General features: G+C 31.6%; 49 protein-coding genes, 1 pseudogene and 1 riboswitch. Of the genes and pseudogenes, 46 read left to right on the plus strand and 4 right to left on the minus strand.

Annotated features, from left to right (window positions below; translation table 11 throughout):
• The 16 genes from C3E90_RS09250 to C3E90_RS09325 all read left to right on the plus strand — a co-directional run.
• Positions 1–205: phosphoribosylaminoimidazolesuccinocarboxamide synthase (locus C3E90_RS09250; RefSeq protein ID WP_272879113.1), on the plus strand; the 205-nt coding region annotated here is incomplete at its 5' end.
• 104 nt (positions 206–309) lie between these two features.
• Positions 310–1116, plus strand: a complete 807-nt coding sequence (locus C3E90_RS09255; RefSeq protein WP_272879114.1) for an ABC transporter ATP-binding protein — start codon at positions 310–312, stop codon at positions 1114–1116.
• A complete protein-coding gene (locus C3E90_RS09260) occupies positions 1103–2740 on the plus strand; it encodes a hypothetical protein (RefSeq protein ID WP_236915357.1) in 1638 nt (545 codons plus the stop codon). The genes C3E90_RS09255 and C3E90_RS09260 overlap by 14 nt, the downstream gene beginning before the upstream one ends.
• A 248-nt stretch (positions 2741–2988) precedes the next feature.
• Entirely contained in the window at positions 2989–3372 is a 384-nt protein-coding gene (locus tag C3E90_RS09265; protein WP_236915358.1) for a GrdX family protein, read from the plus strand.
• A 21-nt stretch (positions 3373–3393) separates the two neighbouring features.
• Complete coding sequence (locus C3E90_RS09270; protein WP_236915359.1) at positions 3394–4680, plus strand: glycine/sarcosine/betaine reductase component B subunit; 1287 nt, start codon at positions 3394–3396, stop codon at positions 4678–4680.
• Between the two features lie 24 nt (positions 4681–4704).
• A complete protein-coding gene (gene grdB, locus C3E90_RS09275) occupies positions 4705–6012 on the plus strand; it encodes a glycine reductase complex selenoprotein B (protein WP_236915360.1) in 1308 nt (435 codons plus the stop codon).
• 91 nt (positions 6013–6103) lie between these two features.
• Positions 6104–7441 (plus strand): sodium-dependent transporter, encoded by a 1338-nt coding sequence (locus C3E90_RS09280; protein WP_236915361.1) that lies wholly within the window; start codon positions 6104–6106, stop codon positions 7439–7441.
• Positions 7442–7866: 425 nt separating this feature from the next.
• Positions 7867–8679 carry an amino acid ABC transporter substrate-binding protein gene (locus C3E90_RS09285; protein ID WP_236915362.1) on the plus strand — a complete coding sequence of 271 codons (813 nt, stop codon included), beginning with the start codon at positions 7867–7869 and terminating at the stop codon, positions 8677–8679.
• A gap of 52 nt (positions 8680–8731) precedes the next feature.
• Positions 8732–9343: an amino acid ABC transporter permease gene (locus C3E90_RS09290; RefSeq protein ID WP_236915363.1), complete on the plus strand. Its 612-nt coding sequence runs from the start codon at positions 8732–8734 to the stop codon at positions 9341–9343.
• 10 nt (positions 9344–9353) lie between these two features.
• Entirely contained in the window at positions 9354–10100 is a 747-nt protein-coding gene (locus C3E90_RS09295; protein ID WP_236915364.1) for an amino acid ABC transporter ATP-binding protein, read from the plus strand.
• Positions 10101–10237: 137 nt separating this feature from the next.
• Complete coding sequence (locus tag C3E90_RS09300) at positions 10238–10582, plus strand: PadR family transcriptional regulator (RefSeq protein WP_236915365.1); 345 nt, start codon at positions 10238–10240, stop codon at positions 10580–10582.
• Entirely contained in the window at positions 10566–11225 is a 660-nt protein-coding gene (locus C3E90_RS09305; protein WP_236915366.1) for a DUF2812 domain-containing protein, read from the plus strand. Before C3E90_RS09300 ends, C3E90_RS09305 begins: the two co-directional genes overlap by 17 nt.
• A gap of 444 nt (positions 11226–11669) precedes the next feature.
• On the plus strand, positions 11670–12869 hold the full coding sequence (locus C3E90_RS09310; protein ID WP_236915367.1) for an FprA family A-type flavoprotein: 1200 nt from the start codon (positions 11670–11672) through the stop codon (positions 12867–12869).
• Between the two features lie 136 nt (positions 12870–13005).
• Positions 13006–13374, plus strand: a complete 369-nt coding sequence (locus tag C3E90_RS09315; protein ID WP_236915368.1) for a BlaI/MecI/CopY family transcriptional regulator — start codon at positions 13006–13008, stop codon at positions 13372–13374.
• Between the two features lies 1 nt (position 13375).
• Positions 13376–15304 carry a hypothetical protein gene (locus C3E90_RS09320; RefSeq protein ID WP_236915369.1) on the plus strand — a complete coding sequence of 643 codons (1929 nt, stop codon included), beginning with the start codon at positions 13376–13378 and terminating at the stop codon, positions 15302–15304.
• 147 nt (positions 15305–15451) lie between these two features.
• Positions 15452–17248: a S9 family peptidase gene (locus tag C3E90_RS09325; RefSeq protein ID WP_236915370.1), complete on the plus strand. Its 1797-nt coding sequence runs from the start codon at positions 15452–15454 to the stop codon at positions 17246–17248.
• A 59-nt stretch (positions 17249–17307) separates the two neighbouring features.
• On the opposite strand, the gene C3E90_RS09330 is transcribed toward C3E90_RS09325, so the two are convergent.
• A complete protein-coding gene (locus C3E90_RS09330) occupies positions 17308–18498 on the minus strand; it encodes a coenzyme F420-0:L-glutamate ligase (RefSeq protein WP_236915371.1) in 1191 nt (396 codons plus the stop codon).
• A gap of 119 nt (positions 18499–18617) precedes the next feature.
• On the opposite strand from C3E90_RS09330, the gene C3E90_RS09335 reads away from it, so the two are divergent.
• The 6 genes and pseudogenes from C3E90_RS09335 to C3E90_RS09360 all read left to right on the plus strand — a co-directional run bounded on the left by C3E90_RS09335 (position 18618) and on the right by C3E90_RS09360 (position 22305).
• Positions 18618–19502: a LysR family transcriptional regulator gene (locus C3E90_RS09335; protein WP_236915372.1), complete on the plus strand. Its 885-nt coding sequence runs from the start codon at positions 18618–18620 to the stop codon at positions 19500–19502.
• Positions 19503–19554: 52 nt separating this feature from the next.
• A pseudogene (locus C3E90_RS09340) lies at positions 19555–19792 on the plus strand (ATP-binding cassette domain-containing protein); the annotation flags it as partial.
• A gap of 125 nt (positions 19793–19917) precedes the next feature.
• Entirely contained in the window at positions 19918–20058 is a 141-nt protein-coding gene (locus C3E90_RS09345) for a hypothetical protein (protein ID WP_236915373.1), read from the plus strand.
• Positions 20059–20650: 592 nt separating this feature from the next.
• Positions 20651–21121 (plus strand): methyltransferase family protein, encoded by a 471-nt coding sequence (locus C3E90_RS09350; protein ID WP_236915374.1) that lies wholly within the window; start codon positions 20651–20653, stop codon positions 21119–21121.
• A 194-nt stretch (positions 21122–21315) separates the two neighbouring features.
• Positions 21316–21480 (plus strand): hypothetical protein, encoded by a 165-nt coding sequence (locus tag C3E90_RS09355; protein ID WP_236915375.1) that lies wholly within the window; start codon positions 21316–21318, stop codon positions 21478–21480.
• A 159-nt stretch (positions 21481–21639) separates the two neighbouring features.
• On the plus strand, positions 21640–22305 hold the full coding sequence (locus C3E90_RS09360) for a DNA alkylation repair protein (RefSeq protein ID WP_236915376.1): 666 nt from the start codon (positions 21640–21642) through the stop codon (positions 22303–22305).
• Between the two features lie 199 nt (positions 22306–22504).
• Here C3E90_RS09360 and C3E90_RS09365 read toward each other — a convergent pair whose 3' ends face one another.
• Together C3E90_RS09365 and C3E90_RS09370 are read right to left on the minus strand one after the other, a co-directional pair.
• Complete coding sequence (locus C3E90_RS09365) at positions 22505–23125, minus strand: response regulator transcription factor (protein WP_236915377.1); 621 nt, start codon at positions 23123–23125, stop codon at positions 22505–22507.
• A gap of 5 nt (positions 23126–23130) precedes the next feature.
• Entirely contained in the window at positions 23131–24177 is a 1047-nt protein-coding gene (locus C3E90_RS09370) for a sensor histidine kinase (protein ID WP_236915378.1), read from the minus strand.
• 183 nt (positions 24178–24360) lie between these two features.
• Between C3E90_RS09370 and C3E90_RS09375 the strand changes: the two genes are divergently transcribed.
• From C3E90_RS09375 to C3E90_RS09385, 3 genes are read left to right on the plus strand one after another with little or no spacing between them, the layout of a single operon-like run.
• Positions 24361–25293 carry an ABC transporter ATP-binding protein gene (locus C3E90_RS09375; protein ID WP_236915379.1) on the plus strand — a complete coding sequence of 311 codons (933 nt, stop codon included), beginning with the start codon at positions 24361–24363 and terminating at the stop codon, positions 25291–25293.
• A gap of 1 nt (position 25294) precedes the next feature.
• Positions 25295–26350 (plus strand): ABC transporter permease, encoded by a 1056-nt coding sequence (locus C3E90_RS09380; RefSeq protein ID WP_236915380.1) that lies wholly within the window; start codon positions 25295–25297, stop codon positions 26348–26350.
• Positions 26337–27464 carry an ABC transporter permease gene (locus C3E90_RS09385; protein WP_236915381.1) on the plus strand — a complete coding sequence of 376 codons (1128 nt, stop codon included), beginning with the start codon at positions 26337–26339 and terminating at the stop codon, positions 27462–27464. The genes C3E90_RS09380 and C3E90_RS09385 overlap by 14 nt, the downstream gene beginning before the upstream one ends.
• Positions 27465–27638: 174 nt before the next feature.
• Here C3E90_RS09385 and C3E90_RS09390 read toward each other — a convergent pair whose 3' ends face one another.
• Positions 27639–27842, minus strand: coding sequence for a TOBE domain-containing protein (locus C3E90_RS09390; protein WP_236915382.1), 204 nt, complete (start codon positions 27840–27842; stop codon positions 27639–27641).
• A 202-nt stretch (positions 27843–28044) separates the two neighbouring features.
• On the opposite strand from C3E90_RS09390, the gene ybaK reads away from it, so the two are divergent.
• From ybaK to C3E90_RS09490, 21 genes are all read left to right on the plus strand, one after another.
• Positions 28045–28530: a Cys-tRNA(Pro) deacylase gene (gene ybaK / locus C3E90_RS09395; RefSeq protein ID WP_442870574.1), complete on the plus strand. Its 486-nt coding sequence runs from the start codon at positions 28045–28047 to the stop codon at positions 28528–28530.
• Between the two features lie 140 nt (positions 28531–28670).
• Positions 28671–29996, plus strand: a complete 1326-nt coding sequence (locus C3E90_RS09400; protein ID WP_236915383.1) for a glutamate--cysteine ligase — start codon at positions 28671–28673, stop codon at positions 29994–29996.
• Positions 29974–31305 (plus strand): circularly permuted type 2 ATP-grasp protein, encoded by a 1332-nt coding sequence (locus tag C3E90_RS09405; RefSeq protein WP_236915384.1) that lies wholly within the window; start codon positions 29974–29976, stop codon positions 31303–31305. The genes C3E90_RS09400 and C3E90_RS09405 overlap by 23 nt, the downstream gene beginning before the upstream one ends.
• Before the next feature lie 244 nt (positions 31306–31549).
• Positions 31550–32035 carry an NADH-quinone oxidoreductase subunit NuoE gene (gene nuoE, locus C3E90_RS09410; RefSeq protein WP_236915385.1) on the plus strand — a complete coding sequence of 162 codons (486 nt, stop codon included), beginning with the start codon at positions 31550–31552 and terminating at the stop codon, positions 32033–32035.
• A 66-nt stretch (positions 32036–32101) separates the two neighbouring features.
• Positions 32102–33919: an NADH-quinone oxidoreductase subunit NuoF gene (locus C3E90_RS09415; protein WP_236915403.1), complete on the plus strand. Its 1818-nt coding sequence runs from the start codon at positions 32102–32104 to the stop codon at positions 33917–33919.
• 16 nt (positions 33920–33935) lie between these two features.
• Positions 33936–34871: a 2Fe-2S iron-sulfur cluster-binding protein gene (locus C3E90_RS09420; RefSeq protein ID WP_236915386.1), complete on the plus strand. Its 936-nt coding sequence runs from the start codon at positions 33936–33938 to the stop codon at positions 34869–34871.
• A 12-nt stretch (positions 34872–34883) separates the two neighbouring features.
• Positions 34884–37562: a formate dehydrogenase subunit alpha gene (gene fdhF, locus C3E90_RS09425; RefSeq protein WP_236915387.1), complete on the plus strand. Its 2679-nt coding sequence runs from the start codon at positions 34884–34886 to the stop codon at positions 37560–37562.
• Positions 37563–37566: 4 nt separating this feature from the next.
• A complete protein-coding gene (locus C3E90_RS09430) occupies positions 37567–38055 on the plus strand; it encodes a MogA/MoaB family molybdenum cofactor biosynthesis protein (protein WP_236915388.1) in 489 nt (162 codons plus the stop codon).
• 9 nt (positions 38056–38064) lie between these two features.
• On the plus strand, positions 38065–38676 hold the full coding sequence (gene mobA / locus C3E90_RS09435) for a molybdenum cofactor guanylyltransferase (protein ID WP_236915389.1): 612 nt from the start codon (positions 38065–38067) through the stop codon (positions 38674–38676).
• Between the two features lie 5 nt (positions 38677–38681).
• Complete coding sequence (fdhD, locus tag C3E90_RS09440) at positions 38682–39464, plus strand: formate dehydrogenase accessory sulfurtransferase FdhD (RefSeq protein ID WP_236915390.1); 783 nt, start codon at positions 38682–38684, stop codon at positions 39462–39464.
• Positions 39433–39552, plus strand: a riboswitch (molybdenum cofactor riboswitch). (Overlaps the previous gene by 32 nt.)
• A 114-nt stretch (positions 39553–39666) precedes the next feature.
• On the plus strand, positions 39667–40500 hold the full coding sequence (locus C3E90_RS09445) for a substrate-binding domain-containing protein (protein WP_236915391.1): 834 nt from the start codon (positions 39667–39669) through the stop codon (positions 40498–40500).
• Positions 40501–40566: 66 nt separating this feature from the next.
• On the plus strand, positions 40567–41268 hold the full coding sequence (locus C3E90_RS09450) for an ABC transporter permease (protein WP_236915392.1): 702 nt from the start codon (positions 40567–40569) through the stop codon (positions 41266–41268).
• Between the two features lies 1 nt (position 41269).
• Complete coding sequence (locus C3E90_RS09455; protein ID WP_236915393.1) at positions 41270–41902, plus strand: ABC transporter ATP-binding protein; 633 nt, start codon at positions 41270–41272, stop codon at positions 41900–41902.
• A 2-nt stretch (positions 41903–41904) separates the two neighbouring features.
• Complete coding sequence (locus tag C3E90_RS09460; RefSeq protein ID WP_236915394.1) at positions 41905–43131, plus strand: molybdopterin molybdotransferase MoeA; 1227 nt, start codon at positions 41905–41907, stop codon at positions 43129–43131.
• Positions 43132–43255: 124 nt separating this feature from the next.
• Positions 43256–45151 (plus strand): molybdopterin biosynthesis protein, encoded by a 1896-nt coding sequence (locus C3E90_RS09465; RefSeq protein ID WP_236915395.1) that lies wholly within the window; start codon positions 43256–43258, stop codon positions 45149–45151.
• A 218-nt stretch (positions 45152–45369) separates the two neighbouring features.
• Positions 45370–45684: a hypothetical protein gene (locus C3E90_RS09470; RefSeq protein ID WP_236915396.1), complete on the plus strand. Its 315-nt coding sequence runs from the start codon at positions 45370–45372 to the stop codon at positions 45682–45684.
• Positions 45685–45897: 213 nt separating this feature from the next.
• Entirely contained in the window at positions 45898–46476 is a 579-nt protein-coding gene (locus C3E90_RS09475; RefSeq protein ID WP_236915397.1) for a hypothetical protein, read from the plus strand.
• 138 nt (positions 46477–46614) lie between these two features.
• Positions 46615–47208 carry an accessory gene regulator ArgB-like protein gene (locus C3E90_RS09480; RefSeq protein WP_236915398.1) on the plus strand — a complete coding sequence of 198 codons (594 nt, stop codon included), beginning with the start codon at positions 46615–46617 and terminating at the stop codon, positions 47206–47208.
• Positions 47201–47326 carry a hypothetical protein gene (locus tag C3E90_RS13350; protein ID WP_272879115.1) on the plus strand — a complete coding sequence of 42 codons (126 nt, stop codon included), beginning with the start codon at positions 47201–47203 and terminating at the stop codon, positions 47324–47326. The genes C3E90_RS09480 and C3E90_RS13350 overlap by 8 nt, the downstream gene beginning before the upstream one ends.
• Before the next feature lie 155 nt (positions 47327–47481).
• On the plus strand, positions 47482–49020 hold the full coding sequence (locus tag C3E90_RS09485) for a GHKL domain-containing protein (RefSeq protein ID WP_236915399.1): 1539 nt from the start codon (positions 47482–47484) through the stop codon (positions 49018–49020).
• Positions 49021–49160: 140 nt separating this feature from the next.
• The coding region (locus C3E90_RS09490; RefSeq protein WP_236915400.1) for a hypothetical protein at positions 49161–49767 on the plus strand (607 nt) is incomplete at its 3' end.

Raw genomic sequence — 49767 nt, forward strand, 5'->3', positions numbered from 1 at the left:
ACTTACTATAAAGATTAGCAATATAATAAAAGAAGAACTAGCTAAAAAAGGAATAGAACTTTACGATATTAAATTAGAATTTGGTAGGGTAGGAGAAAATAATGAAATTGCTTTGATTGATGAAATCTCTGGTGGAAATATGAGGGCATATAAAGATGGAAAATATATTGAACCATTAGAATTGGAAAGGTTAATGTTAAGCTAATAATTAAAACGATATAGCTATTATTAAACTTAATAGTTATATCGTTTATTTTTTATATCTTTTGTGGTAAAATTGAATAAAATTGGATTAAAGGGGTGAAATAGTTGGCAATACATGATAGACCAATAATAACTATCAGAAATTTAGAAAAAACCTTTGGCACTAAAAAAGTTTTAAAGGGAATAAATTTAGATATATATCCAGGGCAAATAATCGGATATATAGGTCCAAATGGGGCTGGAAAAAGTACTACTGTAAAGATAATGTTAGGATTAATTGGAGAATATACAGGGGATATAGAAATATTAGGGGAAAATATTTCTAGTGGCAATGTGGAATACAAGAGGAAAATAGGCTATGTCCCAGAGACAGCTGATCTCTATGACAATTTGACTGGTAGAGAATATCTGACCTTTATAGGTGAATTATTTGGTATGGACTATGATGAGGCAGATGAAAAAGCAAAGAAGCTAATGGAATTATTTGGCTTAAAACAGGTATATGATTCTAGAATATCTTCTTATTCTAAAGGGATGAGACAAAAGTTATTAATAATATCTAGCCTATTAAATAATCCAGAGATTTTATTTTTTGATGAGCCTTTAAGTGGTATAGATGCTAACAGCGTGATGGTATTTAAGGAAATATTAGCAGAGCTTAAATCTCAAGGCAAAACCATATTCTATTCATCTCATATAATGGAAGTAGTTGAAAAGATAAGCAGTAGGATAGTTCTAATTAATGATGGTCAGATTGTTGCAGATGGTAGTTTTGAGGATTTAAGGGGAAAATCTAAAGAGGGTTCTTTAGAGGAGATATTCAACCAACTTACAGGATTTAAAGAGCATGAAAAAATTGCCAAAGAATTTGTTTCCATAGTACAAGGGGTAGATGCATATGAAGGATTTTAGGATATTAAAAGTTTTAGATAGATTTAAAGGCTTATTTGAAAGACTGGGAATAGATTATTATATTATGAGGAGAATTTTACAAGTAAAGCTTACTTTAGATGGAAGAAGAACTCCAACTACTATGATAAATTCTTCTAAAAAGAAAAAAGATGAGGATAATAGTTTTATTAAATCCTTATGGATTTATATATTACTCGGAATTATATTTATTCCCTTAGTTATAGCGGGTGAAAACTACCTATTCCAGATGAGTTTAGTATTTGGAATTATAATGTTCATGATGGTAATTACTTTAATATCAGATTTTTCATCCGTATTATTAGACTTGAAAGATAAAGATATTATCCTTTCAAAGCCTATTGATGGAAGAACATTAAGTGCAGCCAAGACCATTCACATAATGATTTATATGTTTTTTATAACTTTTTCTTTTATAGGACCGGGTCTTATTGCTGGATTGGTGAAACATGGTTTTCTATTTTTCATAATATTTTTTATTGAAATAATTTTTATGGACCTTTTTATAGTAGTATTGACTGCATTATTATACCTGTTAATTCTCAAAATTTTTGATGGCGAAAAGTTGAAGGATATTATAAATTATTTTCAAATAGCATTGACTATTACTGTAACTATAGGTTATCAATTAGTAGGTAGGTTATTTAATATTAACGTATTTTTGAATCAAGAATTTACTCCAAAACCTTGGCATTATATAATTCCACCTATCTGGTTTGGTGGACCCTTTGAATTGATATTAAAAAAGAACTTAGACTCTTATATAATAATATTTTCAACATTAGCTTTTATAATTCCTATAATATCTATGATTATTTATAATAAACTTACACCTACATTCGAACATAATTTGCAAAAATTGAATGATAGTAGTGGTACTTCTAAACCTAGGAACAAGGGCTTTAACAAGATGTTATCAGAATTAGTATGTAGGACTAAAGAAGAGGCAACTTTTTTTAGATTTGCCACTAACATGATGAAAAAAGAAAGGAATTTTAAATTGAGAGTATATCCTTCCTTAGGATTTTCATTAATTTTTCCTTTTATATTTTTATTAGCTGGTTTGAAAGAAGCAGGATTAGAAGGGATAACCTCTAGTAAGGCATATTTTAGTATATATTTTATAGGCTTTTTAGTTCCCAATATTGTAAGCACAATAGGGTTTTCGGGTAATTATAAAGGAGCTTGGGTTTACAAAATTGCCCCCTTTAATGAGACTAAGACTATATTTAAAGGGACAATAAAAGCTTCTCTCATCAGCTTAATACTCCCCTTATATATTTTTATTAGCACAATTTATATGATTATATTTAGGGGTAAAATATTTATAGATTTAGTAGTCTTGCTGCTAGCTTTACTATTATTTATAATAATTTGTTTTAATCTAACAACTAAAAGATTACCTTTTTCAGAACCTTTTGAAGAGGTTAATAAAGGAGAAGGAATAATGGCTATATTTTATGTTTTAATATTGGGACTTTTAGCAGGAGCTCATTATATTGCCACTATGTTTAAATATGGCATGCTAATATATATATTAGCTTTAATTCTAATCAATATATTTGCATGGAGAAAAGGATTTAATGTAGAGTTAGAAGGTTGTTAATATAACCTGGTTTCTAAGAATTTAGAGACCAGGTTTTTTATATTTTAAAAATTTTCAATAATACTTTTAAATAGTACTCATCGGTTAAGTCATGTCTATTTTAAATATATTTTTTTCTCCACAATTTAAATGGTCATATGTTCCATTGCAAAAAATTCCATTGAGGATTGATAAATAATAAATAACAATGAGGGAAAAATAAACAGGCAGCTGTGTATTTGGTTTTCTATAGAAGAAGGTGGATAGAGATGAAATATTTAGTAGTTACCAATAATCCATTGGTAAAGGAGGAATTTGAAGATTGTTTATTGGTAGAAGGTTCTTTTTTAGATGTATTAATTAAAGTTAGGGACTTAATCCATAATGGCATGAAACTAGCTAGTCATCCTTTAGGGGCAAGTGTTAGAATGCTATTTTCCCCTTATCGTTCCATAGTAGTCCAGAAAGGAGAGGAAGAAATTAAGGATTATTATGTAGAGATTATTGAAAACAGTATTATAAGTTATAAAAAGCACATGAATATGAGGAATGTAGATGAGGGAAATAGCTATAGCTATGCATTAATGGATAAAGAACTTTTATATTCTACATTTAAAAATCTAGGAATCAGTTCAATCAGTGAATTTGTTTAAAATTACTTGGAGGTGATTTTTTTGAAATTAGAGCATAGAAGAATCCATATTGAAGATATTCAATTTGGTGAAAAAACTTCTGTAAAAAATGGAATCTTAATGGTAAATCAAGAAGAGCTAATTGAAGTGCTTAAAGAAGATGATAAGATACAAGACGTAAAAGTTGACATTGCAAGACCAGGAGAAAGAATAAGAATTATTCCTGTAAAGGATGTAATTGAACCTAGAGTAAAAATTGAGGGACCTGGGAAAGGATTTCCAGGGGCTTTATCTAAAATGGAACAGGTAGGAGAAGGAAAAGTTAATATACTTTATGGTGCTGCTATAGTTACTATTGGAGATATCGTTGGATTCCAAGAAGGTGTAATAGACATGTGGGGTGAGGGGGCCAAATGGACACCATTTTCTAAAACTTACAATCTAATAATAGATATTACTCCCATTGAAGGACTAGACCCTCATACTCATGAAGGAACTGTCAGAGTAGCAGGACTTAGGGCAGCAGAATATATTGGTGAAGCTGGTAGAGGAGTTGAACCAGATGAAATATTAACCTATGAAATGTGTAGTATAGCTGAAGAAATTAATAAATACCCAGATTTACCTAAGGTTTTATATGTAGAGATGCTTATCTCACAAGGCCTTCTTCATGACACCTATATCTATGGTGTAAATAGTCAGTTAATATTACCAACCTTACTCCATCCAAATGAAGAACTTGATGAGGCTGTAGTAAGTGGTAACTGTGTTGCTGCCTGTGATAAAATTACCACTTATCAACATCAGAACAACTCAGTTATTTTAGATTTATATGCTCAGCATGGTAAGACCTTAAACTTTATGGGAGTAATAATGACACCAGAACTTACTACCTTAGATGGAAAATTTAGAACTTGCGATTATACAGCTAAATTATGCAAGATGCTAGGTGCAGATGGTGTCATAGTATCAGAGGAAGGTTATGGAAATCCGGACTCTGATTTATTAATGATTTGTAAAAGGCTAGAAACAGCAGGAATAAAAACTGTATTGATTACGGATGAATGTTCAGGCAGAGATGGAATGAGTCAACCATTAGCGGATACTGCTAAAGAGGCCATAGCTGTTATTTCTACAGGAAATGTAAGTCATGTAGTTACTTTACCACCTGCTGACAAGGTAATTGGAAATGCAGAATCTATAGCAACCCTTGCAGGTGGATGGGCAGGGGCTTTACTTGAAGATGGAACACTAATGTGTGAACTGAATGCTGTAGTAGGCTCTACTTCGGAGATTGGATACCACAATTGTACAGTAGAGTTGTATTAAACACCGATGAAAGGAGGATGAAAAATGGCAGAAAGATTTAAAGTATTATACTATGTAAATCAGTTCTTTGGTCAAATAGGCGGGGAAGAAAAGGCTGGTATTGAGCCTACCTTTAAAAAAGATACCATAGGACCTGCTTTAGGATTTAATGACCTTATAAAAGATGAAGGTGAAGTCATTGGAACTATAATCTGTGGGGATAACTATTTTAATGAAAACAAAGAAGAGGCATTAAATTATATATTAGAGGCTATAAAAGAAAACAAACCAGATATTGTGGTTACAGGCCCTGCTTTCAATGCTGGCAGATACGGAATGGCTTGTGGAGAGATTGCCAATGCTGTTGTAGAACAATTAAATATCCCCGTAGTTACTGGAATGTATGTTGAAAACCCTGGAGTTGATGTTTGTAAAGAGAAAGCAATTGTTGCTAGCGTATCGGACTCAGCTGCTGGTATGCGTAAAGCATTACCTGTTATGGCTAATATAGTCAAGAAGATGGTAAAAAAAGAACCGTTAGGGCCTCCAGAGGAAGAAGGATATATACCACAAGGAAGAAGATTAACAGTATTTGTAGATAAGAGAGGTTCCCAAAGAGCTGTTGAAATGCTACTAGCTAGGCTAAAGGATAAAGAATTTAAAACGGAATTGCCAATGCCTGTATTTGATAAGGTAGATCCAGCTATGCCTATTAGGGATTTAAGCAAGGCTACTATAGCATTGGTAACGTCTGGTGGTATAGTTCCAAAGGGTAATCCAGATAGGATAGAATCAGCTAGTGCCCAAAAGTGGGGCAAATATGATATAAGTAGAAAAGACGATTTGGGAGCAGATTACTATACTATTCATGGTGGATATGATCCAGTATATGCTAATGAAAAACCCGATAGAGTAGCTCCTTTAGATATATTAAGACAGTATGAGAAAGATGGATATATAGGAAAGGTTTACGAATACTTCTATACTACAACAGGTACGGGAACATCTGTGGGAAACTCAATAAAGTTTGGTACAGAGATAGGTAAAGAATTAAAAGAAGCTGGAGTAGATGGAGTTATACTAACTTCAACATGAGGTACCTGTACACGTTGCGGTGCAACCATGGTAAAAGAAATAGAAAGGTATGGTATTCCTATTGTCCACATGGCAACTATTACTACTATTTCAAAATCTGTAGGTGCAAATAGAATAGTGCCAACTATTGCAATTCCTCATCCAGTAGGAAATCCAGCTCTGCCACCGGATAAGGAATTAGAATTAAGAAGAAAATTAGTTAAAAAATCCCTAGATGCATTTAAAGTAGAAGTTAATGAGCCTACTGAATTTGAATAAATATTTTTAGATTTAAGCCCGAACTTTCATTAGAGACAGTTCGGGCAAATTCCAATTTGGTTACTTAAAATAAAACGAGGGAGTGAAATAAATGGATAAAAGAGAAAGCTGGGGGAGTCGGTTTGGTTTCATTATGGCTGCTGCAGGCTTTTCTATTGGACTTGGTAACATATGGAGGTTTCCATATTTAACTGGAGTTAATGGTGGGGGGGCTTTTGTACTTGTATATTTATTGATAGTCTTGCTAATAGGTATACCATTATTTACTATGGAAATGAGTTTAGGCCGTAAAACTCAACTAAACCCTGTAGAAGGTATGAGGCATTTAACTAGAAAAGGAAGTATTTGGGTTCTATTTGGATGGCTTGGAGTATTGTCTGCATTTTTGATATTAACCTATTATGTACAAATAATGGGTTGGATTTTAGCTTATCTATTTAAAATGATTTCTGGTTCATTAAGGGGATTAACAGCTGACCAATATGTTCAGGCTTTTACAAGCTTTACATCTAATACTTTGGCTGTAAGTGGGTTCACTTTAGCATGTACTATAATAATAGGATTAATTTCTGCTAGAGGATTAGAAAATGGCATAGAAAAAGCATGTAAGATAATGATGCCTACATTGTTTATTATGCTAATTATATTAGCAATAAGGTCATTAACACTTCCAGGAGCCATGAAAGGATTAAGATGGTATTTAAGCGTAGATTTTTCAAAGATAAATGGAAGTGTATTGCTTGCAGCTTTAGGCCAATCTTTCTTTTCAATAGGTATAGCCAGTGGTGGGGCTTTTATATATGGAAGTTATTTAAAAAAGGATAGCGATATTCCAACGGATGCTGCTATAATAGTTTCATTTGATACGTTAGCAGCTTTAATTGCAGGTTTAGTTATATTCCCAGCCATATTTGCATTAGGATTACAACCAGATGCGGGAGCAAGTTTGTTATTTGTCACCATGTCAAATTTATTTAATAGATTGCCAGCAGGCAGTTTATTTGGTGGGATGTTTTTCCTATTGATATTCTTTGCAGCCCTCTCTTCTGCTATAGGCTATCTAGAGCCTGTAGTAATGACTTTTACAGAGCTGTTCAAGATGAATAGGAAAAAGGCTGTGTGGTTAAGTTTAATTGCCATATATATAATAGGTTATCCAACTATATTAGCTCAAGGACCCTGGTCAACTATATTAATTGGGGGAAGAAATTTCTTTGACTTTGCAGATTATGTTTCAGGTAATATAGCCATGCCTTTAGGAGCCTTAGTACTATCTTTCTATACCTTACTGGTATGGAAATTTGATAGGTATCAAGAAGAAACAAATATTGGGGCAGAAAAACTTAAAGTTTATGATTGGTGGAGCCCTTTGATAAAATTTCTAATTCCAATAGCTTTAGTTATAATATTTATTACAGGGGTGTTTTAATAATTAGCACCTGCTGTTTAAGGGGAAACAAAACGAATAATAAAATAAGTATTGACAACATGATTTTAATGTATTAACATATTACCATAATAAATTGAAATAAAAGCTTCGATGAGAAATAGTAAAGATACATTTCTTATACAGAGAATTCCCGGTTGGTGAGAGGGGCATTTGAGTGTATTTTGAACACATCTCTGAGCTAGACACCGAATCCTATTAGGTAGTAGACTGTCTTCGGATTACCTGCACCCGTTATAGTGCTAGAGTATAAACATATATTTGTCGTACTCGATAAGGTTGATACTGTGAGGTATCGATAAATAGAGATGGGACCACGGAGTAATACTCTCGTTCTCTAGTGTAATACTAGAGACGGGAGTTTTTTTATTTCTAACTTATAAATCTAAATAAAAGGAGATGTAATAATGAAAAGAAACAATTGTCTTATTATCTTATTAGCTGTATTAATTTTAAATATTTTTGGTTTAACAGGTTGCACAAAAGAGGTAATATCCAAGAAAGACTCTTATGAAAAGTTAGAAGAAAGTGGTTATATAGTAATGGGGCTTGATGATACCTTTGCTCCTATGGGGTTTAGAGATGACAAAGGAGAATTGGTAGGCTTTGATGTAGACTTAGCAAAGGAAGTGTTTAAACGAGCTGGATTTGAAGTAAAGTTCCAACCCATAGATTGGTCTATGAAGGAAACGGAATTGAATTCAGGTAATATTGATGTCATTTGGAATGGTTATTCTATTAATGATGAAAGAAAGGAAAAAGTTGCATTTACTCAAGCCTATCTAGAAAACAAACAAATAATTATGACGTTGGCAGATTCTAATATAAATAGTAAAACAGATTTAAAAGATAAGAAGGTAGCAGTTCAAAATGGTTCTAGTACCCTTGAGGCTATAAATAAGGAACCTGAAGTAGTAGAAAGTTTTGAAGGAGGACAAGCTGTATTATTTGATACAAACCATGAGGCAATTATGGATTTAGAAGCGGGAAGAGTAGATGCTGTTATATCAGATGAAGTCCTCGCAAGATACTATATTAGTCAAAAAAATCCTGAAGATTATAAAATCCTTAAGGAGGACTTTGGAGAAGAAGAATATGGTATAGGCCTTAGAAAGGAAGATAATAAATTATTGGAAGTGATAAATAATACTTTAGATGAAATGAAGAAAGATGGTAGTTATGATGAGATTTATAAGAAATGGTTTGGGGGAAACAATTAAAGTAAGAGGATGATACTATGATTAGATATATATATATAATTTATTGCCATCTATGGTTGATGGTCTTGTTACAACCTTAGAAGTATTTTCTTTAACTCTTATATTATCTATTCCATTGGGAATTCTTGTATCCATAGGGAGAATATCAAAGGTGAAATTTTTGTCTAAGATAACAGAATTTTATATATGGGTAATGCGAGGCACACCTTTAATGCTGCAGATAGTGTTTATATTCTTTGGGTTACCTTTAATAGGTATAATTTTTGATAGATTTACAGCTGTACTAATAGCTTTTGTATTAAACTACGGAGCATATTTTGGTGAAATATTTAGAGGTGGTATAGAGTCAATTGATAAGGGACAATATGAGGCGGCTAAAGTATTAGGTTTAACTCCCTATAAAACATTCAAAAGGGTAATACTGCCTCAAATGTTTAAGATAGTACTACCCTCTATTGCCAATGAAGTTATTACTCTCATTAAGGATACCTCCCTGGTATATATAGTAGGAATTGGAGAATTATTAAGGGCTGGAAAAATCGCTTCAAACAGAGATGTTTCATTAATTCCATTAGCATTAGTAGGGGTTATATATCTATTGTTAACAGCCATATTCACAGAAGTTTTCAATAAAATAGAGGGAAGATATTCCTATTACGAATAGGAGGGGGAAAATGGTTCTAGAAGTAAGTGGATTAAACAAAAGATTTGGAGAAAAACAGGTGCTGAAGGACATAAGTTTTCAATTGAAAACAGGAGAAGTTTTAGCAATTATTGGGCCATCTGGAGCAGGGAAGACTACAATTCTTAGATGTATAAATAATTTGGAAAAATGTGATGGTGGTACGATAATAATTGATGAATCCTATCTGTGTAAGGATTATAATGGTAAAAGTATATATGCTAGTTCTGAGGAAATGAAGGTTATAAGGAAGAAAATAGGATTAGTCTTTCAAAACTATAACCTTTTTCCTCATATGTCAGTAATAGAAAACATAATAGAGGCTCCTATAAATGTTTTTGGTGTATCCAAAGAAGAAGCAAGGGATAAAGCTATAAAACTCCTAAAAACTATGGGATTAGTAAACAAGAGGGATTCTTATCCCTTTGAGCTTTCAGGAGGGCAAAAACAAAGAGTAGCCATTGCTAGGGCTTGTGCATTAAATCCTAGGATTATGTGTTTAGATGAACCTACTTCCGCTTTGGATCCAGAGTTAAGGGAAGAAATAGCAGGAATAATAGAAAAGTTAGCAAATAATAATATGAGTATTTTAATCATAACCCATGATATGACTTTTGCAAAGAAAATAGCCAATAGGATAATATTTATGGAAGAGGGACAAATAGTACAGGAAGGTAGAAAAGAAGAATTTTTTGATAACTTTCAAGATGACAGAATAAGAAAATTTGTGGTCTTATAAAAGCAAAACAACTATATGGTATATTCCACCAAGATCAAGAGTAAACTCTTGATCTTTTATTTTTGCTACTTGACACGTACTACGGATAACGATATAATAATAACAAATACTACGCATGGCGTAATAGGGGGGGGAAAATGAAAAAGCAGATTAAAGAAGGCCCATTAACTGAAACAGCTTTTCTAATCTTATTAGCAATGTATCAACCAAATCATGGCTATGGGGTTATGCAATTTGTGGAGGAAAAGACAAAAGGAAGAGTGGTATTTGGACCAGGAACACTTTATGGAGCAATTAATAACTTGGCGAAGAAAAAATGGATAGAGCCATGTCCAGTAAATCCTGAAGAAAGGAAAAAGGATTATATTATAACTGAACTGGGACGTGCTCAGGTGGAGTTGGAAATAGAACGGTTAGAAGAAATATATAATATAGCTATTGAAGCTACGAAAGGTGGTGGCGATGATGAAGAAGATATTTAGAATATTTTTAAATCCAATGGGAAGTCAAGAAAAATGGTTAAATCAAATGTCAGAAAAGGGACATAGGTTAGTTAATGTAGGACGGTTTTTTTATACTTTTGAGAATTGTGAAGCAAATGAATACCAATATAGTATTGATTATGTAGGAAATAAAAACTACAAAGAGTTAAAAGAATATAAACAATTCATAGAAGAAATAGGAATAAAATATTATGAAAAACCAATAAATATTGGACAATTTTCATGGGGGAAGGCAAGACTTCGTCCTTTTGCAAATCAAGGCGGTAGGATTGCCACATCTAAAGGAATGATTAATAGAGAGTTGTTAATATTAGAAAAGAAAAATAATGGAAAACCCTTTGAGATATATTCTAACATTGAAGACAAGATATATAGATTAAAAGAGATAAGAAAACCATTGATAGTTGGTGAAATTACTATTTTATTCTTTGCAATAATGGGAATTTTTATGGAAAATTCAATATTTGAATTTACTTTATGGAGCATAGGAAATACTAATACTAGTAACAATTATATGTTATTAGTACTATTAGGAATAGTATTTATCTGTTTATCTGTGAAATTAATTCAAATTAATGAGAGTATTAAAAATCTAAAAGATAAAGGTGAGATTAATCAATAGAAAATTGCTTTAGTAAAGTTTAGATTCTTGTAATTAATAGGGCTTCAATATATGCAGCCATGAATAATAAGACTAAAGCTATGGCAACTAATGCTTTCTCAGTTTTATTAAAATTTATGAATTTACTTTACCCCAGAATACATTTTATGTATAATATAATCAGTATTCAACAAGATTAGTATAGAGGATATGAGAAATTTTAATACAAATAATCATACATTATTTTCTAACGTTATCATCTTGTTCTATTCAAGTATATCCATATTTAGAAATAAAACAAAACTAAGATAAAAACACGCTACAGATTTACAAATTTTTGATATACCAAAATTAAGGTCAAATACAATATTTTGCTAAATGTTAACGTATATAGGATGTATTTCATTGGTTAACTAGTTATATAATCAATAAATTAAAATATATAAAATATGGAGGGATTTATTAATGTATAATGTTCGAAAGGTAACTAAGGATTTATATTGGGTTGGTGGCAATGATCGTCGCCTTGTCCTTTTTGAAAATATTCATCCTATTCCTGAAGGCATTTCCTATAATTCATATTTGCTTTTAGACGAAAAGACTGTGCTTTTAGATACAGTAGATTGGTCGGTATGCCGCAAATTTGTAGAGAATATAAAATATGTTTTAGGAGATAGGCCTTTAGATTATATGGTCATAAACCATATGGAACCTGACCATGCAGCCTGTATAGAGGAAATAATTTGTCGTTATCCAGATGTAAAAATCATAGGTAATAAAAAGACTTTTGATTTTATGAGGCAATTTGATTTTAAAGTAGATGAAAATATAATAGAGGTTAAAGATGGAGACACTATGTCCTTCGGCAAACATGAATTTATATTTATATCAGCACCAATGGTCCATTGGCCAGAGACCATGGCAACCTTTGATACAACAAATGGAGTACTATTTTCCGCTGATGCCTTTGGAACCTTTGGTTCCTTAGATGGGAAGTTGTTTAATGATGAAATGGATTTTGATAGGGACTTCTTAATACCAGCTAGAAGATATTATACTAATATAGTGGGAAAATATGGACCTCAGGTTCAGGCCTTGTTGAAAAAGGCTGGTAATTTAGATATTAAGTATATTTGTCCACTACATGGACCAGTATGGCGTACAGATTTAGATTATTTTATCGACAAATATAATAAATGGAGCAGTTATGAACCTGAGGAAAAAGGTGTATTAATCGTTTATGGCTCAATGTACGGAAATACAGAAGCAGCTGCTGAAGATTTAGCTATGAGATTAGTAGAAAAAGGTATGACTAATGTGGTTATGTACGATGCTTCAAAAACCCATGTATCTTATTTAATTGCCGATGCATTTAGATATAGTCATTTAGTATTGGCTTCTGCAACTTATAATTTAAGTATTTATACACCAGTACAAAATTTCTTATTAGATATGAAGGCGTTGAATTTACAAAAACGTACAGTTGGGATAATTGAAAATGGAACTTGGGCACCTAGAGCTGGAAAATTAATCCGTGAACTTCTAGGTGAAATGAAAGAAATGAATGTATTAGAGAAGGATGTATTAATAAAATCATCTATGAAAGAGGAAAATATCAATGAAATGGAGTCCCTTGCTAATAGTATCATAGAATCAATGAAATAGATATTTATAATGGAAAATGAAACCATCTCAAAATTGATTTTGAGATGGTTTTTTTAATATACTATTGACTTCACATTCTACATGATGTAAAATTAAATCAATACTACATAATGTAGAATATAAGGGGTGATTCATTATGAATATAGTTAAAATCTCAGAAGCAGAATATGAAATAATGAAAATAATTTGGGATGTAGATGGAGAGGTTACAACTGCAGATATAATTGAAAAATTAGGAGAGGATAATACATGGAAGCATACTACTATACTTACTTTAGCTAAACGACTAGTGGAAAAAAATGTACTAAAAGTAAGGAAAAAAGGTAGAATTAACTATTATTCTCCCGTTGTAAATAAGGATGAATATAAATCCTATCAAGCTGAGGACTTTTTGGAAGAGATGTATGGTGGCAGTGTAAAATCCTTAGTAGCTTCATTATATAATAATAAAAAAATAGATGAAGAAGATATAAAGGAATTAAAAGATTGGATTAGGAGGGTGTGATATGGCAATTTTAAAGGGGATATTTAGCATGTCCATTATTGGAAGCATAATGTCTTTCATACTTTTATTGATAGCGCCTTTAACTAAAAAGAATTCTAGATTTAGATATATTATTTCATTATTTGTGTTGTTTTTGATTATAATATCTGGACTTTTTACAGCTTGTAGCATTATGCCAACTAATGCTACAGAAGGGAAGGATCCCTTTATTGTATATATTAAAGATAATGGATTGTATTTTGCTGATTTAAACACTGGGAGAGAGACTAAAATTCATGAAGGAAGGGAATTTAGCTATCCTATTATTTCAAAATATGGAGATTATATTGCCTATACCTATGATGGATATTTATATGTATTTGATTTTGAAAATGGGAATTCAGATAAATTAGCTGAAAAAATAGTATCCTATGATTGGATGGATGAAGATATTATAATATACTCTACAGAAGAAACGGGCTTTACTATTCATGATATGAAACCTAAAGGTAAAGATAAGGTCCAAAACATTGGGAGATTTATAGATGATTACTATTATGATAATTTTAGGGTATCAAAAAAGGGAAATATATATTGCAATCAAATATCCCGTTGGACTACGGATGAAGGTGAATTTGGCTATAATATTGGCATTGTAGAAATAGAACTTAGGGGAGATAGAGAATCTATAGAAAGCACAATAAATACAATAATAGAAGGCAGAAAATTCACGGATGAGATGATAGGCTATGATCCAATTATATGGGATATAACTGATGATGGAAAATATATTTATATTATGGAGAAACCTGCTTCAGGTTCATTAAGTGCAGATGGAATAGGCGTAGGAATATATGATGTGAAGAATAAAACACATGTGGATTTTAAAAATATAACAGTACTTCCCTATAAAGATAATTTAACCATAAATCCCAAGAATAATAATTTAATTGGTCTAATTGAAGGCGAAGCTAGGGAAATGATTTTAAATAAAGAAGTGGTTTTATTAGATATAGATAAAGACAAAAACTATAATAAAATCAATTTCATGGATAGCGATTTGGTTGCCATGACTCCAAGTTTTACTTTAGATGGGGATAAATTATTGTATTCAGCAACTAAAGCTGTAGATACCTCCCAAAACTTTGATTATAATGAGGAATTTATAAATTGGGAAAAAAGAGCTCATAATATTTATGAATATGATTTAAGAACTTCTCAAGTGAAAAAGATAACTGAGGGAGATTATTTTGACTTTATGCCAATAAGTATATCTAAAGATGAAATATTATTCAGCAGGTACAAAGGAAAAGGCTACTATAGTTTAATAAAATTAACTAATGGTAAAGAAGAAATATTAGCAGATAATATCATCTTTGATTATCACAATGAAGGCAGAGCCTTTGGATTTTATGGTCATATAAAAACGGAAGAGACTATGGATATATTTTTAAATGAGAAAAAAGGAAATATTAAAAATAAAGATAAAAAACCACAAAAGCCTATATCTGAAAAAGACGAGGAGTCAGAAGACCAAGATATGATTCGATTTTCAGCCCAAATTAGATTAGATGACCATATTACTTTTGAAGATTTAAGAGATGTTTATAATATTAATTCCAGTTATACAATTAAGGATGATTGGTATGTAATAAATGAAGACTATTTTCAAATAGAATTATTGGGATATGATAATGCTCAGAAAGTAGATTTTTATGTTTTAAGACTGGAGTCAGAGGAGGAGCCGATATTAATATTTACCGATACTGATTATACTGATGGCTGGAAATATACAAATGAAAATATTAGTGATATAATAGATAAGCATGATAAATCTTTGCCAGGAGGTTTTTCATATGAGCCTTATTTCGTGATATATACTGAAGTAGCATTAGAAGATGACAATACCATAAAAACACCCAGATTACCAATATATAATGTTAGCAATTAAAATGGGTGTGTCCATGCTGATAAGGCAAAAAAATAGATGAATATATTCATAAGTCTGATATCCATGGAAAAGGTAGAAATTCGGGGAAATGCTTATTATGGTTTCAAATGATGGTAGTAAAAAACTTGAATTTATAGGAGGAATTATATGGCTACAATAGATAAATATTTTAAAATAAGTTCTGCAGACAATGGACAATGGCTTGGAAATGGTGAAATAACTTTCATATCCGATGAAAGTGGCGTAGATCAAATTTGGAAAACCAAAATAGGTGATGAACCGGTACAGCTTACTTTTTTAAAAGAGCGCATTTGGAAACATATGGTTGCACCCAATGGGAAAGATATATTTTTTACCATGGATAGCGGAGGAAATGAACAAGAACAAATTTATATGTTAAAACATGGCGAAACAGAAGCAATAAACTTAACAAATAATGATAAGGCTCGTTATTCATTTGGCGGCGTAAAACCCGATGGCAAAACTATAGTGTATGCATCTACCGAAAGGAACCCAGCAAATTATGATATATGTCAAATGGATATTACAACAGGAAAAAGGGAAATTATTATAGAAAACAATGATAATTACAATATTCCTGCTGAACTATCCCCTGATGGAAGATATCTTCTTTATAATAAACTTAAAGGGTATTCAAACAACTATCTATGGATGGTTAACACAGAAACAAAAGAAGCGGAAAAAATTGATTTAAGTGGTGAATTTGCGCAGTATACAAATCCCAGATGGACTAGTGATTCAAAAGGTTTTTACCTTATAACCGATGTAAATGCTGAATTTAAATATGTAGCATACTATGATATAGTATTAAAAGAATTGAGGAAGGTATATGAAGAAAATTGGGATGTTGAGGATATAGCTTTATCATATAATGATAAGTATTTAGCAATGGAAATTAATCGTGATGGTTATTCTGTAATTGAAATTTTAAATATCAATACATTAAGATTGGAAAATATACCAAAACCACCAAGAGGAGTTATCAGCTATTATGGACTAAACTGGTCAAAAACGGACAATAGATTATTGTTTTCATTAAGCAGTGGTAACCGCCCAATGGATATTTGGATGCTAGATATGGACAATGATAAGATTGAAAGAATTACTAGTAGGGAAATGGAAGGTATTTGTCCCGACGACTTAATTGAACCTACATTGCATCGTTATATTTCCTTTGATGGTCTTGAAGTTCCATTTTGGTATTATAAAACAAATAAAGGAGATGGAAAGACTCCTGTAATTATTGATATACACGGAGGGCCTGAGGGACAGGAAAGGCCTACATTTAATCCACTTACACAATATCTTATTAGCCAAGGATTTTCTATAATTGGGCCTAATGTTCGTGGCTCTTCAGGTTATGGCAAGAGATATACCCATTTGGACGATATTGAAAAGCGTTTAGATAGCGTTAAAGATATCGAAAGTCTTGTTAATCATTTAATTGGAAAAGGATTGGCACAGAGAGATAAAATTGCAGTTATGGGTGCAAGCTATGGTGGATATATGACCCTTTCTTCCCTTACTGAGTATCCAGATTTATGGGCTGCAGGCGTTGATACCGTTGGCATGTCGAATCTAGAAACTTTTCTAGAAAATACAGCAGAATACCGTCGTGTTCATCGTGAAAGTGAATATGGTAGTCTTGAACATCATAGGGATATATTACGTGAAGTGTCTCCTATGCACAAGGTCCATAGAATAACCGCTCCACTGATGGTTATTCACGGTGCAAATGACCCACGTGTTCCTGTAAGTGAAGCAGAGCAAATTGTATCAAGCCTTAAAAATCGTAATGTCCCTGTAGAATATCTAAGATATGATAATGAGGGGCATGGTTTAGCAAAAAGAGAAAACCAACTTGATTGCTATCCTAAAGTAGTTAAGTTTTTAAAAAAACATTTAGGAGTTAAAGATAATTGAATATAGAAAAGTTAGTGGTATTAGTAAATAGCTTTTTACTAATACCACTTATTTTTACCCTATTTCGTATAATTATCAAAATATCCTTGTATATATACAATAGGTGTACCCTTATCCCCACTTCCTGAAGTTAAATCGGAAAGGGAACCTATAAGGTCTGTAAGCCTTCTAGGGGTAGTACCTTGTGTCTCCATAGTACCTACAAGGTTTGATTCTTTGTTTTTAATATATTCAGAAATAGCTTTTTTAAGCTCTTCTCCTTTTAAATGGGCAAAGTCGTTATCGGCTAGATACTTTAGTTTAATTTCATTTGGTGTGCCTTCAAGTCCTTTAGTATAGGCTGGAGATACTACAGGGTCAGCTAGTTCCCAAATCTTACCTATAGGGTCTTTAAAAGCACCATCGCCGTAAATCATAACTTCAACAGTTTTCCCAGTTTTCTCTTTAAGCATAGATTGAATCTTATCCACAATAGGTTGACAGTCTCGTGGGAACAGTTTTACCTTTTCTTCTGTGGCTTTATTTGAACCTAAAAGACCATAGTTTTCGTTATAACCGCTACCTTCAATAGATTTAGTCAAAATATCATCAAGACTATAAATTTTTTCACCACCATTTGCTTTCAAAATCTTCTTTGTTCTAAATCTCGTATGAACATCACAGGTAAGGACATTTTTTGTGTAATTTAATATGGTCTTAGGATTATTTGAGAATATTATTTTACATTCAGTATCATGTTCTTCTATTATAGATTTATAATAATCAATATAGTCAACACCAGTAAAAGGGTGTTTATTGTATCCAAAAAGTTTTCTAAATTCATTTTCTGTTAAAACATCTGTCCAAGGATTAATACCTTTATCATCTAGTTCATCTATGGACACTAGAGGATTACCTACTTCATCTGAAGGATATTGAAGCATTAAGATTATCTTTTTAGCTTCCTTCGCAATACCATGAAGACAAGTAGCAAAACGATTACGACTTAGAATGGGAAATATTACCCCGATAGTCTCCTCTCCAAATTTTGAAACTATATCTTTAGAAATATCATCAATGCTTGCATAGTTTCCTTGAGTACGAGCGACTACAGATTCAGTTATAGATACGATATCTTTATCGTTAATAGGAAAACCTTCTACTTTCGAAGCTTTTAGTACAGTGTCTACAACGATTTCAGCAATATTATCCCCTTCTTTCATAATTGGAGAAAGAAGTCCCCTAGCAACAGTTCCAACCATCCTTTCCATTTCAATCTCTCCTCTAAATTTATTTTGAGAAGCAAAAATACCCTCTCACTTGTAATATACGCTATTATATGATATAAGTAAAATAAATATATACGATATGAGCTATAAGGGGGGCTTATATGTCAATTAGATTAGATTTATATAAAATATTTAGTGAAGTAGTCAAATATGGAAGCTTTTCCAAAGCTGCAAAATCCCTATATATGACCCAACCAGCTGTCAGTCAAGCAATTATGCAGCTTGAATCTGAACTAGAGGTACGTTTATTTACACGAACCCCTAGAGGAGTAGTACTTACAAATGAGGGACAGATATTAGTTGAATATGCAAACTCTGCTATTAATCTAATTAATGTAGGGGAAAAAAAAGTGATGGAGTCCAAAAACCTTATGACAGGAGAACTGAGAATAGGGGTTGGGGATACTATATCACGTTATTTCTTATTGGCCTTTTTAGAAAAATTCCATAATCTATATCCAAATATTAAATTAAAGATTGTAAATCGTACAACCTTAGAACTATGTAATCTACTTAAATCAGGGAGAGTTGATATTTCAATTTGCAATTTACCCATTAAGGATTCTGCATTGGAGATAATAAAGTTAATGGATATTCATGATATATTTGTCTGTGGAGAAAAATATATAGACAACATTCCTATGCCTTTAAGCTTTAAGGAAATATCGGAGCTACCACTGATATTACTTGAACCTAAGTCAAACTCAAGACAATATGTAGAAAAATATTTATTATCAAAAGGAGTTAAAATAGAGCCTGAAATTGAACTAGGTTCCCATGATTTATTATTGGAATTTGCGAGGATTAATCTAGGTATATCCTGTGTTGTGAAAGAATTCTCCAATAAATATTTACAAAGTAGATTGGTATATGAATTGAAATTATCTGAAGAAATGCCCAAAAGAGCCATTGGAGTTTGTTTCTTAAAAACTGTATCTTTATCCCCTGCTGCAAAAAAATTTGTTCAGGATTTGGAAGGTAGATAAAGGTATATAGAAATTGAATAAGCTATCAAAGCATAGAGTAATATTGATAAAGATATATAATTATACTACATTTAATATATTGGAAACTATAGATCTAAAAAAATATTATGGAGAAGAACCTAATAGTACAAAAGGGCTAATTTCTTGCAATTGTAGGAACTTCTGGGTCAGGAAAATCTACTTTGCTAAATATGTTAGGGGGGTTAGATAATCTTACTTCAGGAAAAGTGATTGTAACTGGACAGGATATTTCTCAATTGTCTGATGAAGAGTTGACCATTTTGAAAAAGTACCTAAGAATAAAGGGATTTAGAAAAGTATGTAGAATGGCATATGGTAACAGCTGGTAAAAGGGTGATTAGATTATGGTTAAAGGTCCCATTCTTATGCCAATCAAGTTTTAAGTGTAATTAAATTGTATTTCAAAGATGTATTGAATAGAAATGACATAGTATATAATTTACCTAGACCAAAAAAAGAAAACAAACTGCCAGAAATATTAAGTAAAGAAGAAGCAAGTAGAATATTAAGGCATTCATTTGCCATCCATTACTAGAAAGTGGAGCTGATATTAGATATATTTTAATAAAAATGATTTATTTGAGGGGGTGGTTAATGGAATAGGAGCTATTATAGTATGATATTTCCGAACCTTAATTCGGAAATATAGTCAGCATTGGAGGTATTCCTGAATTGAGGTTCGATAATACTTGCAACAGTTATTTATATATTTCTTCATGAATTAGGGCATACAATAATTGCAGGAATGCTTATGCCGGTTATTATATGTATACTTAATTTATTGTTTGTTTTTAACAGAAAAGTGCAAAATTTATTTTACAGTTGTGTCTCAATGTTTTTCACCATCATAATAGCTTTCTCTATTTTTGCCTGGATCATGGTACCAATAATAAGTATGTTTTCTACACCTCTAACAGGTGATGATGTTACTGAATTTTTGATAAATTCTAAATTGAATCCATTAACAATATTTTTACGCTTCAGGCGTGCTCATAGGTCATGTCTGCAAAACCGTCTCACCGGGCTTACATCACTAAAGGGAAGGGCTCTGCGGGGCCCGTTCGTCGGTTCCTTAAAAACAAACCGTTAGCTCAAATATTCAATGATGTTGAGTATAGGAGGTTAAAATGAACCAAAATAAGAATGAATTCCTACCATCTATTCTTAATGTAATAGCAGGAATCGGAGTTTTTATTATCAGCTTTTTAGTGGAAATCAGGGTTCCTATATCCACAGAGGTTGCAAAATTTCTGGGGCTTTTTATAGTGTCTGTGGGAATTACCCTTGTTATCTGGTCTGCGATGCATATAAAAGAGGCATTTTTTGGAGAGGTTGAACCGAAATTGGATGTATTAGTAAAGAACGGACCGTACAGGTTTATTCGCCATCCAGTGTATCTTGGAATGACTATTGCTTTTACAGGGCTTCCTATCGCTCTTAGAAGCTGGTTAGGACTAATTGGCGTGTTTTTCCTGTTTCTTCCTAGTGAAATTTATCGTGCAAAGTTAGAAGAGAAGGCTTTGAAAAGCAAGTTTGGGAGCGAATGGGAAGACTATACAGCTCAGACAGGTTTCATGCTACCATATGTGAGGAAATAAGGGGGGATAAAATTTCATAGTTGATACTTCTGCTAACAGAGTGTTTTCGACATCCTGTTTTCAAGGATAAATACGGTTTAATTTCTTGTATCAAAATAAATGTTTATTGACGGACGTCATAAACACTCGGGAAGTTAGTTACAATTCTTGTGTAAAATGTAATAAACAAAAAAGAAGAGTTGTTAGAGGGGAAAATGGTAATTGAGAATATAAATTTTACACCAAAAGCTTTTGAGTTAATTAAATATGCTGATGATATAGCAAAAAGAATATCAGAACTTTATGAGGAACATGGTCAAATATTTGTTAATGTCGATTATAGCATCCCTGCGAGATATGATTGTCAACCTAAATGGTGAATTTATTATTAATTGCACTGAAGATATATCAATAAGAAAGGTTAGAGATAAAGATAAGGATGCAAAGAATACCTAGAAGAATATAAAAATTACAAAATATCTTATGGAAACAAAATAGAAATAACAGGCAACTATGTTGCAAGGAAGGAGAAATTACAAGTGGAGAATATTATAAACTATGTAAGCCATGAACTTATTGCCCTAAAGCCTGATGATGGAAAACATAAAACTAGTGACGTGAGAAAACTTGCATCTAGAGTTTATAAGTTGATAGAGAATAAATCATTTGAAAGCAAGCTTGAAATATGTGAAAGCTTATTAGAGCAGAAAACATGGGCAATGGGTGTGATTGCGTATGACATAGCTTTTAGAGAAAGAAAAAATTATACATATCATATATTTGACAGATTTGAAAGATGGTTAATTAATTATGTAAGAGGATGGGGAGATTGCGATGATTTCTGTACACATGCATTTGGAGCTTTATTAGCAGAGTATAATGATCTATTTGATAAAATACTCGCATGGTGTGATAGACCAGAATTTTGGATGAGAAGAGCGGCAGCGGTCATTTTAATATACCCAATAAACAAGGGGATGAGTAAACAATTACATCCATTTATGATTTCAGATGCGCTAATGTGTGACGAAAATGATTTGGTTTTAAAGGGATATGGATGGATGCTTAAAGTTTATGGTAGCAAAGAGCCAGTTCAATTGAAAAAATATCTATCTGAAAATGTAAAAAGGATGCCTAGGATTTCATTCAGATATGCACTAGAAAAACTTGATGAAGAGACAAGAAGAAAGTTAATGCAAAAATAATTAAGATGCGTTGATTAATACATGAAGGGTGTATTTTACCATTGGATGTTTCTATGGGTTCCATCGCCTAACACCATATTATGGTAATTCCTCATGTTCTAATACATTTTGATAGATTTTATTTACTTTCTGCGAAGTATTAAGTGAAAAGGTAAGTAAAATGCAGAGTGGGACAGAGAGAACCGTCCCTGCTGTCCCATTATTCTTCCACCCCATACTTCATCTTATAATAATATATAGCCAATTGAGTCCTATCCCGTAGGGAGAGTTTGTCCAGCATGTTAGAAATATAGTTTCTAACAGTTCCTTCACTTAAGAATAATTTCTCAGCAATTTCTCTATTATTTAATCCCTCTGCTACCAAAAGTAAAATATCAAATTCCCGTTCAGATAAATCTATATCTATATCATCTTTTTTAGAGTATTTTTTAATATTGGATACAATTTTTGAATCAAAGACTAAATTTCCAGAATAGACTGCATTTATAGCAGGGATAATTCCTTTGATATTTTGTTTTAATATATAACCTTTGCAACCTAAGGAAAGGGCTGCGCCGATATATTCATCATCTTGGAAGGTGGTAATCAATAGTATCTTAGCATTCGAATCTATTTTTAATACTTCCTTAGTTGCATCTATTCCGCTCATCTTTTCCATTCTTATATCCATAAGGATTAAATCAGGTCGATGTTTATCATAAAGTTTTACAGCTTGATGGCCATCATAACCTACAGCCAATATTTCTATTCCATTGGCGTCTATTATGGTCTTTAAGGATTCTACCACTAGAGGGTCATCATCTATAATTATTATATTCATATATATTATCCTTTCATTAAAGTTAGATGAATTTTGAAACCTTCATCAAATTTATAATTTACAAAGCCATTGTATTTATAGGCTATTTCTTTAATGGCAATAAGACCAATACCCTTAGTAGACAATAGAATCTTTCCATTAAAATTGGTTCCATTATCTTTTATTATTATTGTATAAAATTTTGGTTGCTCTAGTACGGTTATTTTTAACTTTGTTGCATTAGAATGTTTAACACTATTTGTAATGCCTTCTCTTATAACCGACAGAATATCGAATTTTAAACCATAGCTTAAATCATCTTCAATTTTGTATATAAATTCTACGTCTATGGAGGGTATTTCACTACATAGTTTCTCGATTTGACTTTCCAAATCCAAGGATTCATTATATAGATTATGGATACTCTTTCTAATATCCTCCATTCCGTTTTTTAAAGTATCTTGGAGAATATCTAAGTTTTTTAACATCTTATCTTCAGTAGATATAATTTTTAAAGCCTCTACCTGCAATATACTGCTACTTATCCCATGGCCTATTGAATCATGAAGCTCTCTTGCAATCCTATTTCTCTCTGTAAGTATGGCAATTTGAATATTCTTTTCCCGATCTATTTTCAATTGTTCATTATACTTTTGTAAATATAGGGTGTCTTCTTTTAATTCATCTCTTACTATCTTGTTTTCGTCTAAAAGAATATTATGTTTTTTTGTCATGGCTGCAAGATGAACTGAGATGATTGAGATAAAGAAGTTCATTGGGGAAAAATCCATTAACATTAAAGCTAGAGTAAATAAAGTATATATGCCAAAATCAAAATACATATTGTATAAGATTAGAGGTAAATAAAATAGGAATAAAGTATTGGAAAAACATAGTATTAAAAATAAAATGTAGATAATTATTTTTACTCCTTTTTTATCGAATAAATCCAAAGCTAGAGAAAAGATAATACTTGTAAGAAAGTAAAAAGCCAAATTTCCATCAGGATTGATATTGTAAGTATTATATAAACAGAATAATAGAACCAAGGATTTTTCCCAAAGTTTTCTCATTTTAGTTCCTCCTAAAAAATTGAAAGACTACTAAATATATTTATATTTAAATTATACTAGCATTTGCCAACAAATACAATTTCAGTTATGACAAATGTCATATAAAATCATAACTTTATACACTACAATAGTAGGATTTTAAATCATATAATGGTCTTACAATGATATATGGGAGTGATGTAGATGGTAGTAAAGGTGAATAATTTAGTAAAGAGATATAAGGAATTAATTGCTCTTGATCATTTCAATATGGAAGTAGAAGAAGGGGAAATTATAGGACTTTTAGGGCCGAATGGTTGTGGGAAGACTACAGCTATAAATTGTATATTATCCTTACTAAGCTTTGATAAAGGGGAGATAGAAGTTTTTGGGAAAAAGATGACCCCTAATTCTTATAATATAAAGCAACAAATAGGATTAGTACCTCAAGAGGTTTCCGTTTTTGAAAATTTAACGGTGAGGGAAAATATAGATTACTTTTGTGGGTTATATGTGGATGATAAGAATTTAAGAAAAAAATATGTAGATGAAGCAATAGAATTTGTTGGTCTAAAGGATTTTATAAAATTTTATCCTAAAAAATTAAGCGGTGGTTTAAAGAGAAGACTGAATATCGCTTGTGGGATTGCTCATAAGCCTAAGTTAATATTTTTAGATGAACCTACCGTTGCAGTAGATGCCCAAAGTAGAAACTTTATCTTAAATGGAATAAAAGAACTAAATAGAGAAGGTAGCACTATTATATATACAACCCATTATTTAGAAGAAGCAGAAATGTTATGTAAGAGAATCATTATCATGGATAATGGGAAGGATTTGGTTTCGGGGACCAAAGAAGAACTAAAATCCATGATAACCACTTCAGAAAAGATAGTAGTTGGATTTTCCACTATCCAAGATGAGGTAGTTTTAAGGATGAAAAACCTGCCCCATGTAATCGATATAGAAAGAGATGGGGTGGACTACATTATAAAATTTGAAAATGGTCTCAACAACTTAACCAATCTTTTGGATTTTATTAAGGAAAAGGACCTAACCTATACCAAGCTTCACAGTCAATTACCTACATTGAATGATGTATTCTTGGAGTTAACAGGAAAGGAGCTTAGGGATTAATATGAGAAATCTATTTAGAAATTGTTTATATCAAGGGAAAAATTTATTTAGGGATTTTGGATTTTCATTTTGGAGCTTAGTATATCCATTAATTATATCTATTTTTTTCTATGTGGCCTTTAGTGGCATGATGAATATAGAGTTAAAAAATATTGATGTAGGGATAGAAGAAGGGAATGGAATTGGATATATATTAGAAGAAATTGAAATATTAAACATTCATAAAATTTCTAAGGACCAAGCCATAGAAAAGGTAAGCAATGATGAGATACATGGTTTTATAGATGAGGACTTAAATCTAATGGTAAAAAAATCTGGCATAAATCAAACTATAATAAAAGAAATAATTGAACAGATAAAGCAGATGGAAAGACTAAGTAGGCCTATTGAAAATTATGATTTTGACGTAGATTATATATTGGATAGGAATCAGAATGCAAATCCAATAATTGTTACTTTTTATTCATTAATTGCTATGGTTTCTACCTATGGAGCCTTTGCTGGAATTACAACAGTTAGCTTAATTCAAGCTAATTTATCTAATATAGGTGCAAGAATTAATATTACTCCATTAAAAAAATATAATTTTCTAATAGCAGGAGTTATAGTTGCATTAGCATTGAATCTATTCGCCAATGGGATACTATTTATCTTTATTAAATATGCTTTAAAAATTCAACTATTTAATGAGACTAAATATAGTAGTATTTTCATAATATTAGGCAATCTATTTGGAACTGCCCTTGGAATATTTATTGGTGCCTCCAATAATAGAAATCACAATGTAAAAACTTTAATGGCTGTAGCAACTACTTTAATTTTATCCTTTTTAACAGGCATGATGGGTCCCCATATTAAGATAATGTTAGATAAAAACATCCCTATTTTAGGTAGAATTAATCCAATCTCCATTATAAGCAATAATCTATATAGGATAAACTTATTGGAAAGCACTAAAAGTGCCAGAGAAGGCATTATAATTTTAGCTATATATTCTGTAGCCTTAATATTCACATCCTATATATTTTTAAGGAGGCGAAACTATGATAGTATATAAGTATTTTATTAAAATAGCCTTGAGAAACAAATGGGCAATCCTATCTTATACTATAGTATTCTTCATTTTATCAATTATAAATGGTTACAATTCTACTGGAAGAGAAACAAGTTTTATAGAGACTAAGTTGAATATTGGAATAATAGATAATAATAATAGCCAACTATCCAATAGTTTAAAGGATTATTTAAGAGAGAAGAACCATATAGTAGATGTTGTTCAAGATGAGGAATCTATTAAAGAGCAAATCTTTTTGGAAGTAGCAGATGCTATAATAGTAATTCCTGAGGATTTTGAAAAAAAGGTAATAAATAAGGAAAAAGCAGTTGAAGTCTATAGGGATGATAGGAAGATTGAATCCATGCAAATTGAAACTCAACTCAATAAATTTTTTATCTTTCTTAATGCGACTTATAAAGAGGGTAAATTTGACTTAGATGGCATAAATACAGCATTAAATGAGAAAATCCATGTGGAATTAATCAAAGATGGTGGCAAAGTAAGAAATTATGGTGCTAATGAATGGTTTAGATCTTATTTCAATTTTACGGGTTATGTAATCATAGCCACTTATATTGCAGTAATGGGCTTGGTAATGTCAGATTTTACGGATCTCAATATTGAAAATAGAAGAAAAATATCCTCAAAGAGATTTTTAAAGTTTAATAGGGAGATGTATTTTGGACAATTGACATTAGCTAGTATTATCACATTAATTTTTATTCTAGGAAGTATCGTTTTAAAGGGAAAATATATAAGAGAAGTGAATTTTGGCATGTATGTAATTAATACTATAGTTTTTTCCTTTTCAATTTTATGTCTTACATTTTTAGTTAATAATATTACTAGGAATAAATATGTAATAAATAGTATATCTACAGTATTATCCCTAGGCACTTCTTTTATATCAGGTGTAATGGTACCTCAACAGTTTTTAAGCAAGAAGGTTTTAACCATAGCAAAATTCTTTCCAACCTATTATTTTGTTAGAATAAATGATATGCAAGCTAGTTCATTTTTAGATATAAGGTATGAAATTTTTATGGAAATTTTGTTTGCCATAGCTTTTCTCTTTATGGGATTATATTTTTCTAAAACAGCTCAGAAGGTTTAGATTTTGGATATTTAAATTTCTAAATTATAATAGTACAATATGTAATGAAAATTGCATAGCTCCTTCAGGGAACATTCTTTGAAGGAGCTATTATTAATATTTTTTACAAATATTTTTTTGTCATTGGGTACTTAATGTTAATATTAGTGAATCCTTTTATATGATTCATAGTAGTTATTTCATAATCATAACAGAAGATGCTTTAACTAGGGCGGTAACATTATCTCCAATGTTCAAATTTAGGTTATTGGCGGATGTAGTAGTAATGGAAGCTGCCATTGCCTGACCGCCAACATCTAATACAACTTCTGTAGATACAGGCCCTTTGATTATATCTTTAATTGTAGCATCTAATTGATTTCTTGCTGATATTTGCATTTAAAAACCTCCATATAAAGTAGTTTAGATTAGTTTAAGCAATTTAGTAGATAATATGCAAAGATTAACCAAAACAATAAAACAAATATACGAAATGAGGGGTCTTAATTGTTATATAGGCTTTTTCTCATGGGCTTACAAAGTTGAGCTTTGTATATATTTTGATATAATATATTAAACTATGTTTAGATAATTTAAGAAGGTGGGCAATTTGTCAAAAGTAAAGACCAATGCAATGCGTATTCTTGACACTAATAATGTAGAATACAAAATAATCATTTATGATGGTAAAGATGGTAGAATAGATGGAATTTCTGTTGCTAAAAAGATTGGGAAAGACCTAAAGTCTGTATTTAAGACCTTAGTAGCTCAAGGAAATAGTGGAGGACTATATGTATTTATTATTCCTGTAGCAGAAGAATTAGATCTTAAGAAAGCTGCAAAAGTCTCTGGAGAAAAAAAGATTGAAATGATACCTGTAAAGGATATTACCAAGCATACTGGATATATTAGAGGAGGTTGTTCACCAATAGGTATGAAAAAGGATTATCCTACTTTTATAGATAAATCTGCTTTTAGCCTAGAAACAATAATTATAAGTGGAGGTAAAATTGGGGTTCAGATTGAATTAAGCCCAGAAGAATTGCAGAATATTACCAGAGCAGTAATAGATGTATTAGTAAAATAACATAGTTAAATATTGATAAAGTAGCCTAATTATTAGAAATTAAGCTACTTTATTTTTTAAGAATAATTTTAATGGGTATTTGAATATTAGATAATTGAAATAATATATATTAGTAGGATATTGGAGAGGAGATATAAAAGGTGGATTATAATAAGCAAGTAAATGAAATAGTAAAATATTTCAAAAGCCATGAAAAAATTGAAGAAGACTTTAAAATTGGAATAGAATTTGAACATTTTGTAATAGATAAAGATACTTTACAAACTATTTCTTATTACGGTAAAGATGGTGTAGAAGAGACTTTAAAGGAATTAGAAACTCAAGGATGGGAAGGCAGTTATGAAGGAGATTATTTGTTAGGACTTAATAGCAACAATAAAGTAATAACTCTTGAACCAGGAAGTCAATTAGAGTTTAGTGTAAAACCACAAAAGAATATTGAGGAGATAGAAAGGGAATATTTGGGTTTTCTTCAACAGATAATACCAATTTTAGAAAGAAAAAACCAAGGATTGATTGCTATTGGCTATCATCCAGAAACTAGAATCAATGATATTAAAATTTTACCAAAGAAGCGATATAGCTATATGTTTGAATATTTTAAGAATAAAGGAATCCATGCCCATAATATGATGAAGGGTACAGCCTCATTACAAGTAGCTGTGGATTATAAATCAGAGGAAGATTATATTAAAAAGTTCAAAATAGCCAATGCACTATCACCTGTATTATATGCTATGTTTGATAATGGATTTTATTTTGAAGGACAAAGGTGGAATAAACATAATTTAAGAGCTTATATTTGGGAAAATTGTGATAGGGATAGGTCTGGTATAGTAAAAGGTGTTTTTGACAAGGATTTTGGTTATGAAAAATATGCAGAATATATTTTAAATGGTCCTCCTATTTTTATGGATGATGGGAAGAATATGTATTCCACTGGAAATAAATTAGTTAAAGAAATTTTCAATCCGGAAAATTATTCAATTGAAGAGTTAGAACATATGCTCACTATGTTTTTTCCAGATGTAAGAACAAAAAAATATATAGAAATACGTATGATAGATGCTATACCTTACCCTTTAAACCTTGCTGCAGTTGCTTTATTAAAAGGAATATTATATGATAAAAATAATTTAAATAAAGTATATGAGCATATTAAGGATTTAACTATTGATGATGTTGAAAAGACAAAAATAAGCATTTTTAACAAGGGTATAGATGGTAAATTCAAAGATAAATCCATATATGAAATAGGAAAGATGATTATGGAAATAGCAAAGGCTGGTTTAAATTCAGATGAATTAAGATATATTCTACCTTTAGAAAAAATGATAATGGAAAAAAAGAATCCTTATGAAATAATAAGAGAAAAAGAATATCTAGGGAAAAAAGAATCAATAAATTGGTGTATATTAAACCATTTAGTGGAGGGGAATGAGCATGGACGGGTTGAGTTTAACTAAAGAATATATAGATTTAATAAAGGAAAACCCCGAAAAATACTATAAAGACTATATAAGAACAGTGGAAAAAGTAGAAAATTCCAATGCAAAATATAAAGGAAAGCCTATACCTTTTCTATACCAGCCAATGTTTTTTACTGAAGAGGATATTGAAACTTTTCATAGAATAGGTGACATTTTAATATCTATAGCCAATAAAGTCACAAATAATTATTTAGAATCATCCCAATATAGGAAAAAATTCAAATATCCAAAATTGCTGGAAGAACTTATATTGGTAGATCCAGGTTATGATATAAATATTCCCATAGGAAGGTTCGATCTTTTCTACGGGGGAGGAGATAAATTTAAATTTATTGAAGTAAATACAGATGGTACTTCAGGTATGAACGAAGATAATATTTTTTCCAATATATTGTTAGAAACTAAATCCATGGAAAAGATGAAAGAGAAGTATCAAATTTCATACTTTGAATTAATTGATAGCTGGGTTGAGGAAAGTCTAAGGATATACAGTAGATTTGATAAAAAGGTTGATAATCCTAATATAGCAATTGTAGATTTTAAAGAAAGTGGAATAACAGCTGAGTTTGAAACTTTTAAAAAGGCTTATATAAAGAAAGGTTATAATGCAGTTATTGTAGATCCTAGGGATTTAAGGTATATAGATGGTAAACTATATTATGAAGGTATGAGAATAGATCTTATATATAGAAGAATAGTAACCGTAGAATTTATGGAAAAATCCAATGAAATACCTGATTTAATAAAGGCTTATAAAGATGGAACTGTTTGTGTTATTGGTTCTCTTAGATCTCAAATAATGCATAATAAAATAATATTTAAGATACTTCACGACAAAGATACTTTATCATTCTTATCAGAAGAAGAAAGAAAACTCATTAAAAAGCATGTGCCTATTACTGAGGAATTTGGTGGAGATGAAAAGATATTTAAGAAAGTTTTAAATAATAAGGACAAATATATAATAAAACCAATAGATTCTTTTGCCTCCAAAGGAGTCAATGCTGGTAGGGATTTTTCTTTTGATGAGTGGAAGGAAATACTTACGAATTGTTGGAATAAGGACTACCTATTCCAAGAATTCATTGACCCTTTTACTAGACCTTTTATTCAATTTGAAGATGGGAAACCCAAGGTTAGAGATTTTAAGCTTAACATTGGGGTTTATATGTATAATGAGAAATTTGCTGGAGTATATACTAGAATAAGTAGAGAAAACATAATATTTGGGAGAGAAGGCTATTTTTCTATACCAAATATGTTAATCAAACCAAAGGCGTTTTAGCATAATTATGCTAAAATGCCTTTAAATTGATTATATGGATGCAAAAACCTAATATCCTTCAAGCTGGCTATATTGACAATTGTTCCAAAATACATTACTATATAAGAATATATTGGACTTATTGTTAATATTACAAACTAAATATGAATGGATAATATTGGATAAAACATCTATTGAAAAAAGAGACAGCATATTCGAATATTGGCTGTCTATTTTTGGGTTAGATTACAAGGGAGGTTTGAAGATGGAATTTATATTTGATTGGAAAGAAAATGAAAAGAAGATAAAAGATTTGAAAATTTTTATAGAAGAGAATAGAGGAAAAAAGGGCGTACTAATGTCAGTATTGCAAGAAGCTCAGAAATCATTTGGTTATCTTCCTATAGAAATTCAAAAGATGGTTTCTGAAGAACTTAGAATTCCATTATCTGAAATCTATGGAGTAGCTACATTTTATTCTCAATTTACCCTAATTCCAAAGGGAGAAAATAAAATAGGCGTATGTTTAGGTACTGCATGCTATGTAAAAGGAGCTCAAGAGATATTAGCTAAAGTAGAAAAGGAATTAGGAATAACAGTAGGGCAAACAACTCCAGATAGAAAGTTTTCTATTAATGCTACTAGGTGTCTAGGAGCCTGTGGTTTAGCCCCTGTATTAATGATAAATGATCATATATATGGTAGGCTTACTGCCGATGATGTAGAAGAAATATTAAATAAGCATAGATAATTGGAGGCGTAAAACATGATGACAATCCAAAAGTTAAATGATATTAAAGAAAAAACCTTGGAGACCATGAGATTAAGGTTACGAAACCAGGATAAAGTTTTACCTGGGAAACATGTTTTAATATGCGGGGGACCTGGTTGCCATTCTTCTAATGCTGGAGAAATCAAGGGATTATTTGAAGAAAAAATAAGAGAAAAGGGTTTAGATGAAAATATTAAGGTTAGTTTAGCAGGTTGTTTTGGATTATGCGAGACAGGTCCCAATATTGAAATATATCCAGAGGGTATATTCTACAGTCATATAAAAGAAGAGGACGTAGATATAATTGTAGAAAAGCATCTATGTAATGATGAAATTGTTGAAGAATTAGTGTATAGAGGGGCTATTGAAGATGGAAGAGTCAAACCAGTATCTGAAGTAAATTTTTATAAAAAGCAAGCTAAAATTGCTTTGAGAAACTGTGGAATAATTGATTATGAAAATATAGATGAATATATAGCCTTAGATGGGTACCAGGCTTTAGCCAGGGTAGTTATGGATATGACACAACAAGAAGTAATTGATTTAATGAAGGAAGCTAATTTGAGAGGTAGAGGTGGAGCAGGATTTCCAGCAGGGAGGAAATGGGAAACAGCATTTAAGTATCCATCGGATAAAAAATATGTAATATGTAATGCAGATGAAGGAGATCCAGGAGCATTTATGGACAGATCTATTCTTGAAGGAGATCCTCACTCTGTATTGGAAGCTATGGCCATATGCGGTTATGCCATAGGTTCTGACCAAGGATTTATATATGTAAGGGCTGAGTATCCTATTGCAGTCCATAGACTAGAAATTGCAATAGAACAAGCTAAAGAAAAGGGTTTGTTAGGCAAAAATATATTTGGAACAGATTTTAATTTTGATATAGAGTTAAGGCTTGGAGCAGGAGCATTTGTATGCGGTGAAGGAACAGCTTTGATGGAGTCCATTGAAGGTAAACGAGGAATGCCAAGGACAAAAATTCATAGGACTGCTCATAAAGGGCTATGGGGAAAACCTACCATTATAAACAATGTTGAAACTTTTGCCAATGTTCCTGCCATATTCCAAAATGGAGTAGAATGGTTTAAAAGTATAGGAACCGAAGATTCTCCAGGTACTAAAGTATTTGCATTAGGTGGCAAGATAAACAATACGGGCTTGGTAGAAATTCCTATGGGACTTACACTAAGGGAGATAATATTTGATATAGGTGGAGGAATACCTAAAGGAAAAGAATTTAAGGCAGTACAGACGGGAGGACCCTCAGGAGGATGTATTCCAAAAGAACATTTAGATACTCCAGTTGATTTTGGTTCTCTAGGGAAACTAGGCTCTATAATGGGGTCTGGAGGAATGATTGTACTTGACGAAGATGATTGCATGGTAGATATTGCAAGATTTTTCCTAGATTTTACTGTTGAAGAGTCTTGTGGAAAATGTGTACCCTGTAGAGAAGGAACTAAGAGGATGTTGGAAATATTAGAGAGAATAACCAAAGGTGAAGGAAAACCAGAAGATTTAGACACCCTTGAATCCTTATCTGAAACCATAACCAACGGTTCTTTATGTGGTTTAGGACAAACAGCTGCAAACCCAGTAATATCCACAATAAAATATTTTAGGGATGAATACGAAGCTCATGTTTATGAAAAAAGATGTCCTGCAGGTTCATGTCAAGCCCTATTACAATTTTTCATTACAGAAGATTGTATAGGTTGTACTAAATGTGCTAGGAACTGTCCTGTTTCATGTATTAGTGGAAAGGTAAAGGAAAGACATGTAATAAATACTGAAGAATGTATTAAATGTGGTACGTGTATGGAAGTTTGTCCAGTTGGAGCAGTTATAAAGAGATAGAAATGGGAGGTTCGTTATGGAAAAAGTAACTCTTACTATAGATGGAAAAAAGGTAACTGTGCCTAAGGATTATTACATTATTCAAGCAGCTAAGAAAGCAGGCATAGATATACCAGCTTTATGTTATGACCCTAATTTGGAGATTGTATCTGCCTGCAGGATGTGTTTAGTGGAGATAGAAGGGAAAAGTAAATTGGAAACTTCTTGTTCTACAAAGGTAAAAGAAGGAATGGTAGTATATACAGAAACGGAAAAAGTAGTAAAATTAAGGAAGGAAATACTCCAATTGCTTTTGGATAATCATCCTAATGACTGTTTAACTTGTCAAAAGGCTGGGGAATGTTTACTACAAGAATATGCTTATAGGTATGATGTAAAATTTAGAGAACATGATGGAGCTAGGAAACTTAATTATGTTGATACATCTAGTCCTTATATTTTGAAAGATGATAGTAAATGTATTTTATGTGGAAAATGTGTTAGGACTTGTGCACAGATACAGGGTAGAGAAGTACTTTCCTTTGCAGGAAGAGGATTTAATACTAGAATAGTTGCTAATGCAGATTTTTCTTTAGAGGAATCTACCTGTGTTTCTTGTAATAGATGTGTAGTTGTTTGTCCTGTAGGGGCTCTTATAGATAGAAGACTTTTAGGAAAAACAAGAACTTGGGAGAGCAATGTGAAAGGCGTGAAATGTAAAGCCTGCGATTATGGATGTAATTTTGAAGTATTATCTAAAAATGGTAAAAACATTGCTGTTAGAGCAAAAGCTCCTTCAGAAGGAAGACCTTTATGCTTAAAGGGAAGGCTTACTACTGAATTAATATACGTAGAAGAACCAGAAAACCCTTATAAAAAGGAAAATGGAAAGTTTATAGAAACTAGCTGGAAGGAAGCTTTAGAGCTAGATGGTATATTTGAAAAACTATTAGAAGATGAGAAAAGCAAGTAGGAGTTGAGTAAGATGGCTGAAATGACCATAAATGGTAAAACATATAAAGTAGAGGACCATATTACAGTACTTGAGGCCTGTAGAAAAATTGGAATAGACATACCAACTTTATGTTATGATGATAGATTAGAACCTCATGCTGCTTGTAGGTTATGTTTAGTTGAGGTGAAAGGTAAAGGAAAACTTGAAACCTCCTGTTCCCTTATGGTAAGGGATGGAATGGCTATAGAGACCCATAGCGAAAAAGTAATCAATGCAAGGAAAGATATACTAGATTTATTATTTTCAAATCATCCTAACGATTGTCTTACCTGTGATAAATCAGGGGAATGTGCCCTTCAAAACTATTGTTTTGAATATGGTGTTGAAACGGGAACCTATGTAGGTGATAAAAAGAACTACCCTATAGATTATTCCAACCATTTCTATACCTATGACCCTAATAAATGTATTTTATGTGGTAAATGTGTTAGAGTATGTTCTGAGCTTCAAGGTACTGATGCGATTGGATTAGAAAATAGAGGGTTTGATACTAAGGTGGTTACTCCTTTCGATATGGGATTAGCTACGTCCAATTGTGTATCCTGTGGAAACTGTGTTGTTGCATGTCCAGTAGGAGCTTTAATGCCAAAGAGAAAAGAAAAGTTTAGACTTTGGGAAGTGAAAAAAGTAAAAACAACTTGTTCTTACTGCGGTGTAGGTTGTCAAATAGAAATATTGGTAAAAGGAGATAAAGTTGTAGGAGTAGAACCAGCTAAAGGAAAGGCCAATAATGGATTACTCTGTGTTAAGGGTAGGTTTGGTTATCCCTTTATAAATCATCCAGATAGGTTAAAAACTCCTCTTATAAAGAGAGATGGTAAATTTGAAGAAGCCAGTTGGGATGAAGCATATAAATTAATAGTGAATAAAGTAAAAGAAATAAAGGAAGAATATGGATCAGAAGCCTTTGCAGGACTGACTTCAGCTAGATGTACAAATGAAGAAAATTATTTATTCCAGAAATTATTCAGAGCAGTAATAGGGACCAATAATGTAGACCACTGTGCTCGCCTCTGACATGCTTCAACGGTTGCAGGTCTTGCAACTACATTGGGAAGTGGTGCTATGACTAATAGCATAGAGGAAATTTTGGATACAGATGCATTATTTGTAATTGGCTCTAATACTACAGAAAACCATCCAGTAATTGGTACGGTTATGAAAAGAGCTATTAAGAAAGGAGCAAAATTAATAGTGGCAGATCCAAGGAGGATTGAATTAGCTGACTATGCAGATGTGTTCCTTCAGATAAAACCAGGTACAAATATAGCCCTATTAAACGGAATGATGAATGTAATTATAAACCGTGGACTACATGATAAAAGGTTTATTGAAGAGAGAACGGAGAACTTTGAAGAATTTGAAAGGACAGTAAGGGAATATACTCCAGAAATAGTTGCAAAAATATGTGAAGTAGATGAAGAAGATATTATAAAAGCAGCCCTTATATATGCAGAAGCAGAAAAGGCTGGAATATACTATGCTATGGGAATAACTCAACACACTACTGGAACTCATTCTGTAATGAGTATATCCAATCTAAGTCTTCTTTGTGGAAATATAGGCAAATCTTCTGCTGGTGTAAATCCATTAAGAGGCCAAAACAATGTCCAAGGAGCTTGTGATATGGGTGGACTTCCAGCAGATTTACCAGGATATCAAAAAGTTTTTAAACCTGAAATACAGGAAAAGTTTGAAGAGTTGTGGGATTCAAATATTCCTAATAAAGTTGGCCTTACTATTCCAGAAATATTAGATGAAGCTGAAAATGGAAATATTAAGTTTATATATATAATGGGTGAGAATCCTATGGTATCAGATCCAGATATAAACCATGTAAGGAAAGCATTAACAAATCTAGACTTTTTGGTGGTACAGGATATCTTCTTAACTGAAACAGCAGAATTGGCTGATGTAGTATTACCGGCAGCTTCTTTTGCAGAAAAAGATGGAACCTTTACCAATACAGAAAGAAGAGTCCAAAGAGTAAGAAAGGCCATAGAACCAGTAGGGGATTCCAAACCTGATTGGAAGATAATAATGGAGATTATGAATAGACTGGGATATAAGGAAAAATATATCCATCCTTCTGAAATAATGGAGGAGATTAGGACTGTTGTACCCCAATATGGTGGGATTACCTATAGCAGATTAGAAGAAGAAGGTATACAATGGCCTTGTCCAACTTTAGACCATCCAGGAACTGAATATCTCCATAAGGATATAATTGCTAGAGGTAAAGGGTTATTTATGGCAATAGACCATAGAGAGAGTGCAGAGGTAGTAGATGCAGAATACCCATTTATTTTTACTACAGGAAGAGTATTATACCATTATCATACAAGGACTATGACAGGGAGAGTAAAGGGATTAAACAAACTATCCCCTAAATCCTATGTTGAGATAAACGAAGTAACGGCTAATAAACTAGGTATTTCCCAAGGTGAAAAGGTAAGGTTAACCTCAAGACGGGGAAGTATAACGACATGGGCTAAAATTACTGATATAATAGACGAAGATGTACTATTTATGCCCTTCCATTTTGCTGAAGGAGCAGCTAACTATCTTACTAATACAGAACTGGATTCTATTGCAAAGATTCCAGAATTAAAGGTGGCTGCTGTTAAAATAGAAAAACTAGGGAGTTGAATCTATGTTTAAAGTAGGTATAATTACAGCTAGTGATAAAGGTTCTACAGGAGAAAGAGAAGATATTAGTGGAAAGACTATAGATGAAATTGTGAAATCAAAAGGATATGAAGTGAAGAAACGGATAATTCTTCCTGATGATGAAGAAAAGCTTTTAAAAGAGATGATATATATGGCTGATGAACTAAAGGTAGATTTAATCTTAACTACAGGAGGAACAGGTTTTAGCAAAAGAGATGTAACACCTGAAGCCACTATTAGAGCTTGTGATAGGATGGCTAATGGTATAGCTGAGGCTATGAGATACTATAGCCTTAGTATTACCCCAAGGGCTATGCTATCTAGGGCAGTTTCGGGAATAAGGGGAGAAACCTTAATAATAAACTTGCCAGGAAGTCCAAAGGCAGTTAGAGAATCTTTAGAATATATAATGGATAGCCTTCACCATGGTTTAGAAATATTAACAGGTAAAACTGGTGATTGTGCTAGGTAGGTGGGAAATATGAAAAAATTTGGTACAGCTGTCATATTGGCAGGAGGTAAAAGTACTCGGATGGGCTTTGACAAACAATTTTTAAGGATAAACGAGAGAAGACTTATAGATAATTTAAGAAGGAAATTAAGTAAACTTTTTGATGAAATAATAGTAGTAACTAACAAGTCCGAATATTACCTAGGATTTACAGATAAAATAACCAAGGATATAATAGTAGGAAAAGGCCCCTTATCTGGAATTCATGCTGGATTAAGTGTGGCTTCAAGCCAATATGTTTATTTTGTAGCCTGTGATATGCCTAACATCAATCTAGATTATATTGAGTATATGAAAGGTGAATTAAAGAATTTAGAAGTAAAAGCATGTATAACCAAATATGGTGAATGGATAGAGCCTTTTAATGCTTTTTATTCTAAGGATATGATAAAGGATATAGAAGAACATTTATTATCAAATAAAAAGTCCGTTAATTCCTTGCTATATAAACTGACTGTTTATTATATAGAAGAAGAAAGAGCTAGAGAATTTAGCTCTAATTGGGATATGTTTTTAAACTTAAACACTAAAGATGAATTAAATGATTTCTTAAAAGCCCAAAATAGTAAAAAATTGAGGTAATTATTATGGATAGCACTAAAAAAGTAAATATTATGAGGATAAAAGGAAAGGAATCAAAGGAGGAAGGGGATATGGTTATAATAGAATATCCCTTTACCATTTTTATTAACGACGAAGAGATTATAACCTTATTGTGTAGTCCTAATTCCTTGAAAGAATTGATGGTAGGGTTTTTACATTCTGAAGGATTCATATCCGCTCTTTCAGATATAGATAGGATTAGGATAGATGAAGAAAAGGGATTAGGCTATATCTATATGAAGGATATAAACAAATTTAACGAAAAACTTAGAGGTAAAAGGACTATTACTTCAGGATGTGGGAAAGGGACCCTCTTTTACAATGTATTAGATTCCTTTAAGTCGAAAAAAATAGAAAAACCTTTGCCCTTAGAAATAGACAAGATAAAAGAAATTGTTAGACAATTCAATAAAAAATCTGAACTTTTCTTAAATACTGGCGGAGTTCATAGTTGTGCATTGTGTAGTTACCATGATATAATAATATTCGAAGAGGATATAGGAAGACATAATGCATTAGATAAGGTGTTTGGGAAAGCACTATTAGAGGAAATTGATGTGAGGAATAAGATAATTTTAACTAGTGGCAGAATTTCCTCTGAAATTCTTATAAAAGGTACTAAAAGGCAGGTACCTGTAATAGTCTCTAGGTCTGCTCCTACTAGCCTAGCTGTAGAGATGGCCAAAGAACTAGGAATTACCCTTATAGGATTTGCAAGGGGAGAAAAAATGAATATCTATTCGAATTTTCCGAGTTTAATCTTCTAAAGCATTTAGCCATGAAGATTAAGCCATTGGGTATCAGGAGAAATCCTTATACCTCCCGTATTTGGAAAGGAAGATTATAAAACCATAAGTTGCTTATGGTTTTTAACAGTCCTTTCTAGGACTTTTTTTTATTCCCAAAAACAGATAAGATGGTTCTTACTGTTTGAAAAGAGAAGTACAATAAATTAAGGAGGGGATTTTAATGAAAAAGTTTTTAGTATTAGCATTGAGTGTTGTACTTATACTCACAATGTTAGCAGGTTGTGGACAAACTAAGGAGGAAGAAGGTGGTAGAATAATCTTATCCACAACTACCAGTACTCAAGATAGTGGATTATTAGACTACATATTACCAAAATTTGAAGAAAAAACTGGAATAGAAGTTGATGTTATAGCAGTAGGTACTGGTAAAGCTCTTCAAATGGGGAAAGATGGAGAAGCAGATATACTTTTAGTTCATGCTAAAGAATCTGAAGAAGAATTTGTTGCAGAAGGTCATGGTCTAGAAAGACATGATGTAATGTATAATGACTTTATTCTAGTTGGGCCTGGTGAAGATCCATTAAAATTAAAAGAAAAAACACCAGATAATATATTAGAAGGATTAAAAGCTATATCAGAAAATGAATTTACTTTTGTTTCTAGAGGAGACGACTCAGGGACCCATAAAAAAGAACTTTCCATATGGAAGGAAGCAGGTATAGAGCCCCAAGGAGAATGGTATTTAGAAGCTGGAGCTGGCATGGGAGATGTGCTTAAGATTGCTGATGAGAAACAAGGATATACTATCACTGATAGAGCTACTTATTTAAGTATGAAAGATACATTGGAATTAGAAATAATTATTGAAGGAGACGAAAACTTATTTAACCAATATGGTATAATACCAGTAAATCCAGAAAAAAGCGATAAAATTAATGCAGAAGGTGCTAAGAAATTTATGGACTGGATATTATCAGATGAAACCCAAGAGTTAATCAGTGAATATGGAGTAGAAGAATTTGGGATGCCATTATTTGTACCAAATGCAAAGTAATTAATATATAAAAGTTTAAGCTGCATATTTTATCTAATTAGTAAAATATGCAGCTTTATACTATAGGTGGTGATTATTATAGATTATATATCAGAAGGTTTTAATGAAGCAATTAGGTTGTTGTTAGGTTTTGATAGTGAAGTATACAGTATAATATTTTTATCCTTGTTCGTCTCTACTACTGCAACTATAGTTTCATCTTTAATTTGTATTCCATTGGGAATTCATTTAGGTATTAATGAATTTAAAGGGAAAAGAGCTTTTTCTAGAATGCTTTATACTTTTATGAGTATTCCTTCAGTAATTGTAGGGTTGGTGGTAGCAATTCTACTTTCAAGAAAAGGACCCTTTGGTAAATTTGACCTTCTATATACTCCAAAGGCAATGATAATAGCACAAGTCTTGCTAGTAACACCATTGGTTTTAGGCCTTACATATAGCCTTTCAAAAAATAGAGGTAAGGAAATAGAAAAAATAGGTATAACCTTAGGAGCAGACAAGAAGGATATTATAATATTGACCATAAAGGAGTTTAAATTGGATTTGATAGTCAATGTAGTTACAGCTTTTTCTAGAGCCATATCGGAAGTAGGGGCAGTCATGATAGTAGGTGGAAATATTAAAAATCGAACCAGGGTAATAACTACTACCATATCCATGATGAATTCCATGGGAGATTATCCTATGGCGATTGCTTTAGGTATAGTTTTACTTATAATTTCTTTTGTTATAAATAGCTTAATCTATTCTTATAGTGGAGAGGATTAATATGGAGATATCAATTATTAATTTAAAAAAATATTATTCTGAAAGGCAGATATTGGATATTAAAAATCTAAATATTAAAAAAAGCCAAATTACTGGTATTATAGGGCCTAATGGCTCTGGGAAAACTACACTATTAAATATAATATCTGGTTTAGATAAGGATTTTTCTGGTATTATTAAATATGATGGAAGATTATTGGACAAGAATATTTATAAAGGGATGACATTAGTATCTCAAAAACCATATCTATTCAGAAGAAAAGTATATGAAAATATAGAATATCCTTTAAAAGTAAGGGGCATAAATAAAGGTAAAAGGAAACAAGTGGTAAGGGAAATAATGGAGAAATTTGAAATAGAAAAACTTAAGGATAAAAAAGGGCACCTTCTATCAGGAGGGGAATCCCAAAAGGTAAGTTTAGCTAGGGCCTTAGTATTTAATCCAGAACTATTACTATTAGATGAACCTACATCTAATATAGATCCAGTATCTATAAAGATAATGGAAAGGGAAATACTAAGGTATAATGAAGAAACTAAGGGAACTGTACTTATAGTAACCCATAATATAGAGCAATCTGAAAGATTATGTGATGATATCATTTATTTAGAATCTGGAAAGGTAGGTTATTAAATATGGATTTTTTTGATGTAGTATCTGTAGGAGAAGCAAGGGAGAGGCTTATGGAAAACTTTGGAGAATATGAATTTCAAACAGAAGAAATATCTATACTGGAAGCCACTGACAGAATTTTAGCAGAAGATATACATTCAAGTATTAATGTACCAGAGTTTAACCGTTCCACCGTTGATGGCTATGCAATTAAATCTAAAGATAGTCAAGGGGCTAGTGAATCTGTGCCAAGTCTATTTAATATCCTAGGAGAAGTAAAAATGGGAGAGGCTGTCAAAAACAGTATAAAATCTGGAGAGGCTATGTATGTTCCTACCGGGGGAATGATTCCCCAAGGAGCAGATGGAATGGTAATGGTAGAGTATACTGAAAAGCTAGACGAAGAAAACCTTATGGTATATAAACCTATATCTTTTAATGAAAATATAATATTAAAAGGAGACGATATTGAAATAGGTGAAATAGCTTTAAAAAAGGGAAGGAAAATAACTCCTGAGGTAGTAGGAGTACTTGCTGCTTTGGGACTATCTAAAGTCAATGTATATAAAAAGCCAAAATTTTACGTAATTTCAACAGGAGATGAAATAATAGATTTAGATGAGAAATTGGAATTAGGCAAAATTAGGGATATAAATAGCTATACTCTTTATTCCACTATAGTTAAACTAGGAGGAGAAGTTACTGGAAAAACCATTGTAAAGGATGATTATGAGCTTTTAAGAAAAGAAGTGGAAAAGGGTATAATCATTTCAGATATTGTACTGATTTCTGGAGGAAGTTCTGTAGGGACTAGGGATTATACTGGAAAAGTAATAAATTCTTTTAGAGGTAAAGGAGTATTTGTTCACGGGATCTCCATAAAACCAGGGAAACCAACAATCTTAGGAGAAGGCAAGGGTAAGTTGATAGTTGGTCTTCCAGGCCACCCTGTATCTTCTATTATTGTATTTAGGACTATTGTTGAGGAATATATCCATAGAAAAATGGGGATTGTAGATTATAAATTAAAAACCAAAGCTATAATGGATTTTAACTTTCCTTCATCACCAGGTCGAGAAACCTATCAAATGGTAAAATTGGAAGAAAGGGATGGCAAAGTCTACGCTACCCCTAGCTTTGGTAAATCTGGTATGATTACTTTATTATCAAACTCTGATGGATATATAATAATAAAAGCCCATGAAGAAGGAATATACAAGGGAGAAGAAAGAGAAGTTTATTTGATGTAAAACATAAGTTATTGGTGCCTGGCACTAACTTATTAGCTTATTGAAATAATTTGTGCTTTTTAACGTAAAAATTGTGGATAATCTACTGAATAGAATTATCAATTGAAAAGATAGGGGAGGTAAAATGGATAAAAGTAAAAGAAATACCTATATAGATAATATAGATGTAGAGGAAGCTAAAAGAGTATACTATGAGAAGTTAAATATTAAGCCTAATTGGGAAGAAATAGATGTAGCAAATTCCCTAGGGAGAGTAACCTTTGAAGCTATATATGCAAAGGTTTCATCTCCAAATTATAACGCTGCAGCAATGGATGGAATTTTGGTTGAATCTTCTAGTACCATAGGTGCTACAGAAGTAAATCCTAAAATATTAGAAGAAGGGAAAGATTTTTTATACATAAATACAGGAAATCCCGTAGTAGATCCTTATGATGCAGTAATAATGATTGAAGATGTAATAGAAGTTAAAGAGGGCAAAATTCAAATACTAAAAGCAGCCCATCCTTGGCAGCATATAAGACCTATAGGAGAAGATATAGTAGCTACGGAGATGATAGTTCCATCTAAGCATAAGATTAGACCTATAGATATAGGAGCCCTAATATCAGGGGGAATTGAAAAGATAAAGGTATATAAAAAACCACAAATTGGGATATTGCCCACAGGAACGGAGATAATAGAGGACATTAGGGAACTGAAAAGGGGAAAGATAATAGATTCTAATTCCAGGGTGTTTGAAGCCCTAGTAATAGAAGATGGGGGTATTCCTAATAGGTATAGTCCTATTGAGGATGATTATGAAAAGCTTAAAAAGGCAGTGCTAAAAGGGATAGAAGAAAACGACATTTTAATAATTGGTGCAGGCTCTTCTGCTGGCTCTAAGGATTATACGGTAAATATAATAAAGGAATTGGGAGAAGTAATAATACATGGTGTTGCATTAAAACCAGGGAAGCCTACAATTTTAGGTATAATAAAAGGGAAACCAGTAATCGGCATTCCTGGATACCCTGTATCTGCTTATTTGGTATTTGAAACTTTTGTTACACCTTTAATATTAAAATATATAGGGCTAAAAGAGGAAAAGGATACTTTTGTGGATGCAATTACATCTAAGAAAATAACATCTTCCTTAAAAAATAGAGAGTTAGTAAGAGTTAATCTAGGATATGTAAATGATAAACTAATTGCAACTCCTTTATCTAGTGGAGCAGGGGTTACCATGAGTTTAGTTAAGGCTGATGGTATAGCCATAATACCTAGGTCTTTAGAAGGAGTAGAAGCAGGAAGTACTGTAAATGTAAGATTACTTAAATCATTAAAACAAATAAAGAAAACTCTAGTCTCCATAGGTAGTCACGATATAATAATGGACATAATAGGCGACATAATGAAACTAACCTCTGGCCATGTAGGTAGCATGGGTGGAATCTTAGCCATGAAAAGAGGGGAATGTCATATAGCACCAATTCACTTATTAGATATGGAAACCGGAGAATACAATATATCCTATGTTAAAAAATACTTCACAGGTCAAAAAATGGCTATCATAAAAGGTGTTAAAAGACATCAAGGTTTCATAGTAGAAAAGGGAAACCCTAAAGGTATAAAGGGTTTTACTGATTTAACAAGAGATGATGTAATATATATAAATAGGCAAAGAGGAGCAGGAACTAGAATACTTTTAGATTATCATCTCGGTAGGGAAAATATAGATACATCAAATGTAAAGGGCTATGACAGAGAAATGACTACCCATATGGCAGTAGCCACAGCAGTAAAAACTGGTTCAGCTACTGCTGGGTTAGGTATATACTCAGCAGCAAAGGCTTTGGATTTAGATTTTATCGATATAGCCTATGAAGACTATGACTTTTTGGTACCTTTTGAGTTACTTGAAGACGAAAGGGTGAAAGAATTCATCCAAGTATTAAAATCCGATGAATTTAAAGAAAGGGTAGAAGCCTTAGGTGGGTATGGATTTGAAAATATAGGAGAGATAATTGTAGTTGAGTAATTATAAACCTCTATTCTTAGGGATAGGGGTTTATTTGCTATTCATACCGTTTTTCCTACCATTCGTACCATATTAAACAAAGTTTAGGTTAAATATAGTACATTAGAGATGAAGGAGAATAGCCTTTGTTTTGGGAGGTGGTACCATTGTGAAAGACAAGGCAACTAATTTTTATTTAGGTTTATAGGAAATAAAAGTTAGAAAGGGGAGTTTATATAGTGAAACTTTTAAAAAGAAGTATAGGTATAGCTTTTTTATTTATTATTGCAATCACAGGATCTGTTTTTGCAAACACTTGGGAATCGATTTTAGATGAGGAGTGTAAAATGAATAATTTAAAAATTGAATACGATGAATCTAAAATGGATTATTTGCCTCTAAATGAAAATGATATCAATACTTTATCACCAATGGTTGTTGATGCTTGTCCGGGAAGAGGAGATCATGAAATGTTTAGTCATGGAGTGGGAACATTAATTAGAGTAAATAATGACGGTTCAAAAGACACTATATTTAAGGGAGGGGCAGCCTAGCAGTGTAAATGGTGTTTAGAAGTTGTAGTTACTGAATTTGACCCATTACAAATTGGATATGTAGGTTATTATTGCATGAGAAATCTAGGATATGAAATCCCTGGTTATGGGCTAATTATGGAAGCCTCCCCCGATGCTATTAAACACACAAGTGGTTCAAAAGTTCCATATTGTAAATTATTCTATAGATAGAAGAAAAGGGAGCGCTAGAAGTTGAACATGAAAAAAATGAAAAATAAAAATTTGTTAATCTTAATAATTTTATCATTTTTAATTCTTCTTATAATTTGTCTAAGCATTAAAAATAGAGCTAATATACCTAATGAAGATAATAAAATAATACAAAAATTTTTCAATTCCTACCTAGAACAATTTAAGTATTCTGATGAAGAATGGGAAAATATCATTGAGTCCTTAGAATCAAAAATGTCGAAACTATCAATTGATGATCCCAGGGCAGTGCAGCAGGCAGACGCATTAAGTGATGATCCATGGATGATTCAGTGGGAAGAAACATTAACAGAAAAAGAAATAGAAAGATTAATAAAAAATGGATGGTTACCAAATTTATATTTAAAAGAATATCCGGAAACAGAATATACAATTGAAAAGTTGAGGAGACTTGATAATCCAAATTCCTATTCAATTAATATAAAATTAGGAAATATAGAAAATAAGAATACTGACGAAAAAATAAATATCTCCTTAAATATAATTGATACCGGGCAAGGAAGACGCATAGATTATATTGATTTTGAGGAATTTAATTTACTATTTAAGCAAAAAAAGTAGTGTAGAACTACACTACTTTTTTTGCTTTATTTTTGCTATTCATACCGTTTTTCCTACCATTCATACCATATTAAACAAAATTTAGGTTAAATATGGTACACTTTTATTAAACAAAGGTAAGTTTTATAGGAGGTTTCTATGTTACACAAATTAGCGGGAGATATAAGCTTTCATTTGATAACCAATAAAATAATAGATATAAAGGATAGGGATATTTATATATATGGTCTGGAATTACTTATTTCTACTTTATTTACATCGCTAAGTATATTAATCCTTGGATTTTTCGTAGGGGAATTGACTTCTGCAATAGTATATTTATCTGTATATTTCTTTCTAAAATCCTATACGGGCGGATATCATGCAAAACATTATTATGAATGCTATATTTACTCCATATTAGTTTTTATTGTTTTAATAATTATAAAAAATGCAACCTTATCTGTATATCAACCCTTTATTGGAGTACTTTCATTAATGTTTTCTATGGTAATTGTATTTAAACTTGCTCCAGTTGAAAACAAGAACAACCCTAAAACGAAAGAGGAAATTATTAAAAATAAAAAGATAGCAAGAAGGAGAATATTAGTTTTGGGCATAATTATTATTTTAGGATATATAGTAAAAGCTGAACTAATAGACTTGTGGTTTATGCTAGCTATTACGGAGCTTTCAATTGCGTATTCAATACTTAAACAAAAATTTCTAGAAGGGAGGAACCATGTTGAGTAACACAAAGATAAAAGTTCTAGAAAACATAGCTAAGTTATCAAAAAAGGTAACTGAATTAGCAGAAGGAAAGCAATCCATATTTTTGTCTTATGAGCCTAAGAAGCCAAAGAAAAAATAAGGTAAGTGTAAGTGTGTGGGTAGTTTGGGTTTTGGGATTCAAAATATAAATTCATATACAAAAACCTCCAGTATTGAACTAGGAGGTTTTTGTATTGTCATCATATATAATTCATGATAATCTAGAATCAGAAATATCTTAAAGGAATGATACTGATGATTTATATTGGCATCTGTGATGACGATAAATATTTCTTAGATTATGTTGAGAACAGAATAGAAGAAGTTCTAAAAGATGAAAATACAACCATTAAAATCAATAAACTTACTGATGGAATGGAACTATTAAAGGCTTATAATAATGAGGACAAGCCTTTTGATATTATTTTTCTAGATATAGATATGCCTAATATAGATGGTATAGAAACAGCTGAAATTATTAGGAAAAAAGATGAAGAAACAATATTAATATTTCTTACTTCTATGGAAGATGAAGTATATAAAACTTTTAAATATGGTCCCTTTAGATTTATTAGGAAAAGCCATATAGATAGGGAGTTACATGAAGCATTAATAAGTTCTTTAGAAAAATTAAAAGATGAAAAACATGTGTTCAAAACTGTATATGGAGATTTAGCTTTATATATTAGTGATATACTGTATTTTGAATTTGTGGATAGAACTGTATACATAAAAACCTTGTTTTATTTTTTCCTGATATTTAGTGATATTTTAGCAGTAAATATTTTAAGCTCTTTTATTGGCAAGGATATAAAAGATATAGTTATAAATCAAACTTGGGCTAGGATATTATTTTCTCAAATTTCTAAACTATTGTTATTTATTATATTAAGGGTAATAAAAAATAATCATAGCGAAAGAGAACTAGATATTCCTAAGTATTATTGGTATTGGATATTTATTGTTTCTTTAATATCTGGAATAAATTTATTAATAGTATTTAACATAGGTTTGATTTTAAACGATTTAAATGTAGAAATTCAATATTTAACAGTAGCAATTAGTGTAGGTTCATTATTGATAGTTATAATAACCTATTATATTTTTATGAAGTTAAATAGTTTTTATAGGGAGAGAAATAACTATAGGATAGTAGAAATAAAGAATGAAATGCTAACGAAGGAGATGGAAGAAAAGGAAAGAATATACGAAGGAGTCAGAAAGATTCACCATGATTTTAAAAATCATATCATGTGTATAGAAAGGCTATTGGAACAAGGAAAATTTCAATTGGCTAATGAATATATTGGTGGTTTAAAAGATGAAGTAGTTGAAACCTATACATGGATTAAAACTGGAAATGATGCAGTAGATGCCATATTAAATCAAAAGAAATCAGAAGGAACTAAGAAGAGTATAGAAATGGACATGAAAGTAAATATTCCGGAAGATATAAACATACAACCATTAGATTTATGTACAATCTTAGGAAATGCCTTAGATAATGGAATAGAAGCAAATGAAAGGATAGAAGATATAAATAAAAGAAATATAAGTGTTACAATAAATACATATAAAGAATATTTATTTATAGAAATATCAAATCCTTCATTAATTAACCCAATAGATGAAGAAGGAAGGCTCAATACTATAAAGGAAGATAAAGAAAACCACGGTTTTGGAATGAAAAGTATAAAATCAGTAGTGGAGAAATATAATGGAATATTAAACTATGAATACCATGAAGGAAAATTTATATTAAATATAATGTTACCTATTGAAAAGGAAAGTTAGGTTTATACAAGTCTAACTTTTTTATGCTATCCGTACCGTTTTTTCCACCATTCGTACCGAATTAAACAAATTTTAGAATAAATATGGTATGTTAATAACGATGGAGAATAGAGAATCTTATTTGAGGAGGTGATTCCATTATGAAAAAAAACAATATCTTTGCTTTAATAATGGCATTCTTGTTTGTAATGAGTACAGTGGCTTGTGCTAGTAATAATTATTACAATGATAATGAAAGTATAGAAATGATAGATATTGAAATTGATTATTCTAGCCAAAAAATATTAAAGGATGGTAGTGTAGAATATGATATAAAAAACAAAGAACAAGTTGCAGACTTTTTAGAAATTGATATAGATAAAATAAGAAATATTAAGATAACTAAACCAAATTATATTATAAAAGAATCTAATTTAAATAATAGTGATATCACTCCATTTGCAAATATTTATATCGCCAATATAACTGGGCCAAGACAAGCTTGCGGGTCAAACAGAATATGTGAAAATTCTGCTGTTAATCATGCAAAAGAACCTTTAACGAAAACAATGACTCTTTCCGGTACTGTTTCAAACAGTCATAGTCTAAGCGTAGATGCTGGTATTGATGCTGAAATCGCTTCTATTTCTGCGGCGGTAGGATTTAACGTAGAAAGAAGTTGGACAATGACGGATTCTACACAAGTTGAATTAGAACCAGGTCAAAGAGTAACTGTAGTTGCATTCCCTTACTGGGATGTTTACAGTT

Origin of the sequence: Clostridium sp. Cult2, assembly GCF_021655075.1 — a bacterium.
GTDB lineage: Bacteria > Bacillota > Clostridia > Tissierellales > Tepidimicrobiaceae > Schnuerera.

Excerpts from the sequence above, each read along its gene's own strand:
- C3E90_RS09390 (WP_236915382.1), bottom strand. The coding sequence starts at position 27,842 with ATGCAAATATCAGCAAGAAATCAATTAGATGCTACAATTAAAGATATA.
- C3E90_RS09305 (WP_236915366.1), top strand. The coding sequence starts at position 10,566 with ATGAAGAAGATATTTAGAATATTTTTAAATCCAATGGGAAGTCAAGAA.
- C3E90_RS09290 (WP_236915363.1), top strand. The coding sequence starts at position 8,732 with ATGGTTGATGGTCTTGTTACAACCTTAGAAGTATTTTCTTTAACTCTT.
- C3E90_RS09285 (WP_236915362.1), top strand. The coding sequence starts at position 7,867 with ATGAAAAGAAACAATTGTCTTATTATCTTATTAGCTGTATTAATTTTA.
- C3E90_RS09385 (WP_236915381.1), top strand. The coding sequence starts at position 26,337 with ATGATAGTATATAAGTATTTTATTAAAATAGCCTTGAGAAACAAATGG.
- nuoE (WP_236915385.1), top strand. The coding sequence starts at position 31,550 with ATGGAATTTATATTTGATTGGAAAGAAAATGAAAAGAAGATAAAAGAT.
- C3E90_RS09445 (WP_236915391.1), top strand. The coding sequence starts at position 39,667 with ATGAAAAAGTTTTTAGTATTAGCATTGAGTGTTGTACTTATACTCACA.
- C3E90_RS09350 (WP_236915374.1), top strand. The coding sequence starts at position 20,651 with ATGAACCAAAATAAGAATGAATTCCTACCATCTATTCTTAATGTAATA.
- C3E90_RS09260 (WP_236915357.1), top strand. The coding sequence starts at position 1,103 with ATGAAGGATTTTAGGATATTAAAAGTTTTAGATAGATTTAAAGGCTTA.
- C3E90_RS09485 (WP_236915399.1), top strand. The coding sequence starts at position 47,482 with ATGATTTATATTGGCATCTGTGATGACGATAAATATTTCTTAGATTAT.
- C3E90_RS09280 (WP_236915361.1), top strand. The coding sequence starts at position 6,104 with ATGGATAAAAGAGAAAGCTGGGGGAGTCGGTTTGGTTTCATTATGGCT.
- C3E90_RS09380 (WP_236915380.1), top strand. The coding sequence starts at position 25,295 with ATGAGAAATCTATTTAGAAATTGTTTATATCAAGGGAAAAATTTATTT.
- C3E90_RS09265 (WP_236915358.1), top strand. The coding sequence starts at position 2,989 with ATGAAATATTTAGTAGTTACCAATAATCCATTGGTAAAGGAGGAATTT.
- mobA (WP_236915389.1), top strand. The coding sequence starts at position 38,065 with ATGAAAAAATTTGGTACAGCTGTCATATTGGCAGGAGGTAAAAGTACT.
- C3E90_RS09295 (WP_236915364.1), top strand. The coding sequence starts at position 9,354 with ATGGTTCTAGAAGTAAGTGGATTAAACAAAAGATTTGGAGAAAAACAG.
- fdhD (WP_236915390.1), top strand. The coding sequence starts at position 38,682 with ATGGATAGCACTAAAAAAGTAAATATTATGAGGATAAAAGGAAAGGAA.
- C3E90_RS09320 (WP_236915369.1), top strand. The coding sequence starts at position 13,376 with ATGGCAATTTTAAAGGGGATATTTAGCATGTCCATTATTGGAAGCATA.
- C3E90_RS09430 (WP_236915388.1), top strand. The coding sequence starts at position 37,567 with ATGTTTAAAGTAGGTATAATTACAGCTAGTGATAAAGGTTCTACAGGA.
- C3E90_RS09420 (WP_236915386.1), top strand. The coding sequence starts at position 33,936 with ATGGAAAAAGTAACTCTTACTATAGATGGAAAAAAGGTAACTGTGCCT.
- C3E90_RS09365 (WP_236915377.1), bottom strand. The coding sequence starts at position 23,125 with ATGAATATAATAATTATAGATGATGACCCTCTAGTGGTAGAATCCTTA.
- C3E90_RS09330 (WP_236915371.1), bottom strand. The coding sequence starts at position 18,498 with ATGGAAAGGATGGTTGGAACTGTTGCTAGGGGACTTCTTTCTCCAATT.
- C3E90_RS09480 (WP_236915398.1), top strand. The coding sequence starts at position 46,615 with ATGTTACACAAATTAGCGGGAGATATAAGCTTTCATTTGATAACCAAT.
- C3E90_RS09335 (WP_236915372.1), top strand. The coding sequence starts at position 18,618 with ATGTCAATTAGATTAGATTTATATAAAATATTTAGTGAAGTAGTCAAA.
- C3E90_RS09375 (WP_236915379.1), top strand. The coding sequence starts at position 24,361 with ATGGTAGTAAAGGTGAATAATTTAGTAAAGAGATATAAGGAATTAATT.
- C3E90_RS09325 (WP_236915370.1), top strand. The coding sequence starts at position 15,452 with ATGGCTACAATAGATAAATATTTTAAAATAAGTTCTGCAGACAATGGA.
- C3E90_RS09355 (WP_236915375.1), top strand. The coding sequence starts at position 21,316 with ATGGTAATTGAGAATATAAATTTTACACCAAAAGCTTTTGAGTTAATT.
- C3E90_RS09405 (WP_236915384.1), top strand. The coding sequence starts at position 29,974 with ATGGACGGGTTGAGTTTAACTAAAGAATATATAGATTTAATAAAGGAA.
- C3E90_RS09300 (WP_236915365.1), top strand. The coding sequence starts at position 10,238 with ATGAAAAAGCAGATTAAAGAAGGCCCATTAACTGAAACAGCTTTTCTA.
- C3E90_RS09465 (WP_236915395.1), top strand. The coding sequence starts at position 43,256 with ATGGATAAAAGTAAAAGAAATACCTATATAGATAATATAGATGTAGAG.
- C3E90_RS09455 (WP_236915393.1), top strand. The coding sequence starts at position 41,270 with ATGGAGATATCAATTATTAATTTAAAAAAATATTATTCTGAAAGGCAG.
- C3E90_RS09315 (WP_236915368.1), top strand. The coding sequence starts at position 13,006 with ATGAATATAGTTAAAATCTCAGAAGCAGAATATGAAATAATGAAAATA.
- C3E90_RS09460 (WP_236915394.1), top strand. The coding sequence starts at position 41,905 with ATGGATTTTTTTGATGTAGTATCTGTAGGAGAAGCAAGGGAGAGGCTT.
- C3E90_RS09415 (WP_236915403.1), top strand. The coding sequence starts at position 32,102 with ATGAGATTAAGGTTACGAAACCAGGATAAAGTTTTACCTGGGAAACAT.
- C3E90_RS09370 (WP_236915378.1), bottom strand. The coding sequence starts at position 24,177 with ATGAGAAAACTTTGGGAAAAATCCTTGGTTCTATTATTCTGTTTATAT.
- C3E90_RS09310 (WP_236915367.1), top strand. The coding sequence starts at position 11,670 with ATGTATAATGTTCGAAAGGTAACTAAGGATTTATATTGGGTTGGTGGC.